Source organism: Notoacmeibacter marinus (assembly GCF_002238045.1).
GTDB classification, from domain to species: domain Bacteria; phylum Pseudomonadota; class Alphaproteobacteria; order Rhizobiales; family Rhizobiaceae; genus Notoacmeibacter; species Notoacmeibacter marinus.
In genome coordinates, this window is record NZ_NBYO01000001.1 from 1418630 (window position 1) to 1476300 (window position 57671).

General features: G+C 62.4%; 53 protein-coding genes and 1 tRNA gene (2 of these 54 running past the window's edge). 33 read left to right on the top strand and 21 right to left on the bottom strand.

All coding sequences use genetic code 11. The features are described from left to right. Positions 1-470: the 3' portion of a hypothetical protein gene (locus B7H23_RS06805; RefSeq protein WP_139945436.1), read on the top strand. Its footprint begins 166 nt before the window's first position; 470 of the gene's 636 nt are visible here — the last part of the coding sequence; the start codon falls outside the window, past its left edge; it ends in the stop codon at positions 468-470. 97 nt (positions 471-567) lie between these two features. Here the strand turns inward: B7H23_RS06805 and rpmE are convergent, their stop codons facing one another. Further along, positions 568-789 (bottom strand): 50S ribosomal protein L31, encoded by a 222-nt coding sequence (rpmE, locus tag B7H23_RS06810; protein ID WP_094076544.1) that lies wholly within the window; start codon positions 787-789, stop codon positions 568-570. A gap of 200 nt (positions 790-989) precedes the next feature. Between rpmE and B7H23_RS06815 the strand changes: the two genes are divergently transcribed. Continuing rightward, positions 990-2792 carry an ABC transporter transmembrane domain-containing protein gene (locus B7H23_RS06815; RefSeq protein WP_094076545.1) on the top strand — a complete coding sequence of 601 codons (1803 nt, stop codon included), beginning with the start codon at positions 990-992 and terminating at the stop codon, positions 2790-2792. 15 nt (positions 2793-2807) lie between these two features. Here the strand turns inward: B7H23_RS06815 and B7H23_RS06820 are convergent, their stop codons facing one another. The 6 genes from B7H23_RS06820 to B7H23_RS06845 form a co-directional block, all read right to left on the bottom strand. Further along, positions 2808-3833 carry a peptidoglycan -binding protein gene (locus B7H23_RS06820; RefSeq protein WP_094076546.1) on the bottom strand — a complete coding sequence of 342 codons (1026 nt, stop codon included), beginning with the start codon at positions 3831-3833 and terminating at the stop codon, positions 2808-2810. A gap of 4 nt (positions 3834-3837) precedes the next feature. Further along, on the bottom strand, positions 3838-4851 hold the full coding sequence (locus tag B7H23_RS06825) for a MotA/TolQ/ExbB proton channel family protein (RefSeq protein ID WP_094076547.1): 1014 nt from the start codon (positions 4849-4851) through the stop codon (positions 3838-3840). Between the two features lie 108 nt (positions 4852-4959). Next, complete coding sequence (locus B7H23_RS06830; protein WP_094076548.1) at positions 4960-5751, bottom strand: inositol monophosphatase family protein; 792 nt, start codon at positions 5749-5751, stop codon at positions 4960-4962. Between the two features lie 90 nt (positions 5752-5841). Continuing rightward, a complete protein-coding gene (gene efp / locus B7H23_RS06835; protein ID WP_094076549.1) occupies positions 5842-6405 on the bottom strand; it encodes an elongation factor P in 564 nt (187 codons plus the stop codon). Between the two features lie 92 nt (positions 6406-6497). Continuing rightward, the gene (locus tag B7H23_RS06840) at positions 6498-7535 is read right to left on the bottom strand and encodes a tetratricopeptide repeat protein (protein ID WP_094076550.1); all 1038 of its coding nucleotides are present in this window, start codon (positions 7533-7535) and stop codon (positions 6498-6500) included. Next, positions 7532-8200, bottom strand: coding sequence for a thiamine phosphate synthase (locus B7H23_RS06845; protein WP_094076933.1), 669 nt, complete (start codon positions 8198-8200; stop codon positions 7532-7534). The genes B7H23_RS06840 and B7H23_RS06845 overlap by 4 nt, the downstream gene beginning before the upstream one ends. Positions 8201-8410: 210 nt before the next feature. On the opposite strand from B7H23_RS06845, the gene B7H23_RS06850 reads away from it, so the two are divergent. From B7H23_RS06850 to B7H23_RS06895, 10 genes are all read left to right on the top strand, one after another. Next, positions 8411-10042: an acyl-CoA synthetase gene (locus B7H23_RS06850; protein ID WP_094076551.1), complete on the top strand. Its 1632-nt coding sequence runs from the start codon at positions 8411-8413 to the stop codon at positions 10040-10042. Positions 10043-10420: 378 nt separating this feature from the next. Continuing rightward, positions 10421-10942 carry a protease adaptor protein RcdA gene (rcdA, locus tag B7H23_RS06855; RefSeq protein ID WP_094076552.1) on the top strand — a complete coding sequence of 174 codons (522 nt, stop codon included), beginning with the start codon at positions 10421-10423 and terminating at the stop codon, positions 10940-10942. A 159-nt stretch (positions 10943-11101) separates the two neighbouring features. Then, positions 11102-11620: a crossover junction endodeoxyribonuclease RuvC gene (gene ruvC / locus B7H23_RS06860; RefSeq protein WP_094076553.1), complete on the top strand. Its 519-nt coding sequence runs from the start codon at positions 11102-11104 to the stop codon at positions 11618-11620. A gap of 71 nt (positions 11621-11691) precedes the next feature. Further along, positions 11692-11940, top strand: coding sequence for an AbrB/MazE/SpoVT family DNA-binding domain-containing protein (locus tag B7H23_RS06865; RefSeq protein WP_094076554.1), 249 nt, complete (start codon positions 11692-11694; stop codon positions 11938-11940). Then, complete coding sequence (locus B7H23_RS06870; RefSeq protein WP_094076555.1) at positions 11924-12358, top strand: type II toxin-antitoxin system VapC family toxin; 435 nt, start codon at positions 11924-11926, stop codon at positions 12356-12358. The genes B7H23_RS06865 and B7H23_RS06870 overlap by 17 nt, the downstream gene beginning before the upstream one ends. Next, positions 12355-12969, top strand: a complete 615-nt coding sequence (gene ruvA / locus B7H23_RS06875) for a Holliday junction branch migration protein RuvA (protein ID WP_094076556.1) — start codon at positions 12355-12357, stop codon at positions 12967-12969. The genes B7H23_RS06870 and ruvA overlap by 4 nt, the downstream gene beginning before the upstream one ends. Positions 12970-13022: 53 nt before the next feature. Next, positions 13023-13298 (top strand): AbrB/MazE/SpoVT family DNA-binding domain-containing protein, encoded by a 276-nt coding sequence (locus B7H23_RS06880; protein ID WP_094076557.1) that lies wholly within the window; start codon positions 13023-13025, stop codon positions 13296-13298. Further along, on the top strand, positions 13295-13699 hold the full coding sequence (locus B7H23_RS06885; RefSeq protein ID WP_094076558.1) for a PIN domain-containing protein: 405 nt from the start codon (positions 13295-13297) through the stop codon (positions 13697-13699). Before B7H23_RS06880 ends, B7H23_RS06885 begins: the two co-directional genes overlap by 4 nt. Then, entirely contained in the window at positions 13696-14733 is a 1038-nt protein-coding gene (ruvB, locus tag B7H23_RS06890) for a Holliday junction branch migration DNA helicase RuvB (RefSeq protein WP_094076559.1), read from the top strand. Before B7H23_RS06885 ends, ruvB begins: the two co-directional genes overlap by 4 nt. Then, positions 14733-15656, top strand: coding sequence for a metallophosphoesterase (locus B7H23_RS06895; RefSeq protein WP_094076560.1), 924 nt, complete (start codon positions 14733-14735; stop codon positions 15654-15656). Before ruvB ends, B7H23_RS06895 begins: the two co-directional genes overlap by 1 nt. 24 nt (positions 15657-15680) lie before the next feature. Here B7H23_RS06895 and B7H23_RS06900 read toward each other — a convergent pair whose 3' ends face one another. Beyond that, the gene (locus B7H23_RS06900) at positions 15681-16937 is read right to left on the bottom strand and encodes a glycoside hydrolase family 5 protein (RefSeq protein WP_158215787.1); all 1257 of its coding nucleotides are present in this window, start codon (positions 16935-16937) and stop codon (positions 15681-15683) included. A 66-nt stretch (positions 16938-17003) separates the two neighbouring features. Between B7H23_RS06900 and ybgC the strand changes: the two genes are divergently transcribed. The 14 genes from ybgC to serA all read left to right on the top strand — a co-directional run bounded on the left by ybgC (position 17004) and on the right by serA (position 33038). After that, a complete protein-coding gene (gene ybgC, locus B7H23_RS15865; RefSeq protein ID WP_143534733.1) occupies positions 17004-17504 on the top strand; it encodes a tol-pal system-associated acyl-CoA thioesterase in 501 nt (166 codons plus the stop codon). 200 nt (positions 17505-17704) lie between these two features. Continuing rightward, positions 17705-18436, top strand: coding sequence for a protein TolQ (tolQ, locus tag B7H23_RS06905; RefSeq protein ID WP_094076562.1), 732 nt, complete (start codon positions 17705-17707; stop codon positions 18434-18436). A 16-nt stretch (positions 18437-18452) separates the two neighbouring features. Beyond that, entirely contained in the window at positions 18453-18899 is a 447-nt protein-coding gene (tolR, locus tag B7H23_RS06910) for a protein TolR (protein ID WP_240535025.1), read from the top strand. Between the two features lie 9 nt (positions 18900-18908). Beyond that, positions 18909-19958: a cell envelope integrity protein TolA gene (gene tolA, locus B7H23_RS06915; RefSeq protein ID WP_094076564.1), complete on the top strand. Its 1050-nt coding sequence runs from the start codon at positions 18909-18911 to the stop codon at positions 19956-19958. Between the two features lie 28 nt (positions 19959-19986). Continuing rightward, on the top strand, positions 19987-21294 hold the full coding sequence (gene tolB / locus B7H23_RS06920) for a Tol-Pal system beta propeller repeat protein TolB (RefSeq protein ID WP_173861899.1): 1308 nt from the start codon (positions 19987-19989) through the stop codon (positions 21292-21294). A gap of 187 nt (positions 21295-21481) precedes the next feature. Continuing rightward, the gene (gene pal / locus B7H23_RS06925) at positions 21482-21979 is read left to right on the top strand and encodes a peptidoglycan-associated lipoprotein Pal (RefSeq protein ID WP_094076566.1); all 498 of its coding nucleotides are present in this window, start codon (positions 21482-21484) and stop codon (positions 21977-21979) included. A gap of 176 nt (positions 21980-22155) precedes the next feature. Next, positions 22156-23151, top strand: a complete 996-nt coding sequence (gene ybgF, locus B7H23_RS06930) for a tol-pal system protein YbgF (RefSeq protein WP_158215788.1) — start codon at positions 22156-22158, stop codon at positions 23149-23151. Then, complete coding sequence (tilS, locus tag B7H23_RS06935; RefSeq protein ID WP_094076568.1) at positions 23145-24323, top strand: tRNA lysidine(34) synthetase TilS; 1179 nt, start codon at positions 23145-23147, stop codon at positions 24321-24323. Before ybgF ends, tilS begins: the two co-directional genes overlap by 7 nt. A 97-nt stretch (positions 24324-24420) precedes the next feature. Then, the gene (gene ftsH, locus B7H23_RS06940) at positions 24421-26343 is read left to right on the top strand and encodes an ATP-dependent zinc metalloprotease FtsH (protein ID WP_094076934.1); all 1923 of its coding nucleotides are present in this window, start codon (positions 24421-24423) and stop codon (positions 26341-26343) included. A gap of 278 nt (positions 26344-26621) precedes the next feature. Continuing rightward, a complete protein-coding gene (glmM, locus tag B7H23_RS06945; RefSeq protein WP_094076569.1) occupies positions 26622-27965 on the top strand; it encodes a phosphoglucosamine mutase in 1344 nt (447 codons plus the stop codon). A gap of 181 nt (positions 27966-28146) precedes the next feature. Continuing rightward, the gene (locus tag B7H23_RS06950; protein WP_094076570.1) at positions 28147-29040 is read left to right on the top strand and encodes an outer membrane protein; all 894 of its coding nucleotides are present in this window, start codon (positions 28147-28149) and stop codon (positions 29038-29040) included. A 178-nt stretch (positions 29041-29218) separates the two neighbouring features. Further along, a complete protein-coding gene (locus B7H23_RS06955; RefSeq protein WP_094076571.1) occupies positions 29219-30028 on the top strand; it encodes an outer membrane protein in 810 nt (269 codons plus the stop codon). A gap of 146 nt (positions 30029-30174) precedes the next feature. After that, complete coding sequence (locus B7H23_RS06960) at positions 30175-31341, top strand: phosphoserine transaminase (RefSeq protein ID WP_094076572.1); 1167 nt, start codon at positions 30175-30177, stop codon at positions 31339-31341. 98 nt (positions 31342-31439) lie between these two features. Beyond that, entirely contained in the window at positions 31440-33038 is a 1599-nt protein-coding gene (gene serA / locus B7H23_RS06965) for a phosphoglycerate dehydrogenase (protein WP_094076573.1), read from the top strand. Between the two features lie 62 nt (positions 33039-33100). On the opposite strand, the gene B7H23_RS06970 is transcribed toward serA, so the two are convergent. After that, on the bottom strand, positions 33101-34024 hold the full coding sequence (locus B7H23_RS06970; RefSeq protein WP_094076574.1) for a DMT family transporter: 924 nt from the start codon (positions 34022-34024) through the stop codon (positions 33101-33103). Between the two features lie 212 nt (positions 34025-34236). Here B7H23_RS06970 and B7H23_RS06975 point away from each other — a divergent pair, with 212 nt between their 5' ends. Continuing rightward, the gene (locus B7H23_RS06975; protein ID WP_094076935.1) at positions 34237-35529 is read left to right on the top strand and encodes an adenylosuccinate synthase; all 1293 of its coding nucleotides are present in this window, start codon (positions 34237-34239) and stop codon (positions 35527-35529) included. A gap of 124 nt (positions 35530-35653) precedes the next feature. Beyond that, a complete protein-coding gene (locus B7H23_RS06980) occupies positions 35654-37378 on the top strand; it encodes a hypothetical protein (protein WP_094076575.1) in 1725 nt (574 codons plus the stop codon). Positions 37379-37462: 84 nt separating this feature from the next. On the opposite strand, the gene B7H23_RS06985 is transcribed toward B7H23_RS06980, so the two are convergent. The 3 genes from B7H23_RS06985 to B7H23_RS06995 all read right to left on the bottom strand — a co-directional run bounded on the left by B7H23_RS06985 (position 37463) and on the right by B7H23_RS06995 (position 40467). Beyond that, positions 37463-38194 carry a hypothetical protein gene (locus tag B7H23_RS06985; protein WP_094076576.1) on the bottom strand — a complete coding sequence of 244 codons (732 nt, stop codon included), beginning with the start codon at positions 38192-38194 and terminating at the stop codon, positions 37463-37465. A 178-nt stretch (positions 38195-38372) separates the two neighbouring features. Next, positions 38373-39281: an RNA polymerase sigma factor RpoH gene (rpoH, locus tag B7H23_RS06990; protein ID WP_094076577.1), complete on the bottom strand. Its 909-nt coding sequence runs from the start codon at positions 39279-39281 to the stop codon at positions 38373-38375. Between the two features lie 166 nt (positions 39282-39447). Further along, positions 39448-40467, bottom strand: a complete 1020-nt coding sequence (locus B7H23_RS06995; RefSeq protein WP_094076578.1) for an RluA family pseudouridine synthase — start codon at positions 40465-40467, stop codon at positions 39448-39450. Positions 40468-40523: 56 nt separating this feature from the next. On the opposite strand from B7H23_RS06995, the gene B7H23_RS07000 reads away from it, so the two are divergent. The 3 genes from B7H23_RS07000 to B7H23_RS07010 all read left to right on the top strand — a co-directional run bounded on the left by B7H23_RS07000 (position 40524) and on the right by B7H23_RS07010 (position 45506). Continuing rightward, complete coding sequence (locus B7H23_RS07000; protein ID WP_094076579.1) at positions 40524-40925, top strand: hypothetical protein; 402 nt, start codon at positions 40524-40526, stop codon at positions 40923-40925. 56 nt (positions 40926-40981) lie between these two features. Continuing rightward, positions 40982-41056 (top strand) — tRNA-Glu (locus tag B7H23_RS07005). 229 nt (positions 41057-41285) lie between these two features. Then, positions 41286-45506 carry a response regulator gene (locus B7H23_RS07010; RefSeq protein ID WP_094076580.1) on the top strand — a complete coding sequence of 1407 codons (4221 nt, stop codon included), beginning with the start codon at positions 41286-41288 and terminating at the stop codon, positions 45504-45506. A 46-nt stretch (positions 45507-45552) separates the two neighbouring features. On the opposite strand, the gene B7H23_RS07015 is transcribed toward B7H23_RS07010, so the two are convergent. From B7H23_RS07015 to B7H23_RS07035, 5 genes are all read right to left on the bottom strand, one after another. Then, on the bottom strand, positions 45553-45831 hold the full coding sequence (locus B7H23_RS07015; protein WP_094076581.1) for a hypothetical protein: 279 nt from the start codon (positions 45829-45831) through the stop codon (positions 45553-45555). A 168-nt stretch (positions 45832-45999) separates the two neighbouring features. After that, positions 46000-46857 carry a metal ABC transporter permease gene (locus B7H23_RS07020; protein WP_420814473.1) on the bottom strand — a complete coding sequence of 286 codons (858 nt, stop codon included), beginning with the start codon at positions 46855-46857 and terminating at the stop codon, positions 46000-46002. Continuing rightward, on the bottom strand, positions 46857-47759 hold the full coding sequence (locus B7H23_RS07025) for a metal ABC transporter permease (protein WP_094076583.1): 903 nt from the start codon (positions 47757-47759) through the stop codon (positions 46857-46859). Before B7H23_RS07025 ends, B7H23_RS07020 begins: the two co-directional genes overlap by 1 nt. Continuing rightward, positions 47759-48697, bottom strand: coding sequence for a manganese/iron ABC transporter ATP-binding protein (locus B7H23_RS07030; protein ID WP_420814464.1), 939 nt, complete (start codon positions 48695-48697; stop codon positions 47759-47761). The genes B7H23_RS07025 and B7H23_RS07030 overlap by 1 nt, the downstream gene beginning before the upstream one ends. After that, positions 48694-49638 carry a metal ABC transporter substrate-binding protein gene (locus B7H23_RS07035; RefSeq protein WP_420814465.1) on the bottom strand — a complete coding sequence of 315 codons (945 nt, stop codon included), beginning with the start codon at positions 49636-49638 and terminating at the stop codon, positions 48694-48696. Before B7H23_RS07035 ends, B7H23_RS07030 begins: the two co-directional genes overlap by 4 nt. A 111-nt stretch (positions 49639-49749) precedes the next feature. Here B7H23_RS07035 and B7H23_RS07040 point away from each other — a divergent pair, with 111 nt between their 5' ends. Further along, a complete protein-coding gene (locus B7H23_RS07040) occupies positions 49750-50184 on the top strand; it encodes a Fur family transcriptional regulator (protein ID WP_094076585.1) in 435 nt (144 codons plus the stop codon). Positions 50185-50341: 157 nt separating this feature from the next. Here the strand turns inward: B7H23_RS07040 and B7H23_RS07045 are convergent, their stop codons facing one another. After that, complete coding sequence (locus B7H23_RS07045; protein ID WP_094076586.1) at positions 50342-51790, bottom strand: class II fumarate hydratase; 1449 nt, start codon at positions 51788-51790, stop codon at positions 50342-50344. Positions 51791-51844: 54 nt separating this feature from the next. Continuing rightward, complete coding sequence (xylB, locus tag B7H23_RS07050; RefSeq protein WP_094076587.1) at positions 51845-53317, bottom strand: xylulokinase; 1473 nt, start codon at positions 53315-53317, stop codon at positions 51845-51847. Between the two features lie 282 nt (positions 53318-53599). On the opposite strand from xylB, the gene B7H23_RS07055 reads away from it, so the two are divergent. Then, the gene (locus B7H23_RS07055; RefSeq protein ID WP_206608859.1) at positions 53600-54721 is read left to right on the top strand and encodes a TRAP transporter substrate-binding protein; all 1122 of its coding nucleotides are present in this window, start codon (positions 53600-53602) and stop codon (positions 54719-54721) included. Positions 54722-54827: 106 nt separating this feature from the next. On the opposite strand, the gene B7H23_RS07060 is transcribed toward B7H23_RS07055, so the two are convergent. Continuing rightward, positions 54828-55670: a hypothetical protein gene (locus tag B7H23_RS07060; RefSeq protein WP_094076589.1), complete on the bottom strand. Its 843-nt coding sequence runs from the start codon at positions 55668-55670 to the stop codon at positions 54828-54830. Next, positions 55667-57671, bottom strand: partial view of a vWA domain-containing protein gene (locus B7H23_RS07065; RefSeq protein ID WP_094076590.1) — the 3' portion only. Its footprint extends 191 nt past the window's final position; only the last 2005 of its 2196 coding nucleotides appear in the window; the start codon falls outside the window, past its right edge; its stop codon occupies positions 55667-55669. The genes B7H23_RS07060 and B7H23_RS07065 overlap by 4 nt, the downstream gene beginning before the upstream one ends.

Here is a 57671-nt window from a genome sequence, read left to right on the forward strand (position 1 = left end):
CCATGGCCGAACCGGACGCCAAGCCGCAGAATGACATCGCGCTTCTGTCCAGCCTGGAAGGCGACTGGTCGGGATCGGGCGACACCTATCTGGACAAGCTGGGCAAGGAGCTTTCGGTATCCTGCGACTTCTCGATCGACCGGGAGCAGGCGGATGTCTCGCTCGACGGCGAATGCGGTGCCCTTTTCCTCAAGCGCGCCATTGGCATCCAGCTCAACCCGAAGAAGGATGGCAAGGTCGATGGGACCTATCTGGCTCTCAAGGAAGGGCCGACCCGTCTCGAGGGCCGTCTGACGGCGCCGGACACGATGTCACTGACGATGCACTGGCCGAAGGTGGTCATGGGTGATCGTGTCGCCAAGATGACGCTTATCCGCACCGGACCGGACAGCTTCCGTCAGATCGTCTCCGACAAGCAGAACGGCAAGGAGCGGGTGACGAGCGACATCACTTTCGAACGCAAGATCTGACCACGCCGAACTTTTACACCGTCAAACGAAGATAACCCCGGAGCGATGGACGCGCCGGGGTTTTTCTCGTTCGGGTCAGCCGTGAGGCAGACGGCGATCAGATGCCCAGATTGCCGAACTTGTTCTTGAAGCGCGAGACGCGGCCGCCACGGTCGACCAGGTTCTGCTGGCCGCCGGTCCATGCCGGATGGGTCCGCGGATCGATGTCGAGGTTCAGCGTGTCACCTTCGCTGCCCCAGGTCGAGCGGGTCTGATAGCTCGTACCGTCGGTCAGGTTGACGGTGATGGTGTGGTATTCGGGATGGATATCGGCCTTCATTGTCGCGCTCTTCAGTCCTACGTTTCGACAGGATCGAAGTCGCCTCGGCGATGCTCCGGAACGGCCCTGCCATAAATTGTTCCGCTAAAGGCGGGCTGGCGAAATGTCGCCCTTGGCCCGCGCGTTCGGCGTGCCTATACAGGAGCCGGGATTTTGGGGCAAGGCCGAAGCAGTCGCTCGCGGCTCGAAAGGAAAATATCATGGCGCAGGCAACTCCAACGGATGACAGGCGCCGTCGCAGTTTGGCGCCACTGAAGGCGTTGCTGCCATTCGTCAAGCGCTATCCCGGCAAGCTGGCGGGAGCACTGGTCTTTCTCTCCCTCGCCGCACTTACGACGCTCGCCATTCCCGTTGCGGTGCGCCGGATGATCGATCACGGTTTCGACGATGCCAATAGCGGCCTGATCGGCGCCTATTTCGGCATGCTCATCGTGATGGCCGCGCTCCTGGCTGTGGCGTCCGCGGGTCGCTACTATTTCGTCATCACGCTGGGTGAGAGGGTGGTCGCCGATCTGCGCGAATCCGTCTTTTCGCATGTGACCCGGCTTTCGCCGGGCTTCTTCGATCTCAACCAGAGCGGCGAGATCGTGTCGCGGCTGACCGCCGACACGACGCAGATCAAGAGCGCCGTCGGCGCCACGACGTCGGTGGCCCTTCGCAACAGTCTTCTCGTCATCGGCGCCATCACCATGATGGTCGTGACCAGCCCGAAGCTTTCGGCAATGGTGCTGGCCGTCATTCCGATCATCGTGCTGACGCTTGTCGGTTTCGGGCGGAGCGTGCGCAAGCGCAGCCGCCTCGCACAGGATACGCTCGCCGAAGCCAGCGCGTTCGCCGCCGAGCAGATCGGCGCGATCCGCACGCTGCAGGCCTATAATGGCGAGCCTGCCGTGCGACGCTATTTCGCCGGCGCCGTGGAAACGGCCTTCGAGGCGGCGCGCTCGTCGATCAAGGCGCGGTCCTTTCTGACGTTCGTAGCCATTTTCGTGATCTTTACCTCCATCGTCGCGGTGCTCTGGTTTGGCGCGCGCGATGTGATGGGCGGGCAAATGAGCCCCGGCACGCTCGGTCAGTTCCTTCTCTACTCCGTATTTGCGGCCGGCGCGCTCGGATCTCTCTCGGAAGTGTGGGGCGAATTGTCGCAGGCTGCCGGCGCTGCGGAGCGGCTGGTCGAACTGCTGGACGAGACACCTGGCATCGTGGCGCCGGAGAAGCCGGTCAAGCTGCCTGCCGACATCGAGGGCCGCATCGCCTTCGACGCGGTTTCCTTTTCCTATCCGGCGCGGCCCGACCTGCCGGCCCTCCATGAACTGTCCTTCGTGGCGGAGCCGGGCGAGACTGTCGCCATTGTCGGGCCGAGCGGTGCGGGCAAGAGCACGATCTTCGGCCTGCTTCTGCGTTATTACGACCCGCAAGCTGGCCGGGTGCGGCTGGATGGCGTGCCGATCGACAGCGTCGAGCCTTCCGATTTGCGGGCCGCGCTGGCGGTCGTACCGCAAGACCCCACGATCTTTGCCGCCTCGGTGGCGGACAATATCCGGTTCGGCCGTCCCGACGCCGACGCTTCGGCGATCGCCGCCGCCGCCGAAGCGGCCAATGCGATAGACTTCATCACCGCGATGCCGGAAGGGTTCGACACGCCTGTCGGCGAACGCGGCGTTACCCTTTCGGGTGGCCAGAAGCAGCGTATCGCCATTGCGCGGGCGATTCTGCGCGATGCGCCGGTCCTTCTGCTCGACGAAGCGACGAGCGCGCTCGATGCGGAAAGCGAGAGCGCCGTGCAGGCCGCGTTGGAAACGCTGATGGAGGGGCGCACGACCATCGTGATCGCCCACCGCCTCGCTACGATCCTGAAAGCCGACCGCATTCTCGTCATGGACGACGGCCGAGTGGTGGAGGAGGGCACCCATGGGACGCTCGCCTCGCGGGACGGGCTTTATTCCCGCCTTGCCGCCCTACAGTTCGACAATGGGCAAACACCGCAGCGTGCCGCCGGCGCGTAACGTATCTGCTCGCGGTCAGCGTGTGGTGAGCTTCAGCTCGATACGGCGATTGCGCCGCCGCGCCTCTTCGTCGTCGCCCTCGGCCAGGGGCTGATTGTCGGCAAAACCGGTCGCCGCCAGCCGGTCGGCAGGCACGCCCTGATCGACGAGATATTTGACGACGGCGATCGCGCGCTGGGCGGACAGTTCCCAATTGTCGCGGATGCGGCCTGTGCCGGAAAGCGGCACATTGTCGGTGTGTCCGTCGACGCGCAGGATCCAGTCCAGTTCGCCTGGAATCTCCTGGCGCAGTTCATTCACTGCCTGCGCCAGCTTGCCCATTTCGTCCTGACCGGCGGGGTTCAGTTCCTCCGAACCGGATGAGAACAGCACTTCGGACTGAAACACGAAGCGGTCGCCGACCACCGAAATGCCTTCGCGGTTCTCCAGGATTTCGCGCAGACGTCCGAAGAAGTCGGACCGGTAGCGGTTCAATTCCTGCACGCGACGGGCAAGAGCCACGTTGAGGCGCTGGCCGAGGTCGGCGATCCGTGTGCTGGACTCCCGCTCCTTGGCTTCGGACGCTTCGAGCGCGTCTTCCAGCGCCGCGATCTGCCGCCGAAGGGCGAAGATCTGCTGGTTGAGAATCTCGACCTGGCTCAGCGCACGCTCCGAAATGGCTTCCTGCTCATTCAGATCGGAGGACAGTTCGTCGATTTGGACGGCCGCCCGTTCGTCGTCGCCAGCCCCCTCGTTGAGAAGCGCCTGCAGGCGGCTCCGGTCCGACTGCGCGCTGGTAAGGCTGGCGCGCAACGCCGCCAGTTCCTGGGCGCTGTCGGCGCCGGAGGCGCGCTCTAATGCGAGCAGGCGGGTCAATTCGCTGATCTGGCTGTTGAGGCGCACCAGCACGTCGTCCTGCCCGCGGATCTGCTGGGTCAGGATGAATTGCGCGACGGCGTAGACGGACAGCAGAAAGGTGAAGACGAGCAGCAGCGTGGCCATGGCGTCGACGAAGCCGGGCCAGTAATCGACTGTGGACCGTGCGCGCCGCCGCAGAGCCATACGCTTAGCCGCCCTGCCGCTCGCGCTCTTCCAGCGCTGCGGTCAGCCGGTCGAGTGTCTGGCGCATTTTCTGCTGTTCCTGCGCCTGGGCGTTCATCCATTCGCGCAGCATCTGCTGTTCGCCGCGCATATTGCGAACGAGGCCGGATATGCCTTCGGCGAGCGAGCCCATCGCATTGGTCATGCGGGGGCTGGCGCCGCCCTCCTGCAGGCCCTTGAGGCTCTCGGCCATGGCCCGCATCTCGTCGGAACTGGTGCTTTCCGGCACGAGGTCGGAATCGAGCGCCGTCACCGATGAAAGCCAGTTCTCAAGTTCGGTGTAAAAGCGGGTCTGGGCGCGTCCGGCCTGCAATTCCATGAAGCCCAGAACGAGCGAACCGGCGAGGCCGAAGAGCGATGAGGAAAAGGCTGTTCCCATGCCAGACAGGGGTTCGGACAGACCCGTCTTGAGCGAATCCAGAATGTCCGGCCCGGCCGTGGCCGCTGGGTTGAGTGATTGGATCGTATCGCCGATGGAGCCGATGGTGCGCAGCAGGCCCCAGAAGGTGCCGAGCAGGCCGAGAAAGACGAGAAGGCCGACGAGATAACGGATCACATCGCGGCTCTCATCCAGCCGGGTCGCGATCGAATCGAGGATGGAGCGCATGGCCGCCGGGGTTAGCGCCGTCGCGGTGGAGCGCATTAGAAGCGAGCGCATCGGCGCCAGCAGGACCGGGTCGCGCCGGGCTTCCAGACCATCGCGGAAGGAGTTGACCCAACCGACCTCGCGGAAGAGCCGAATCACCTGACCGAAGGCGAGCAGGATGCCAACGATGAGGACGCCGAGAATAAGGCCGTTCAGCCCCGGATTGGTCATGAAGGCGGAGATGATCTGCCGCGACAGGATGGCGACCAGAAAGCCGAAGAGGATGAGGAAAATCACCATCGACAGAAGGAATACCCGCGGCGAGGAAAGCCGGGCCGGATCGTATGAGCGGGGCGGCCGTTCCGCCGTTAGATCGTCTTCTGTCACCGCCATCGCGGCTTCCTCCTTCCGCCCGTGAGGCGCTTGCCCTTCTGGCGGCGAATCTTACACGCTTATATGGGCTTGCATAGCGGAAACCCAACCGGCGCTTTTGCGTGTGTCCTAAAGCCCCTTGTTGACCGTCCGCTCCAGTTCGCCGATCAGCCGCTCATTGGCGGCGAGGATCGTGCCGGTGCCGAACATGTCGTCGCGGCCGTGAATGTCGGAGACGAAGCCGCCGGCTTCGCGCACCAGCATCATGCCCGCGGCGATATTCCACGGCTTGATGTTCTGTTGCACGACCGCATCGAAGCGCCCGGCGGCGACCCAGGCCAGATCGAGCGCGGCGGAACCGACGGAGCGGATGCCGCCGGAATTGGCCATCAGATTGCGCAATTGCCGGCTGGCGCCGGCATGATCGGGGCGGCCGAGATGGGGAATGGACAGCGATACCAGCCCGTCGGTCATGTGCCGGCGATTGGCCACGCGCAGGCGGCGATCGTTGAAGAAGGCGCCCTTGCCTCTCTCGGCCGTGTAGAGCTCGTCCATGATCGGATTGTAGACGACGGCGGCGACGATCTGACCTTCGCGCTCCAGCGCAATGGAGATGGCGAAAATCGGGATGGCGTGGAGGAAGTTGGTCGTGCCATCCACCGGATCGACGATCCAGCGGTGCGAGGCGTCCTTGCCCTCCACCTCGCCGCGCTCTTCCATCAGAAAACCGAAATCGGGCCGGGCATGGGACAGTTCGTCGTAAATCGTCTTCTCGGCTTCGAGATCGGCCTTGGTCACGAAGTCGCCCGGTCCCTTGACCGAAACCTGCAGGTTCTCGACCTCGCCAAAATCCCGCGCCAGACGGCGGCCGGCCTTGGCGGCGGCGCCGACCATCACATTCATCAGTGCTGAACGGGCCATGATGTCCTTTCGAACTCTTCTTTATCGGCAAAGGGGTAGCACAAGACCCCGGCCTTCGCCGTCAATCTTTAACGATGCCGCAGGAGCGGATCAGTTCGCCCGGCTGACATAGGTGATGTCGTTGGTGTCGACGATGATCTTCTCGCCGGCGCCGATGAAAGGCGGCACGAGGATGCGAATACCATTTTCCAAGACGGCGGGCTTATAGGACGAGGACTGGGTCTGACCCTTCACCACCGGATCGGCTTCGGCGATCTCGAGCGTCACCTGATCGGGCAGCGATATGCCGATCGGTTTTTCCTCATAGAGTTCGACCGTCACGGTCATGCCGTCCTTCAGAAAAGCGGCGCGGTCGCCGACGAAGTCCTGCGACAGTTCGAGCTGGTCGTAGGTCTCGCTGTTCATGAAGATCAGCATGTCGTCCTGAGCATAGAGATAGGTGAAGTCCTTCTGCTCAAGGCGCACCCGCTCGACCGTTTCGGACGCACGGAAGCGTTCGTTCAGCTTGGTGCCGTCGATGGCGTTCTTCAGTTCGACCTGGTTGAAGGCACCGCCCTTGCCAGGTTTGACATGGTTGGTCTTCACCGCGACCCAGAGCCCGCCATTGTGTTCGATCACATTGCCAGGGCGGATTTCATTGCCGTTGATTTTCATCGGGTAGCCATCGGTTGGAGATTGTGCGCTGTCGGGGCCGTCCAATGGCCCAAAACGGCCGCCGAAACAAGACCGGGACGCTTCCGATCGTTTCAGCGGCGATTGGCGCGTTGCAGCGCCTGCTGTTTCTGTTCTTCGGACAGCCCGTCCATCAGATCGTCCAGTTCCTGATCGCGCAACCCCGCCCGGCGGGCGGTAATGTACCAGCTGGCCGCCTCGACCGTATCGGGTTCGGCGCCATAGCCGTAGATATAAGCCTTTGCGAGCTGGCTCTGCGCTGCGACATTGCCGGTGGCGGCGGTCTGCCGCAGCAGGTCGAAACCACGGTCGAAATCGCGCTCGCCGCCCTTGCCTGAGAACAGCCATGTGGCGAGTTCCACCCGGGCGGCCGCCATGCCGCCATTGGCGGCCTTGACCAGCCATTTGCGGGCTTCACCCATGTCGCGGCTGACGCCGTCGATCTCGCCGGACAGCCAGTTGGCGTAGGCATATTGCGCGTCCGGCACGCCCTGGAGCGCTGCCGCCTCGTACCACTTCACAGCCTCGGTCAACGCCTTGGCGCCGCTATTGCTCAGAAGGCGTTGCGCGTAGTTGAACTGCGCGTTGGCATTGCCGCCTTCGGCAGCCTGCTTCAATAGCCTGTCGGCGAAGGACTCGTTCTTCTCGACATATTCGCCGTCCAGCAGCATCAGCGCATATTGAAACTGCGCGGCAGGAACGCCGGCCTCGGCGGCGCGGGCGTACCACCCGGCCGCTCTTTTCGGGTCCGCCGGCACGCCGAGCCCGCCAGCATAGATCTCGCCGAGCAATGTCTGTGCCGCCGGATTGCCGCTCCGGGCGAGCGGCGTCGCCAGACGAAGCGCTGTCAGGAACCGTCCGAGCTGAAAGGCGGTGAAAGCGACGTCCTCCGGCTTTTCGCCGAAGCGGCGTTCATCGATCTCGTTTGTCAGATCGCCCTTCTGCTGGCCCGTCGGAAGCTTCGCGCCATTCGGCTTGCCCTCGGTCGAAAACGGCCGCCCATTGGCATCGCCTGCCGCAACATCGGTCCGGTCGACGCGCCCTGCCGGCTCGGCCTGTGCGACGGGCAGGCCGGCGCAGAGCAGCAGCAGTGCGACGAGCGGGCGTTTCATCCATCCGCCTCCTCGGTGAAACGGGGCGCCTCGGCGTCCAGCATTTCGTTGATGGCGGCTACCCGTTCGGCCGGGCTTTCCGGGCCGGAAAAAACGGCCGACGACAGCGCCACGAAGTCGGAGCGAGTCTGCGCCACCGCCAGCGCGCTTTCGGGAACGGTGCCGCCCATCGTGACGCAGGGAATGGCGACCATCTGCGCCCACCATTCGGCCATGGCCAGATTGCGAGGGTGCGGTTCCGGCTTGTTGTCGTAGCCAATGCGCCCGAAAAAGAGGTAGTCGGGCTGGGCTTCGCCGAGTTCGAGCGCCTCATGGCGGGTTTTCGCCCCACCTGCGCCGAACATCAGCTTGCCGTCGAAGCGCTCCATGGTTTCGGCCATGGTTGCGCGGGCTTCTTCCAGATGGACGCCATCGGCGTTGCACCGGCCCGCAATGCGCGTGTCGTCCGCAATCATCACCGCGATGCCGCGTTCATGGGCCAAGGCCACCACCTCTTCGGCGAGGGCCTGGAAGGCCTGCTCCTGCCGCTCTCCCGCAGAAAGGATGAGTGAGGCAACGTCGCCGCCGGACAGGGCGGAACGGAGGGCGGTCATCAATTGCCGGTCGTCCGCCATGGGCGGGGTCATGAGGACAAGGCGGCAGCGGTCGGATGGCGTATCGGTCATGATCTCCTCGGGCCGATCGATTTTGGCCTCCTCTTGGACCGGGCTTCGTGGCCTTATCAAGGCGATTGTTCTTCCATGCCGAAGGAAAGGTGGCACGCCACAGGCGTTCCCATACCGGCGATTTCATTCGAAGGTCATACACTTATACGATTGCGGTTGCCGTGTGCCGGCCTATTGTCGTTGCGGCAGCGCCAGAGGAGGGAGCAGACCATGACCAGCATTTACGAAATCGGACTCGACAAATGCGCGGCCAACTATCAGCCGATGAGCCCGCTCTCATTCTTGAAGCGCGCCGCCGAAGTCTGGCCCGACCGGACAGCCATCATCCACGGATCGCTGCGCCGCGATTACCGGACATTCTACGCCCGATCCCGCAAGCTCGCCAGCGCTCTGCAACAGCGGGGGATCGGCGAGGGCGATACGGTCACGGTCATGCTGTCCAACACGCCGCCCATGCTGGAATGCCATATGGGCGTGCCGATGGCCAAGGCAGTGCTGCACAGCCTGAACACGCGGCTCGACGCCGCCATCATCGCCTTTCAGCTCGACCATGCCGAGACGAAGGCTGTGATCGTCGACCGCGAGTTTTCCGCCGTCATGAAGGACGCGCTCGCACAGGCCAGCGTCGAGCCGCTCGTCATCGATTACGACGATCCGGACTATGATGAGGACGCGCCCTATCCGAAGGGCGATACCATCGGCACGCTGGATTACGAGGCGCTGGTCGAGGAGGGCGATGCCGATTTCGAATGGTCGCTGCCGGACGATGAATGGAACGCTATCGCGCTGAACTATACGTCCGGCACGACAGGCAATCCGAAGGGCGTGGTCTACCATCATCGCGGCGCCAGCCTGATGGCCTATAACAATACGGTTCATGCGGCGGTGGGCAACGGTTCGGTCTATCTCTGGACCTTGCCGATGTTTCACTGCAATGGCTGGTGCTTCCCCTGGACGCTGGCGCTGACCGGTTCGACCCATGTGTGTCTGCGCTGGGTGCGGGCCAAACCGATCTACGACGCCATCGCCGATCATGGCGTGACCCATCTGTGCGGTGCGCCGGTGGTGATGAGCCTACTGATCGACGCGCCCGACGCCGAGCGGCGTGATTTTCCGCAGGATGTGACCTTCAACACGGCCGCCGCGCCGCCACCGGGAGCCGTTTTGGCCGCGATGGCGGATGCCGGCTTCAACGTCGTGCACCTCTATGGCCTGACGGAGGTTTACGGCCCGGCGGTCGTCAATGAATGGAAGGCCGAGTGGGACGATCTGGACCGCGACGCGCGGGCGGCCAAGAGGGCCCGTCAGGGCGTTCGGTATGCTGGTTTGGAAGACATGACGGTGATCGATCCCGACACGATGCAGCCGGTCGAGGCAGACGGCCAGTCGATGGGCGAAGTGATGTTCCGCGGCAATATCGTGATGAAGGGCTATCTGAAAAATCCCGAAGCCACCGCCGAGGCCTTTGCCGGCGGCTGGTTCCATTCGGGCGATCTGGGCGTACTCCACGAGGACGGCTATGTGGAACTGAAGGACCGGTCCAAGGACATCATCATTTCGGGTGGGGAAAACATTTCCTCCATCGAGGTGGAGGATGCGCTCTATACCCATCCGGCCGTTTCCACCTGTGCCGTGGTGGCGCGGCCCGACGAAAAATGGGGCGAGACGCCGATTGCCTATGTCGAACTGAAACCCGGCCACGAGGCCGACGAGGCGGCTCTGAAACGGCACTGCACGGAAAAGCTGGCGCGATTCAAGGTGCCGAAAGCATTCATCTTCGAGGAGATCCCGAAGACCTCGACGGGCAAAATCCAGAAGTTTCGGCTGCGCAGCCGGGATTGATGGCGAACATCGGCGGGGGCTGCGGATCTGGTTGCCCCAATCCTTTCCAAGGCCGGAATCGAAAAGGTTGATAAATCGACTCTCGTTAGGCCTTTGTTAACCTTTTGCCGGCATGTTGTTTTCATCCGGTTCACGCCGGTTTCATCCGGATGGTTCTTTCCTTCCGTTTGACGCTCCCTGTAAGATTTCTACGGCCGTTCCTCGCGAGCGGCCTTTTTTTTATCCGGCGATGGGAGGGAACTCCCCGTTTTCCCCCGGCGTTAACTGTTCTTTAATGCTATGCTTGCCGTCGGCACCCTCATGGGTCAATTTCGCTCGACCGCGTGACCGAAGGGCGGCATGGCGGACGGATTGAGCGGCGGGACGGGGCGACACCGAATGAATGACAGCAACAGACAGGGCGGTGAAACCGTGCGACTGGCCGAACGGCGAATCTTTTCCGATTCGTTCCGCGAACTCTACGCGACGGGCATGACCCTTGTGGAAGATGCGGCGGGCTATCTGGACGGCGAAGGTCGCACTGCGGCTCGCCAGCTGAGCCAGGTGTCCGCCACGCTCTATGCCGCAGAATCCATGCGTTTGACCACGCGGCTGATGCAAATTGCCTCATGGCTTCTTCTGCAGCGCGCCGCCAATGCCGGCGAAATGACGCGCGAGCAGGTGGCCACGGAAAAGAAGAAGGTCAATCTCGACGCGGCGGTTTCCGACCGAAACGCGCCGGGATGGGATGGCCTGAGCGAAGAATTTCTGGATCTCGTCGACCGGTCGCTGTCGTTGCAGCGGCTCGTCCAACGCGTCGATGCGGAACTTTACGGCCAAAGCGCCGACCTTGAGGATCTGGATGCGGAAAATCCGGTCGGCGCGCAGATGGACCTGCTTCGAACTGCGTTCAGCCGTTAGGGCCGGCCGGTTCTGCCGAGCGCCGTGCCGGCTGCGCGGCAACCTGCCGCAATCGGTTCACGTCGTCGACGCGGCGGGTCGGAACGATTTCCGTGAATTTTGTTTCTTTTTTGTTCACACTCTCTGGCGATGATTTTCGTCATGGAGCACAGTCCCGCTATGGCGCAATCACCGATTCGCATTATCGGCATCGATCCCGGCCTTCGCCGCATGGGCTGGGGTGTGGTGGAGAGCCTCGGCTCGTCGCTGCGTTTCGTTGCGGCCGGCACGATCACATCCGACGGCAAGGCCGATCTGGCCAGCCGGCTTTGCCAGTTGCATGATGGGCTTTCGGAAGTGGTTCATGCGTGGCAGCCGCATGAGGCAAGCGTCGAGATCACCTTCGTCAACAAGGATGCCGGCGCGACATTGAAGCTTGGCCAGGCGCGCGGGATTGCCATGCTGGTGCCAGCGCGGGCCGGGCTGCCGGTCGCCGAATATGCGCCCAATGCGGTGAAGAAGGCCGTGATCGGCGTCGGCCATGGCGACAAGAAGCAGATCCAGATGATGCTGCGCGTTCTGATGTCCAAAGCGCGCTATGACAGCGACGATGCCGCCGACGCGCTCGCCATCGCGATCTGTCATGCCAACAATCGGGTCGGCGACGCTGCGCGCAAGGCGCTGATGAGGGCGATCTAGACATCTGTTCTTGACGTGTTCCAATTGGTAAGATATTTTCCGAATAATTCTTACTTCCTTGGAGCCTCGCCATGCGCGTATCGGAGAAGGGTCAGATCACACTGCCCAAGGCGCTGCGGGAAGCAGCGGGTATTGCCCCCAATTCGGAGGTTCGGATCAGTTTCGAGGGTGGACGTTTGATCGTCGAGCCGAGCGATGGAGCCAGCCGTGAGGCCATCGCGCTAAGGGTTCGACGCTTCAGCAAAGCGCTCGACGCGCTGACGGGAACGGGCAATCCGTCCATCTCGACAGACGATGTGATGGATGCGACCCGTGGATGAACGGGCCGTTCTTGTCGATTCCAACATACTGATCGACATCTCGTCCTGCGATCCTGTCTGGTATCGATGGTCCAGGGAAAATCTGGAGGAGCTTGCGGGAGAGCGCCTTATCCTCAACCCGATCGTTCTCAGCGAGTTTTCGGTGCGCTTCGAAACCATGGAGGCCGCGGACGATGCGCTCGCCGCGCTCGAACTGAATCGCGAAAACCTCCCTTGGGAGGCCGGTTTCGTTGCTGGCCGGGCATTTCATGTTTATCGCCAGGCGGGCGGAGCAAGAGAACGGACCCTTCCGGATTTTCTAATCGGTGCGCATGCCTATGTGATGGGTCATCGCCTGCTGACACGCGACGGGCGGCGCTACCGGACTTATTTTCCAGGTCTCGACTTGATCGCACCTGCGGAGGAACAACACTCATGATCGGGCGGTTGAAGGGTACAGTCGACGAGATCGCCGACGATCATGTGATCCTCGATGTGCATGGCGTCGGCTATGTGGCGCATTGTCCGATGCGCACGCTGTCGTCGCTGCATGAGGGCGAAGCGGCGGTACTGCAGATCGAGACCATCGTGCGCGAGGATATGATCCGGCTCTACGGTTTCGGTTCAGGTCTGGAACGCGAATGGTTCCGCTTGCTCATGACGGTGCAAGGCGTCGGTGCGAAGGTTGCGCTGGCGATCCTTTCGACGCTGGCGGCGTCCGACCTCGCCAATGCAGTCGCGTTGCAGGACAAGGCGATGGTCGCCCGCGCGCCGGGTGTCGGGCCGAAGGTCGCGCAGCGAATCGTCACCGAACTGAAAAACCGTGCGCCGGCACTGGCGGGCGAACTCGCCTCATCGATCGGCCTGTCGCAGGAACTGGGCGAGGGCGTCGCGCCCGCGCCAGTTGCCGACGCCGTATCGGCGCTGACCAATCTCGGCTATGGGCGCGATCAGGCGGCCGGGGCGGTTGCCGCCGCGCTCAAGGATGCTGGCGAGGACGCCGACAGCGCCAAGCTCATCCGGCTCGGACTGAAGGAACTGGCGGGGTAAGCCAAGAAGGCCTATATCCTTACTCGTATGGGATATGTAAGGAATCTATGCAAATGGATTACACGTCACGTATCACTTCGAAAGGCCAGACGACGATTCCCTCGGACATCCGGGCAAAGCTCGGCGTCGGAAGCGGAGATACGATACGCTATGTTCTCTCAGGGGACAGAGCCTATATCGTCCCGCGAAACCGGCCAGCCTCCGTCATTTTCGATGTCCTCGCCCGTTACGCCATTCCCGATACAACGATTGCCGACTATCGGAACGCAGCGGAGGACGAAGCCGCTGAGCGGGTACGAGTCGGCAATTCAGAGGACAGCGCGGCGTGACCCTGATCGGCCTTGACGCCAATATCCTTTTACGCGCCATGCTGAACGACGATACCGCTCAATCACCAATGGCCAAGAACCTTCTATCGTCGCTCGGGCCGGAGCGACCGGGCTATATTGGCGTGTCGGTCGTGCTGGAGATTTTCTGGGTATTGAAGCGCCGTTATCGGGTGCCGAAAAATGAGATTGCGGACGTTTTCGACGCCTATCTCACCATCGAGCATATAGAATTCGAAAGCTTTGACGCCATCAAGCGCGCACTCTCTCAGTTCCGCGAAGAGGCGGTCGATTTTCCGGACGTGCTTCTGGCTGAGCGCAACCGGGCAGACGGGTGCGAGATGACCATGACGTTCGACCAGAACGCGGCGCGTCGCGTCAACTGGATGGAGCTACTGCAATGAGCCAGCCTGACCGCCTGATCGATGCCGAGAAGCGCGGCGAAGACGTCGATACGGCGCTGCGCCCGCAGGTGCTCGACGATTTCGTCGGCCAGGCGGCGGCGCGCGCCAACCTCAAGGTCTTCATCGAGGCGGCGAAGAGCCGCGGCGAGGCGCTCGACCACGTGCTGTTCGTCGGCCCGCCCGGCCTCGGCAAGACGACGCTGGCGCAGATCATGGCGCGCGAACTCGGCGTCAATTTCCGCTCCACTTCCGGCCCGGTCATCGCCAAAGCCGGCGATCTGGCGGCGCTGCTGACCAATCTGGAAGATCGCGACGTCCTCTTCATCGACGAGATTCACAGGCTGAGCCCGGCCGTGGAGGAAATCCTTTATCCGGCGATGGAGGATTTCCAGCTCGATCTCATCATCGGCGAGGGGCCGGCGGCGCGCAGCGTGAAGATCGATCTGGCGCGGTTCACCCTGGTCGCCGCGACGACACGGCTCGGCCTTCTGACCACGCCGCTGCGCGACCGGTTCGGCATTCCCGTGCGGCTGGATTTCTACACCGCCGACGAACTGGAACTGATCGTCCGGCGCGGCGCGCGGCTGATGGGGCTGCCGATGACGGATGACGGCGCAAAGGAGATCGCGACGCGCGCACGCGGCACGCCGCGTATTGCCGGGAGACTGCTGCGGCGCGTCCGCGATTTCGCCGAGGTCGCGAAGGCCGAAGCGGTCGACGCCACCATCGCCGACGAGGCGCTCGGACGGCTGGAGGTCGACAAGCGCGGGCTCGATTCGCTCGACCGGCGCTACCTCTTTCTCATCGCTCGGCATTTTGGCGGCGGACCGGTCGGTATCGAGACGATCGCGGCGGCGCTTTCCGAACCGCGCGACGCCATTGAGGACATAATCGAGCCTTATCTGATCCAGCAGGGGTTCATTCAGCGAACCCCGCGCGGCCGGATCATGACGGCGGGCGCCTGGAGCCATATTGGCCTGCCGGCCCCGCAGAACATGACCGCCGTTCAACAGGGTCTGTTCGAGGACGAATAATGCCAAGCCGGCGGACGGCGATGAAGATACTGGGCGGAGCGGCCCTGGCCGGTCTTGCCGCGACGTCGGCTTTGGCGGCGGACACCTTCGTGCGCCTGCGGGTGCAGCGCTATCGGCTGACGCCGCCGGGCTGGCCGGAAGATCTGTCGCTTCGTATCGCGCTGCTTGGCGACCTCCATGCCTGCTATCCATGGATGCGGCCATCGCGCATTCGCACCATCGTCAATGCGATGAATGCGCTTCAACCCGACATTCAACTGCTCCTCGGCGACTATCTTTCCGGCATGCAGCTGTCGTTCGGCCAGGTGCCGCCGGAGCAATGGGGCGCGGAACTGGCGCGGCTGAAAGCGCCGCTGGGCGTTCACGCCGTGCTGGGCAATCACGACTGGATCGACGATCCGATTGCCGAGCAGACGGAGGATAGTCCTTCGACGGCGCGCCAGGCGCTGCAGGATGCCGGGATCGCGGTTTATGAAAACGATGCGCGGCGGATCGAGACGGCGGATGGCGCGTTCTGGCTGGCCGGGCTCGGCGATCAGATGGGCAGCTACATCGGGACGGTCGACGGCATTTCGCGGCGCGTCGCGCGCGACGATCTGCCCGGCACGATGGCGCAGATCGCCGACGATGGCGCGCCGGTGCTGCTGATGGCGCACGAGCCCGACATCTTCCCGGATGTGCCGGCGCGCGTCAGCCTGATCCTCTCCGGCCATACGCATGGCGGGCAGATCGTGCCGTTCGGCTGGGCGCCCGTCGTGCCGCGCATCCGCAAACATCTCGATTATCGCTACGGCCATTATCGCGATAATAGGCGCGACCTGCTGATCACCGGCGGCGTCGGCTGCTCCATCCTGCCCATCCGCATCGGCATGGCGCCGGAAATCGTGCTGCTCGAACTAGGCGGCCAGGCGGCGACGGGCTGAGCCAAGTCCGGAAAAGCGGAAGAGTCAGCGTTCGTCCGGCGGCAGGTTGCGGACGGTGTTCAGAACGTTCGGCTCGGCCGGTTCGTCGCCAAAGGCGGTGACGATGCCGAAGGCGCCGCCCCAGCCCCACATCGCCCAGCCGAAACCGTAGCGCTCGGCCAGTTCGATGGTCCGGCTGTAGTAGGCCGCACGGTTGGCGGGATCGGTGCTATCCGGTCTGTCATATTCCTGACGGATCATGCCAAACTCGCCCAAGAAGATGCGGTCCGCCGCGATGCTATGCTGCTCGGCCCATCGGGATACGGTCGCGAAGGGCGTCACCATGTCGAGGACGAGTTCGTCCCGCGTATCGATCTTGGCGAACTCCTCCTCGATATAGGCGGCGATACCGGCGCGTCGCAGGAAAGGCGCATCGGTGCGAACCCGACGAAGCGTTTCTGCAAGACCGTTCCGGGCACGCTCCTCGTTCTCGTCATAGGTCGGGAAGGGCAGTCCCGTGACGTGCGGCGCGACGTCGCCCGCCCAGCCCGCGCCCTGGTGGGTCAGCAGGAAGGGGGCGTAGGAGTGGAAGGTGAAGAGCGTGTCGTCGTCGAACGGGGTGGGATCGAGCGCGGCGAGTCCGTCGGCATGGCTCATGCAACCCCCGGTGGCGATGACGGTCAGATCGGGCGCCTTGGCGCGGATCGCGCCATAAAGCGCTTCCATGCGGCGCTGCCAGTCCGGCGCGGCGGCCAGGTCGCATTCGGTCGGCGGCTCGTTGATCGGCTCGAAGGCGATGGCATTCGTCTCGAAGCGCGCCAGGCGGCCGGCGAAATCGCCGACGAGCGCCAGATAGTCGGCCCAGCGCTGTTCATCGGTGAAGAGGCCGTGCGGCGTCTGCCCGTCCGGTATCAGATGCAGGTCGAAAACGACCCTGAAACCCATGCCGGTCAGCTTTTTCGCGCTGGCGATGACGGAAGCGCGCAGCTGCTCCTGCAGATCCGAGGCGCGCGGCGAAAGGAAGGGGCGCGGATCGACCGGCATCCGGATCGTGTCGATGCCTGCGTCGCGGACCATAGCAAGCTGGTCGTCGGTGACATGTTGCCGCCATTCGGGGAAGGGCAGCATGGTCGACGGATCGCCCCACTTCTCCTCCGCCGGCCAGAGCACCCAGATGTCCATGTTGAGGCCGCGCCCGGGGCGAAATCCGCCGGCAAGCGACGGCAGCGCCATAGAGAGCAGTAGGGCGACGATCAGCCCGATATGCCAAACGACCTTGAGCCGCGTGAAATGAAATGCCATCTGGGACGGCTCCAGCTTGAGGGATCGGCTGAACTCTGCAGCAAGGAGCGTGGAAGGAAAAGCGCGATGGCACATCATGATGAATCGGCGGCGGCGCCATTGGACGCAGAGCGGGACGCTCTGGCCGGTTGGATCGAGGGCGGCGTTCACCATCTGCCGGCGCGGGTCTACTACGCCGATACCGATTTCTCCGGTGTGGTCTACCATGCCCGCTATCTGGAATTTCTGGAGCGCGGCCGCTCGGACTTCCTGCGACTGCACGACATCCACCACACCGAATTGCTGGCGCGGCCCGAGGACGAAGCACTGGTGTGGGTCGTTCGCCGCATGGAAATCGATTTCCGGGCTTCGGCGAAGATCGACGACGTGCTGACGGTCCAGACCGCGATCGCCGCTTTGTCGGGAGCGCGTGTTACGATGGAACAGCGAATCGTTCGGGGAGACTCGATTCTGATCGCGGCGAAGGTGCACGCTGCGATCATCGACCGGGCGGGAAAACCTCGTCGTCTGCCGCGGGATTGGCGCGATGCGTTTGCCGCAACGGCAGGGTCTGCAATCCAGACGTGAATGCCATATTTCGGACACGGAATCCTAACGCGCCATTAACTACGGTGCGTTAACCCTGTTTTTGATGAGCGAAGAGAAGTCAAACGCCTTCCATTCGCCAAAATTACACGGGAAAAGCCAAAAAACGGACATCTGGCGTTTCTTTCATCTCAGGCGATGACCGCCGGCGTGCTGTCCGAACCTTCAGGGGAACGTTAATCATGGAACAGGTGGCATTGGCCGCACCGGGTGGCGATATTTCGCTGATCGACCTCTTCATGCAGGCCGGATGGGTGGTCAAGCTGGTGATGATCGGTTTGATCCTGGCTTCGGTCTGGACCTGGGCGATCATCATCGAGAAAAGCCTCTCCTTCCGCCGCATGCGCGCGGCGCTGGACCGTTTCGAAGACAATTTCTGGTCGGGTCAGTCGCTGGAAGAGCTGTACCGCACCCTGTCCGACCGTCGCAATTCGGGCATGGCGGCTATTTTCGTCTCGGCCATGCGCGAGTGGAAGAAGAGTTTCGAGCGCGGCGCGCGCAGTGCCGCGCCCCTTCAGAGCCGTATCGACAAATCGATGGATCTGGCGCTGGCCCGGGAGATGGAGGGGCTTGAGAGCCGGCTCGGCTTCCTGGCGACCATCGGGTCGGCTGCGCCCTTTATCGGTCTTTTCGGCACGGTGGTCGGCATCATGACCTCGTTCCAGGCGATCGCCGCTTCGAAACAGACATCGCTTGCGGTTGTCGCGCCGGGCATTGCCGAGGCGCTGCTCGCCACCGCCATCGGTCTCGTCGCGGCCATTCCCGCCGTGATGGCCTATAACAAGCTGTCGGGAGACGCGAACAAGCTGGGCGGCCGGATGGAAGGCTTCGCCGACGAGTTTTCCGCCATTCTGTCGCGCCAGATCGACGAACGTTCCGCAGCCAATCGCAGCGCCCCTCAGGCGGCAGCGTAAGGGGCGGATCATGGCAATGGGCGCTCCTTCGGCAAATGCAAGTGCGGGTCGGCGTGGACGCCGGCGGCGCTCGCGAACCGGCGTCATTTCGGAAATCAACGTGACGCCCCTCGTCGACGTGATGCTGGTGCTGCTGATCATCTTCATGGTTGCGGCGCCGCTGATGACAGTCGGCGTGCCCGTCGATCTTCCCGATACCGACGCCGCGCCGATGAACAGCGACACGGAGCCGCTGGTCGTCTCGGTCGATGGCGAGGGGCGCATCTTCTTGCAGGAGACCGAACTTCAGCTCGACGAGGTCGTGCCGAAACTGCAGGCTATCAAGGACGCCAAGGGCGACGCGCGCATCTTCGTGCGCGGCGACAGGGACATCGACTATGGCAGTGTGATGCGGGTGATGGCCCGCATTCAGTCCGGCGGGTTCAACAATGTGGGCCTGGTCACGGTTCAGGAGGACGGCTGACGCCATCTCATGAAGACGGGTCTTGCCAGTTCTGTTCTTCTTCATCTCGGCGTGCTGGGGTTTGCGGTCATTTCGCTTTCCTCGCCCAAGCCGTTCGAGATCGATGAGGCTATTGCGGTGACGGCCATCTCCGAGACCGAACTCAACCAGCTTGTCAAAGGCGAACGGCGCGCCGACAAGGAAGAGCCGCCGGCACCCGAAAAAGTCGAGGCCGATGAGTTGCGCACCGATGCGGTGAATGTCGGATCGAATGTCGCCGATCTGGACAATGCGCCGAGCGCTCTGCCGTCCGAACGCAAGGTCGAAAGCTCGGCCGCTGCCGCGCCGCCTCTGCCCATGGCGCGGCCGGAACCGAAGGAAAAGCCGGTCGAAGTCGCCAAGGCCGAACCGGAGCCGGAACCCGAAAAGGAAGAGAAGGCGGAGCCCAAGACCGAACCCGAAATCGATCCGGTGGCGGAACTGCTGAAAAAGGCCGAGCAGGAGCGCCAGCAGCAGGAAGAGCAGCGGCAGGCTGAAGAGGCCAAGAAGAAAGCCGAAGAGGAAAAGCGCAAGGCGGTCGAGGAAGAGGAGCGCAAGAAGCGCGAACTTGCCGAAGCCGAAGCCAAGCGGAAGGCCGAGGCAGAAGCCAAGAAACTGGCCGAGGCCAAGGCGTTGGAAGACGATATAAAAGCCCTCATCAACAAGCAGGATGAGAAGGGCGGGGGCGCGCGGGCCAGCACGAAGACTGCCGGCGCAGGCGCCAGCCGCACCAATGCGCCCAAGCTCTCGGCGTCCGAGATGGCGGCGCTGCGCGATCAGCTCGGCGGCTGCTGGAGCATCGATGCGGGCATTGTCGAAGCGGACAGTCTGCTCGTCTCGGTCACATTCTCGCTGGATCAGAATGGAAAACTGGAAGGGCAGCCGCGCGTCACGAAATCGTCAGGCAATCCGCAATTCGACCGCAGCGCGGTGCGCGCCATTCAGAAATGCAATATACAAGGCCTTCGCGTACCCGAAGGAAAATATGAGACCTGGCGCGAGGTGATCGTCAATTTCGATCCCCGCGACATGTTCTTCTAAGCCGCCAAAGGACCTCATACTCTTTATGATGAACCGATTTTTTCGCCTTCTTACGCGCACTGGCCTGGCCGCCGCGGCCGGTCTGTGGCTCGTCCTGCCGGCGCAGGCCGTCGTCGAGATCGACGTCAATCGCGGCACGGTGGAGCCGTTGCCGATTGCGATCACCGATTTTCTCAGCGAAGACGGGCTGGGCAAGCAGGTGAGCGAAGTGATCGCCGCCGACCTGGCTCGCTCAGGACTGTTCCGGCCGATCGACAGCGCCGCGTTCATCCAGCAGATCGACAACCCCGATCAGTCGCCGCGTTTCCAGGACTGGACGGCCATCGATGCGCAGGCCCTCGTTACGGGTCGCATCGTGCCGGATGGCGGGCGGTTGCGCGCCGAGTTCCGCCTCTGGGACACCTACGGCCAGTCGCAGATCATCGGCGAGCAGTTCTTCACAACGCCGGAGAACTGGCGGCGCGTCGCCCATATCATCGCCGATACGATCTACAAGGCGCTGACGGGCGAAGAGGGCTATTTCGACACGCGCGTTGTCTTCGTCGACGAGAGCGGACCGGAAGACAAGCGGATCAAGCGCCTCGCCATCATGGATCAGGACGGCGCCAATCTTCGCTATCTGACCAAGGGCGGGCAGATCGTTCTGACGCCGCGCTTTTCGCCGAACCGTCAGGAGGTGACGTATATGTCCTATGCGGATGGTCAGCCGCGCGTCTATCTGCTGCAGCTGGAGACGGGGCAGCGCGAACTGATCGGCAATATTCCGGGCATGAGTTTTGCGCCGCGCTTCTCTCCCGACGGCAGCAAGGTTGTGATGAGCATCGGTCGGCAGGACGGCAATTCCGACGTCTTCACGATGGATCTTTCCAGTCGCACCATGCAACGGCTGACCGACACCAATGCCATTGACACTTCGCCCTCCTATTCGCCGGAAGCCGGCCAGATCGTCTTCACCTCGGATCGGGGCGGGCCGTCCCAGATCTACAAGATGAATGCCGACGGCTCCGGCCAGACGCGCATCAGCTTCGGCAATGGCAGCTATTCGACACCGGTCTGGAGCCCGCGCGGCGATCTGATCGCCTTCACCAAGCAGACCGGTAGCGAGTTCGCCATCGGTGTGATGAAGCCGGACGGTTCGGGCGAGCGTATCCTGACGTCTGGCTACCTGGTGGAAGGGCCCACCTGGGCGCCGAACGGACGGGTCATCATGTTTTTCAGAGAAGAAGCGGGCGGCGGACCGAAACTGCGCTCGATCGATCTGACGGGCCGCAACGAACAGGCCATTCCGACGCCCAATTTTGCGTCGGACCCGGCCTGGTCGCCCAGGCTCGACTGAGGAGGGACAGGGCGGATCGAACGCTTAGGCAAGGTTCGAGCCGCCACCAAAGCGCCGCCGGCATTCTCGCCGCGCGGCCTGCCGAAACAAGGAGGGCTGGTGAAGATGGCAGGTCATGCCAGATTCGCCGGCCGTCCGATCTGGAACCAGAGGGGCTGCGGCCACCGCATATCAAGGGGTAGCGACCATGCGTCGTCTCATCGAACTTTCTCGTAATCCGGCCATGATCGCACTTGTCGGCGCGCTTGCGCTGACCGGCTGTGCTTCGAAGAAGAACGTGCCGAATTCGCCGGCCGATCTCGGTCTCAACGGGGCCGGGAGCGCTCAACCGGGCACGTCCCAGGACTTCACGGTCAATGTCGGCGACCGTATCTTCTTCGATACCAACAGCTCTGTCATTCGCGCCGATGCGCAGCAGACGCTCGCCAAGCAGGCGCAGTGGCTCGGTCAGTATCCGAACTATTCGATCACGGTCGAAGGCCATGCCGACGAGCGTGGCACGCGGGAGTTCAATATCGGGCTTGGCGCACGGCGCGCCGCCGCCGCCCGCGACTTCCTGGTCAGTCGGGGCGTTTCCAGCAACCGGATCGGCACCGTGTCCTACGGCAAGGAGCGACCGGTAGCCGTCTGCGACGACATTTCGTGCTGGTCGCAGAACCGCCGCGCCGTCACGGTCCTGAAATAGGATCGTCGCGGTTGGTGGGCTTGCCCGTGCGCCCGTGACGAAATTGCAACAATGGCGGACGATCCTTCGTCCGTCCGTATTTTCGGCCAAGTGCTTTGCTTAATCGAGGTCAACGGCAAGGGGCGGTCGACGCGGTCCCGCCGAATGCAAACGATGGCAATCAAGGAACGATGATCATGGCTTTGGCCAAAATCGGTCTTCTGCGCGTGGCGCTCCTGACGGTGGCCGTCTCACTTCCGCTCGGCTCGGCGATGGCAGGACCGTTTTCCATCTTCAAGCGTGACAAAGTGGAAGAGCAGCCTTCGGTTCAGATGGTTCAGGCAACCGATCCGCGCGTTGCGCAACTGGAAGAGCAGGTGCGGCGCCTCAACGGAACGGTGGAGGACCTGAATTTCCAGATCCTTCAATTGCAGGAGCAGATCCGCAAGCAGTTGGAGGATATGCAGTTCCGGCTCGATCAGATGGAAGGCAACTCGCCCGCGCAGGGCGATGGCCAGTCCGGCGCGCTGGAAACCGAAGCACCGGCGAAGGCTGAAGCCGCGCCGGCCGCACCGACGACCCTGTCGCCGGCCGAGGAAGCGCGCGCCGAACTCGGCGACGAAGTTCCAATGGATGCCGTGGAGCATTCTCCGCGCGACGTATCGGTGGACGGCTCGTCTGCGGAACTTGGGGCGCAGCCGCGCGATCTCGGCAATCTGACGCTCGACGATATGGGCAATATCCGCGCCTCCCTGAATGATCCCGGACAGACCGATGACACCATGGTTGCGTCTCTGCCGGCGGAAGGCGCGACCCCCTCGGCTATCTACAGCGAAGCCTATCAACGCGTATTGGCGGGCGACTACGCCAGCGCCGAATCCGGCTTTCGCCGTTTTGGCGAGCAATATCCCGACGATCCGCAGGCCGCCGACGCGCAGTTCTGGTTGGGCGAAAGTCTGCGCGGGCAGGAGCGCTATGCCGATGCGGTCGAGGTTTTCCTGGATGGCACGAAGACCCATGCGGACAGTGACAAGGCGCCGGACATGATGCTCAAGCTCGGTGTCACGCTCGCCGCCATGGGCCAAAGGGATGTTGCCTGCGAAACGCTGCACGCCATTCCAGACCGCTACCCCGATATGTCGGATGCGTTTCGTCTGCGCCTGAAACAGGAGGAGGCCAGCGCTTCGTGCTGACGCGGTCTCCCTCCGCCGAACCCTGTCCCGACGCCCTGGCCGCCGCCACGGCGTCGTTTTCTTTTGCGTTGCCGGCGACCGGGCCGCTCCTGCTGGCCGTTTCCAGCGGCGGCGACAGCATGGCGATGCTGCACCTCGTTCATCGCGCCTTGATAGCGACGGGTGAGACGGCGCGGCTCGGCGTTGCGACGGTCGATCATGGTTTGCGAGCGGGAAGTGCGGATGAAGCGCTCTTCGTGGCGGAGACCTGCCATATGCTCGGCCTTCCGCATAGAACGCTTCGCTGGTCGGGCGCCAAACCACAAACCGGCCTTCAGGCCGCGGCGCGCCATGCGCGCTATCGCCTTCTGAGCGATCTGGCCGCCCCTCTCAACGCGACCATTCTCATCGCTCACACGGCGGACGATCAGAACGAAACCGTAGCGATGCGGGCGCGGCGGGATCCATCGTCCCGGCTTGGACTGTCCGGTATGGCCGATGCGATCTACTGGCGGGCCGGTTCGGGCGGGGCGTGGGTGTGGCGACCGTTCCTCGGCGAAAGCGGACGCTCTCTGCGGCAATGGCTGGATGCGAGCGGGCTGAACTACCGTAACGACCCGTCCAATGACGACCGTCGCTTCGAGCGTATCCGCCTTCGACAAGACCAAGATATTACTGTTGCGGAAGCAAAACCCGGCGATGCCGAGCGCCATGGCGAAACGCGCCGGATGCTGGACCGGGCGGTTGGTTCCTTCATTGCCGATCATGTGGACTGGGTCGCACCACAAACTCTGGCAGTGCGCCACGAATACGCAGCGGACGAAGCCTATGAGGTAGGTGTGGAGGCACTTCGCGTGGTGCTGGCCTTCGCCGGGCAGATCGAATACCGCCCCTCCGGCCCGGCGACGCATGCCATGCTTCGCCAATTGTCGAAAAGCCGCCGGGCCAGCCTGGCGCGATGCGTCATCGAACGCAGCGATGAGGGCCTGCTGATCCGACGGGAGCACCGCCGGCAATATGCCGCTCGCGCCGTACAAAACCTGGCTTCCGCGCCAGCAGACTATGCGCCCCACCCGTTTGAGTCGGCGGTTCCCGTCCACGATCTTGCGACCGCGCGACAGATCGAACGGCTGTGCCGGACGCCACCCACGCCCGAACCGCCGCAATTATTCCTTCATGACATCGGCGATTGAGGCGTTCCATCGCTTGGCACGGGGCGTCCGCATCCCTATCTTGGCTTAGATTGGCATGCAGACTTTGCGTGTCTGGCTTCTCAAAACTGGATCGATCATGAATCCAAACTATCGGAATTTCGTGCTTTGGGCGATCATCGCCGTTCTGCTCGTGGCATTGTTCAATCTCTTTCAGTCGCCGCAGCAGCGGACCGGCGGCAGTGAAGTCGCCTATTCGGAATTCATTAAGGCGGTCGACAATGGCCAGGTGGAATCCGTCACCATCAGCGGCAACCGCATCACCGGCAAATACAGCGACAACGCCACCGGCTTCCAGACCTATTCGCCTGGCGATGAAGGGCTGGTGGAACGGCTGGAGCAGCAGAATGTGGAGATTCAGGCGCGTCCGGAAAGCGACGGCTCCAATTCCATTCTTGGCTATTTCCTGTCCTGGCTGCCGATGATCCTGATTCTCGGCGTGTGGATCTTCTTCATGCGCCAGATGCAGTCGGGCTCCGGTCGGGCGATGGGGTTCGGCAAATCCAAGGCCAAGCTGCTGACCGAAGCGCACGGCCGCGTGACTTTCCAGGACGTCGCCGGTGTGGAGGAAGCCAAGGAAGATCTGGAAGAGATCGTGGAGTTCCTGCGCGATCCGCAGAAGTTCCAGCGCCTCGGCGGCAAGATCCCGAAGGGTGTGCTGCTGGTCGGCCCTCCCGGTACGGGTAAGACGCTTCTGGCCCGCGCCGTTGCGGGTGAGGCGGGTGTGCCGTTCTTCACCATTTCGGGTTCCGACTTCGTGGAAATGTTCGTCGGTGTGGGCGCCAGCCGTGTCCGCGACATGTTCGAGCAGGCCAAGAAGAACAGCCCCTGCATCATCTTCATCGACGAGATCGACGCGGTGGGTCGCCATCGCGGCGCCGGTCTTGGCGGCGGCAATGACGAGCGCGAGCAGACGCTGAACCAGCTTCTGGTCGAAATGGACGGCTTCGAATCGACCGAATCGATCATTCTGATCGCCGCGACCAACCGGCCTGACGTGCTGGACCCTGCTCTACTCCGTCCGGGCCGCTTCGACCGCCAGGTCGTAGTGCCGAACCCTGATATTGCCGGTCGTGAGCGCATTCTGAAGGTGCATGTGCGCAATGTGCCGCTGGCGCCCAATGTCGATCTGAAGGTGCTGGCGCGCGGTACGCCGGGCTTCTCCGGCGCCGATCTTGCCAATCTCGTCAACGAGGCGGCGCTGATGGCGGCGCGGCGCAACAAGCGCCTCGTCACCATGGCCGAGTTCGAGGACGCCAAGGACAAGGTGATGATGGGCGCGGAGCGCCGCTCCTCGGCAATGACGCAGGCCGAGAAGGAACTGACCGCCTATCACGAGGCGGGTCACGCCATCGTTGCGCTCAAGGTGCCGTCGGCCGATCCGGTTCACAAGGCGACCATCATTCCGCGTGGCCGGGCGCTCGGCATGGTGATGCAGTTGCCGGAAGGCGACCGCTATTCGATGAGCTACAAATATATGGTCAGCCGTCTGGCGATCATGATGGGCGGGCGCGTCGCCGAAGAGATCAAGTTCGGCAAGGAGAACATTACCTCCGGCGCGGCTTCCGACATCGAACAGGCGACGAAGCTGGCGCGCGCGATGATCACGCAATGGGGCTTTTCCGACAAGCTCGGCCAAGTCGCCTATGGCGAGAACGAGCAGGAAGTGTTCCTCGGTCACTCGGTGACGCAGAGCAAGAACATCTCCGAAGAAACGGCTCGTGTGATCGATGCGGAAGTGCGCAAGCTCATCGACGATGCGTACTCCGAGGCTCGCCGCATCCTTACCGACGAGCACGATGGCTGGATCGCCCTGGCCGAAGGGTTGCTCGAATATGAGACGCTGACCGGTGAAGAGATCAAGCAGATCATCGCCGGGCATAAGCCCTCGCGCGATGCCGGCGACGATACGCCGCCATCGCGTGGTTCGTCGGTGCCAACGGCAGGCCGTCCGCGCCCCGACGAGTCGGATGGTGGGCTGGAGCCGCAGCCCCAGGGCTGATCTTCAGGCGGTTTCGCAAGACCGACCCCGCTTTGCCGAAGGGCAAGGCGGGGTTTTTCCTTCCCGCCTCCTGTTGCGCCTATGCAACGCGGCAGCGGAAACAATTCCTTCGCCGGCGCCTCTCCCAGCCCCGCCACGTCTTTGCCGCAACCGTCCGCTTTTTCGTTTTCCTTAACCAATGCGGGGACATGCGCCGCATCGGTAACGCGGTGACAATTATCTTGATGCAAACTTGCCGCGCAAATGCTGCATAAGAGCGCATCAGCGAAGGAAGACATATGAGCAGGCGTTATTTCGGCACTGACGGTATTCGCGGGCGCGCCAATCGCGGGAAGATGACCGCAGAGGTGGCCATGAAGGTGGGCATGGCGGCAGGTGTGGCCTTCAAGAACGGCCGCCACAAGCATTGTGTCGTGATCGGCAAGGATACGCGGCTTTCCGGCTATATGCTGGAAAACGCGCTCGTCGCCGGGTTCTGCGCTGCCGGCGTCGATGTGTTTCTTCTCGGTCCCATTCCGACACCGGCGGTCGCCATGCTGGTGCGCTCCATGCGAGCCGATATCGGCGTGATGCTAAGCGCCTCGCACAATCCTTATTTCGACAATGGCATCAAACTGTTCGGCCCGGACGGCTACAAGCTCTCCGACGAAATCGAGATGAAGATCGAAGGGCTGATGGAAGAGGATCTGTCGCGCCGGCTGGCGGACAGCGATGCGATCGGCAAGGCCAAGCGCCTGGACGGCGTTCAGGATCGCTACATTGAACACGCCAAGCGCTCACTGCCCCGTTCCATGAATTTGAGCGGTCTGCGTGTCGTGGTCGACTGCGCCAATGGCGCGGCCTATCGCGTGGCGCCCGATGTTCTCTGGGAGCTTGGCGCCGATGTGGTGGCGCTTGGCGTCAGCCCCGATGGCCGGAACATCAATGATGAATGCGGATCGACCAGCCCGGGCGCGCTGGCTCGAAAAGTCCATGAAGTGCGGGCCGACATCGGTATTGCGCTCGATGGCGATGCCGACCGGATCGTTATCGTCGACGAGAAGGGCAGGGAGATCGACGGCGACCAGATCATGGCGCTGATCGCGGAAAGCTGGCAGAAAGCCGGCCGCCTGATGGGTGGTGGCGTGGTCGCCACCGTGATGAGCAATCTCGGTTTTGAGCGGCATCTCGGCGCACTGGGCCTGTCCCTGGCGCGGACCAAGGTCGGCGACCGCTATGTGGTGGAGCATATGCGCGCCAATGGATTCAATATTGGCGGCGAACAGTCCGGCCATGTGGTTCTGACCGATTACGGCACCACCGGCGACGGGCTGATCACGGGGCTTCAGGTTCTGGCCTGTATCAAGAACGCGCAGAAGCCTGCCAGCGAGGTGCTCGACTGCTTCGAGCCGGTGCCGCAATTGCTGCGTAATGTGCGCTACACCTCCGGTGCGCCGCTGGAGGAGGACGAGGTCAAAACCGCCATCGAATCGGCCAGAGGGCGGCTTGGAGAAGGCGGACGGCTCGTTATTCGCCCGTCCGGCACAGAACCGCTGATCCGGGTGATGGCCGAAGGCGACGATACCCATCTCGTCACGATGGTCGTCGACGAACTCATCGATGTGATAGACCGCGCCGCCTGATCCATCATAAAAACTGTTCTTGCGAAGACCCGCCGATCAGCTCCGCGGGTCTTTGTCGTTTAAGAATTGCGACGATCTTTACCTTACTTTTTAGGCTTAAGCGGCAATTAACGATTGCCGTTCATAGTGTTCCCGAATGGAATAGGCCGCGTCGCAAGGCGGCATCTTGTGAGGTACGATCATGAAACGCTCTTCGATGGCCATAGCCGGTGCGGTGCTGCTGTCATCGGCCGCCTATAGCAGCACGGTTCTGGCGGCTGACATCTACGTTCCCGAGCCCGAAGTCATCGTGGAGCCGGCGCCGATCTCCTATGCGCCGGCGCCCGTTAAACACGGTTTCGGCAGCTGGTATATCCGTGGCGATGTCAGCTATGCGCTCAAGAACGAAGTGGGCGACATCGAATATATCACCTACGGGCCGGGCGGCGGTGTGACCGCGCCGGGAACGGGCGGTTTTGATACGAAGGATCTGGACGAGACCTACGATGTAGGTGTCGGCATCGGCGCCAATATCGGAAAGTATTTCCGCGCCGAGCTGGGCGTCGACTACCTCTTCAAATCCGAGTTCCGCGGCTCGACCTCCGGCATCTGCGGCGGCGCGGTGGCCTGTACCTCCGATGACAAGTCGGAAGTCAGCATCATTACCGCCATGGCGAATGCCTATGTCGATCTCGGCACCTATCACGGCATCACGCCCTATGTCGGCGGTGGCATCGGCGGGGCCTACGTCAAATGGGACAAGCTCATCAACGATGATGGCACGGTCGTGGTCGAACATGAGGGCAATTCGGAATGGCGCTTTGCCTGGCAGCTCATGGCCGGCGCGTCCTACTGCCTGACCGAAAACCTGGAAGCCGATATCGGCTACCGCTACCTCGATATCGAAGGTGGGCGCATGTTCGAATATGCCGCCTCCGGCGGAACGGGCACCGGACCGGGCTATGATGACGGGTTCCAGATCCACGAAGTCAAAGCCGGCCTTCGTTACAATTTCGGCGGCGCCAACCCACGCTGCGAAACGGCTTACCTGCCGCCCGCGCCGCTGCCGCCCGCACCACCGCCGATCTACAAGTAAAGATCCGGCATCAGCCGATTTGAGAGGTCGCCCATCGGGGCGGCCTTTTTCGTCGGCGCATGTCTACCGAACCATACCGGGCCGCTATGCTTAACCGTGCTTTAACCGCGATGGTTAACAATGGCTGATAATCAAGGAGCGGCGATTCACTACGCCGTCTGATCCGGAGTCAGTCATCATGCGTCACTTGCCTATCGCCTTGTCCGCCATCGCTTCGCTACTCGGCGGAGCCGGCGCCCATGCTGCCGATTACGACTACAATCCGCCATTGGTGGAAGAGGCCGCTTTTCCGGAAATGGAAGAGTATGTGCCTGTCGAAACAAAGACGCAGTGGTACATTCGCGGCGATCTGGGCGTAGATATCATGAATATTCCGGAGACGTTCAGCAGTAGCGATTCGACATCCTACAATTCGATCGGCTCGATCAGCGGTTCCATCGCCGCTGGCTACTATTTCAACGATCTCTTCCGGATGGAAGGTGAACTTGGCTATACGGGTCTCGGCGATTTCGACACCGATCCGACCTCCGCTCTTTGTCCAGGGACGGACACGGCGATTCCAGGATCGACAACGGTGCCGTGCTTCGTCGAAAGGGATGGCGGCTCGCATGCATGGTCGTTTCTGGTCAGCGGCTTTTTCGACTTCGGCACCTTTGCTCGCATCACCCCCTATGTCGGTGCGGGTGCAGGCATCGCCTACACCGATTACGGCGTGAAGACCGAAACCGAATGCACCAGTGCCGGCACCCGCACATGCTCGTTTCCCGGCACGCTCTACAATGACGAACGGGAGCGGGAGTTCAAGTTTGCCTATCAGCTTAGCGCAGGCGCATCCTACGATCTGACGGACAGGCTGAAGCTCGATCTCGGTTATCGCCTGTTCGGTATTCCGGGCGCCAAACAGGCGGTCCGCGATGGCGACGATGTGAAGTTCGAAGACAGCACCATGCAGCACCAGATTCGTCTCGGCCTGCGTCTGGACCTGTAACCCGGTCCTCCGATATCCGTCTCAGGCCGCCCGGTTCGAAAGGACCGGGCGGTTTTCCTTGACGGAAGCCCTCGCAGCTTCTAAGGCGGCTGCGGGCCATCCCTCCCCAACGAGGGACGCTCTATCTGTGAGGATAGGAGACATCGATGACAGATAATACCAAGCCGGCCACGCGCCCGGCTCGCCCCTACTTTTCGTCCGGCCCCTGCGCCAAGCGCCCTGGATGGACCCTCGAAGCCCTGACCGACGCCCTTCTTGGCCGGTCCCACCGCTCCAAACCCGGCAAGACCCGTTTGCAACACGCGATCGATCTGACGCGTGATGTTCTGCAGGTGCCCGATACGCATCGCATCGGCATTGTGCCCGGTTCCGACACCGGCGCGGTGGAAATGGCGATGTGGACCATGCTCGGCCAGCGCGGCGTCGATGTCGTGGCCTGGGAGAGCTTCGGCTCCGGCTGGGTCACCGATGTGCTCAAGCAACTCAAGCTCAACGATGCTCGCAAGATCGAAGCGCCCTATGGCGAACTGGCCGATCTCGGCGAGGTCGATTTCGACCGCGACGTCATCTTCACGTGGAACGGCACGACGTCTGGCGTTCGGGTGCCCAATGGCGATTTCATTCCCGAGGATCGTGGCGGTCTGACCATTTGCGACGCGACCTCGGCCGCCTTCGCCCAGGATCTGCCCTTCGACAAGCTCGACGTGGTAACGTTCTCCTGGCAGAAGGTGCTGGGCGGCGAAGGGGCCCACGGCGTCATTATTCTTGGACCGCGCGCCGTCGAACGGCTCGAAAGTTATACGCCCGATCGCGCCCTACCGAAAATCTTCCGTCTGACGAAGGGCGGCAAGCTGATCGAAGGCGTCTTCAAGGGCGAGACGATCAACACGCCCTCCATGCTCTGCGTGGAAGATTATATCGATGCGCTGGAATGGGCCAAATCGGTCGGCGGCCTGTCCGGCCTGATCGGGCGTGCCGATGCCAATGCCCAAGTGCTTTGGGATTTCGTCGATAAGAATGACTGGATCGGCAATCTGGCCAAGGACCCGGCGACCCGCTCCAACACGTCGGTCTGCCTGACGATCACCGATCCGGATGTGCTCGCGCTCGATGCGGACGGTCAGGAGGCCTTTGCAAAAGCGCTGGTCGGCCAGCTCGACAAGGAGGGCGTCGCCTACGATATCGGCGCCTATCGCGATGCGCCGGCAGGTCTTCGCATCTGGGCAGGCGCAACGGTCGAAACGGCCGATCTCGAAGCGCTCATACCCTGGCTGGCCTACGCGTTCGAGACACAGAAGAAGTCGCTCGGCTGAGCGGCATCCCAATTTCGGCGGGCGGCGCCGTGCCGCTCGCTTCCATCCCCTAAATCGAATTTCGGGCCCTGAGCCCGTATCAGCAGGAGGCCAGGACCATGGCGCCGCGCGTTCTTATTTCCGACAAGCTTTCCAACGCCGCCGTCCAGATATTCAAGGACAAGGGCATCGATGTCGACTTCCAGCCCGATGTCGGCAAGGACAAGGAAAAGCTGGCCGAGATCATCGGCAACTATGACGGGCTGGCGATCCGCTCGGCGACGAAAGCGACCGAAAAGCTGATCGAAAAGGCGACCAATCTGAAGGTGATCGGCCGCGCCGGCATCGGCGTCGACAATGTCGATATCCCGGCCGCTTCTCGCAAGGGCATCATCGTGATGAACACGCCCTTCGGCAATTCCATCACGACCGCCGAACATGCCATCGCCATGATGTTCGCTCTCGCCCGCCAGATCCCGCAAGCCAATGAAAGCACCCATGCCGGCAAGTGGGAGAAGAGCAAGTTCATGGGCGTGGAAATCACCGGCAAGACGCTCGGCATCATCGGCGCGGGCAATATCGGATCGATCGTCGCGTCCCGCGCCATCGGGCTGAAGATGAATGTCGTCGCCTTCGACCCGTTCCTGACCCAGGAGCGCGCCACGCAGATCGGCGTCAGGAAAGTCGAACTGGACGAGCTGTTCGCCCGGGCCGACTTCATCACGCTGCATACGCCGCTGACCGACAAGACCCGCGCGATCATCGACGCGGCGGCCTTCGCCAAGATGAAGGACGGCGTTCGCATCATCAATTGCGCCCGCGGCGGCTTGATCGTCGAAAGCGATCTCGTCGAAGCGCTGAAGAGCGGCAAGGTCGCCGGAGCCGGCCTCGACGTGTTCGAGGAGGAGCCGGCCAAGGAGAACCCGCTGTTCGGCATGGACAACGTGGTCTGCACGCCGCATCTCGGAGCTTCCACCAGCGAGGCCCAGGAAAACGTTGCGCTGCAGGTCGCCGAGCAGATGAGCGATTATCTGAACACAGGCGCCGTTACCAACGCCATCAACATGCCGTCCATCTCGGCGGAGGAAGCGCCGGTTCTGAAGCCCTTCGTCAAACTGGCGGAAATGCTGGGCTCTTTCGTCGGCCAGGTCACCGATTCGCCGATCCGCGAAGTGGAGATCATCTTCGATGGCGCCACGGCCGAAATGAACACCCGCGCGCTGGTGTCCGCCGCCATTTCGGGGCTGATGCGGCCGCAGATGCCGGAAGCGAACATGGTCTCCGCGCCGCTTCTGGCCAAGGAACGCGGCGTCATCGTTTCGGAAGTCCGACGCGACAAGAGCGGTGTCTTCGACGGCTATATCATGCTGCGCGTCAAGGCGAACGATACGACCCGCACCGTAGCCGGCACCGTCTTCTCCGACGGCAAGCCGCGCTTCATCCAGATCAAGGGCATCAATATCGATGCGGAGATCGGGCGGCACATGGTGTACACGACCAATATCGACAAGCCGGGCTTCATCGGCGCGCTGGGCACCACGCTCGGCGCGAGCGGCGTCAACATCGCCAATTTCCAGCTCGGCCGAAAGGAAGCGGGCGGCGACGCCATCGCGCTTCTCTATGTCGACGGGCCGGTGTCCGATGAGGTGATAAAGAAGCTGACCGAACAGCCGCAGATCATCCGCGCGAAACCGCTTTCCTTCGACGTCGAGGGCTAAGGCGCGACACCTCCATTGATGGGAAACCGAAGCGGCGGGCGTCAGCGCCCGCCGTTTTTTCATCAGGTCTTCGGTTTGAACCGCTCGGCAAGTGCGATGCCGCTGAAGATCAGGCCGAGCGACAGGGCCTGCCAGAGTTCGAACGTCTCGCCAAGTACGATCACGGCCAGTAGCGTGCCCCAGATGGGCACCAGATTGATGAAGAGGCCGGCGCGGTTGCCGCCGATCAGTTCGTTGCCGCGAATATAGAGGCTCTGGCTGAAGATAGACGGAAAGATCGCGGCGAAGAGGACGACGCCCCAGCCGGTCGCGTCCGGCATCAGGAGGTCGCCGTTCGCTGCTTCCCAGAAGGCGTAAGGGATAGCGGCAATCAGCGCACCTGCCGACATGCCTGTCATGGTGGATTGCCAGTGAAGCGCGGCAGGCTTGGAGCGCAAGGCCACCGTATAGGATGCATAGACGAGCACGGCCAGCAGCAGCAGGGCGTCGCCGCGGTTGATCTGTAAGGTCGCCAGATTGGCCGGATCGCCCTGCGCCGCGACCATGGCGACGCCGCACAGGCCCAGAATCAGACCGACGATCTGAAGGATGCCCGGTCGCATACGAAAGATCAGAAAGTTCAACAGAAAGATTGCCACCGGCATGCCACCCTGGGCGATGGCTGCGTTGATCGCGGTGGTGAAATTGAGCGCCGAATAAAGCAGGATATTGAAAAGCGCAAAACCGAGACTGCCAAGAACCATGAGATGAGGCAGGGCACGGCGTAGCTTCGGCCAGTCGTCGCGAAGCCGCGGCCCGCTGATCGCCAGTAGAACAATGAGAGCGACGAGCCAGCGCAGCATCGTCAGCATGCCAGGCGAAACGTGCCCGCTCGCCATGCGTCCCGCCACGGCGTTCGCACCCCAGAACAGTGTGGTCAGCGTCAGCATTCCGTAGGCGGCGATGGCAGGGCTGATGGGCAGGGAGGTCGGGTTGGATGCGCGCATGAATGCTGGCCTACTTCGCGATGGACGGCCGAAGCAAGCGTCGATGTGTCCCCGAAACAGCTGCCGGCATGCAGTGCTATTACAAATTTGTCGGTGGGGTGGTCGGCAAGACCGCATTCACCCGCTATAAGGCGCGCGTTTGCCGACAGTCGGATTGCGTTCGCATGGCCGGACCCGCTGTCTCGATTTCAAACCGTGAGCCGGAGCAGCAAATGGCCAATGTGGTGGTGGTAGGGTCCCAATGGGGCGACGAGGGCAAGGGCAAGATCGTCGACTGGCTCTCCGACCGTGCCAATGTCGTCGTTCGCTTCCAGGGCGGCCACAATGCCGGGCACACGCTCGTCATCGACGGCACGTCCTACAAGCTGTCGCTGCTACCCTCCGGTGTCGTGCGCGGCAAACTATCGGTGATCGGCAATGGCGTGGTGTTCGATCCGCGCGCCTTCATCGCCGAACTCGGTCGGCTGGAAGCGCAAGGCGTTTCGATCACACCCGATGTGCTGAAGATCGCGGAGAACGTGCCGCTCATCCTGTCGCTGCATGGCGAACTCGACCGCCTGCGCGAGGAACGCGCCGCCGAGGGCACGCGGATCGGCACGACGGGCCGCGGCATCGGCCCGGCTTACGAGGACAAGGTCGGCCGCCGTTCGATCAAGGCGCTGGATCTCCTGAACCCCGACGTTCTGCCGTCGAAAATCGAGCGTGTTCTGGCCCATCACAACCCGCTGCGGCGCGGGCTCGGCGTGGACGAGATCGATGCGCAGACGCTGCTTGACGAACTGGCGGAAGTCACACCGGTGATCGCACCGTTCATCGACCGCGTCTGGAGCGTGCTGGACGCCAAGAGACGGGCTGGCGAGCGCATTCTGTTCGAAGGCGCGCAAGGCAGCCTTCTGGACGTCGACCACGGCACCTATCCCTTCGTCACCTCATCCAATGTGGTGGCCGGGCAGGCCGCGGCGGGCTCCGGTCTCGGGCCGAACGCCATCGATTACGTGCTCGGCATCACGAAAGCCTATACGACGCGCGTGGGCGAGGGGCCGTTTCCGACCGAGCAGCTGAACGAGATCGGCCAGACGCTGGGCGAGCGCGGCCATGAATTCGGCACCGTTACCGGCCGGCAGCGGCGCTGCGGCTGGTTCGACGCCGTGCTGGTTCGCCAGAGCGTGGCGATCAACGGCATATCGGGCATTGCGCTTACCAAGCTCGACGTGCTCGACGGGCTGGACGAGATCGCGATCTGCACGGGCTACAGACTCGATGGCGAAGAGATCGATTATCTGCCGGCAAGCGCCCATCTGCAGAACAGGGTCGAGCCGGTCTACGAGATGTTCGAAGGGTGGAGCGAAACCACGGTGGGCGCGCGGCGGTGGGCCGATTTGCCGGCGCAGGCGATCAAATATGTGCGCCGGATCGAAGAATTGATCGGCGCACCGGTGGCTATGCTCTCGACCTCGCCGGAGCGCGACGACACCATTTTGGTCACAGATCCCTTCCAGGATTGAGACGCTATTGACGGTGAGATGGCGACGCGATTTGAAAGATCAGTGAAAATCGTTACGTTCCCGCTATTCCGCGCCGTTGAACTGGCGCGAATGAATAAGCAGGACGGGCAAAGGTAGCAGACGAATGGCGGATATCGCGGCGGTTCTGAAAAAGACGATCGAGGGTCTTCCCCGTCACGATGCCGGCATTCGCGCCAAGGTCTATGACAAGGCCCGAGCGCAGATCAAGGCGAAGCTTCTGGCGGCCAAGCCCGACGCCGACCGGTCAGTCATCGACCGCAACATGGCGGTGGTGGAGCGCGCCATTCGCGCCGTCGAGGACGATTACCGGTTCCAAGACGAGCTGGGCGATGTGCTGGGCACCGAAGAGGCGCAACGCATCCAGTCAGCCTCGGCCGAGCCTGCGCCGGAACCCGTGTTCGACAACCGCCAGGCGGACGAGCCGGAACCGGTCTCGCCGCCGGAAGAAACGCTCTACGACGATCCGTCCTCGGACGAACCGACCGCGCGGCCCGACACGGGATCGGCTTATGTCGACGATCCCGTCTTCAGCGAGATGATCGGCGAAGGCAAAGCGTCGCCACCGCCGCCACCGGCGGACGCGCCAGAGCTCGCCAATGCCGCACCTGAACTGACGCCCGAGCCGTTCGAGCAGGAGATGCCGCGCGCCGACGAGCCGACCAGCCCGCTCGATGAAGTGACAGCGGACACGTCCGACACGGTCATGGTCGCCCCGCTTCATGATGGCGCAGACCATGATTCCCGTCTGACCGAACCCGCCGAGCCCGACGCAGACACGTCGGAACGACCGGAGGAACAGTCTCGCGTCGCCGATCGGCGTCCGGCCGAACGCAAGCCGAGACGCTGGGGTGTGATCGCCGCCGCCCTGATCGTTCTTCTGCTTGCCGGCGGGCTTGGGGCCGCGGCCTATTTCGTGCCTGAATTCGGCGACGAGCAGATCGCCGCAATCGAGGACACGTTCGATGGCCTGCTCGGCGACGATGCCGGTTCGGCCATCGATGCGCCCGCAGACAGTGCTTCCGATACGGTGTCGCCGACGGACGCCGATACCGACCAAACCCGCCCGGAGAAGTTTACGCAGCGCCTTTCGCCGGATGGCTCCGAAAGCGATGCCGGGCCGGCAGGCGAACCCGTCGACGAGTTCGGCGAGGGCACCTCGGTCGCACCGCTGACCGTCGCGCGCGCCGATGCGGAGCAGGAGGGGCAGCCGACAGACAGCGCAGCAGCAGAAAATCCACAGGACGACGCCCAGGCGCAGCCGGCCGTGCAGGTCGGTCAGCGCGCCATCTATTCGGAAGAGCGGACGGCCAATGAAGAGTTGCGCCGGTTGCAGGGAAGCGTGGTGTGGAGCAAGGTGCAGGAGCAGCCGGGGCCCGATATGGAAGTCGAGCCGGCCCTACGCGCCGATCTCTACATCCCCGACACCGGCACATCGATGCGGATGACGATGCGCCGTAATGGCGACCGTTCATTGCCGGCCAGCCACGTGATCGAAGTGATTTTCGAGCCCACGACCCAGGAGCCCGGACGCAGCGTGCGCAATATCCTCCGGATGATGTTCAAGGAAAGCGAGGCCGCGCCCGGCAATCCGCTCAACGCCTTTCCCGCCGAAATCGGCAGCAATTTTTTCCTGATGATGCTGGATGAAGGGCAGCAGGCCCGGCAGGCCAATCTCGAACTGATCCGCAATCGGGACTGGATCGATCTGCTGGTCATCCTGGAAGCGGGGCGGCGGGCGCTCTTCACGATGGAAAAGGGGCTGCCCGGCACCGACGTCGTGGATGAGGTGCTCGATTACTGGCAGCAAAATCCGCTGGCGGATAGCTGAGCGGCCTGCATGCCCGTCTGTTCGAAGGTGGCCGAGAAAACGAGCCTCTATTCGTAAAGGCCGCCCCACCGCCCTCCTGGCGCATCAGACCAGAAGCATCAGCGCCGAATAGCCAGCTGTTCCAAGAATGAATGGCAAGAAGCGGCTTTCGCGTTCTTCCGGCAGTTCCTCTTTCAAGACGTTGAGAACAACCCCGCCTGCCAGAAAGGCGAAAAGAAAACCTATACCGACTTCGGGAATGGTCACAGTCGCACCGAGGCCGAAACCGACGATGACCGCGGCCGCAAGGCACCAGCGGCCGATCCGATCGTAGCGGTCCTTGTGGTCTTCGCGCAGTCCGAAATCGTTGGTCACGAAATGCAGCGCCATGGCCACGCCATAGAAGATGAGCGAGCGGACACCCGGCTCTTCGCGATGAAACAGCAGATAGCCGATCAGAACATTATAGAGGGTGAAAGACGCGATATGGAGCCAGAAGATGTCCGCACCGACCGCGTCAGACCGCCGGTCCTGCCGTGCGCGTCCGAGGGACAATTTGGCCGCCCGTTCCAGCCCGTAAAAGACCACAAGACCAGCCAGCGCCAGAATATAGATCCCCATATCCGCGCCGGCGACGCCGGTTTGCAGAGCCTCGGCGAAAACCGCCTGGTGCTCGGCCAGCTCCGGCAGGATGTGAAGGAAGACGTAGGCGACCGCCACGCCGCCAGCGGCGGACAGCCAACGGCTTCTCGGTACAGACGCCAGAAAGCGCAAGCGACCAATAAACAGGTGCGTCAACGCGAATATGGCAACGAAGGGAAGGCTCAGAAAAAGCATAGGCCGGCTTGGGTAGGGTTTGTCATGGCCAGCGGCTAATTAACGGATGCCCGCCTTATTTCCAGATTCAACGATGCGCTCGCACATATGGCGCACCCGCTCCTGACAGTCGGCCAGTAGGAACACCCATATGAAACGAACTATGGGGACCGACGATACGGTCCCCACAGCGTAGACGTTACGATGCACTCAGCGCCTCGGTTGGCGTGTTCTGTTCCAGTTTCTTGGCGGCGTCCTGCATCTGTTCCTGAACCTTCTCGAAGGCACGGACTTCGATCTGGCGAACGCGTTCGCGGCTGACCCCGAACTCGCCGGATAGTTCCTCCAGCGTGATCGGGTCTTCCGACAGTCGCCGAGCCTGGAAGATGCGCTTCTCGCGATCGTTCAGGATGTCCATGGCATCGGACAGCATCGCCCGGCGCGTTTCCAGCTGGTCCTGCTCCAGCAGCATGTCTTCCTGGCTCTCGCTCTCGTCGACCAGCCAGTCCTGCCACTGTCCGCTTTCACCTTCGCTGGCGCGAATTGGCGCATTCAGCGACGCATCGCCACCCAGGCGGCGGTTCATCGAGATCACGTCTTCTTCCGTCACCTTCAGACGGGTGGCGATCTCCTTGACCTGATCGGGATGCAGGTCGCCATCCTCCAGCGCCTGGATCTTGCTCTTTGTCTTCCGCAGGTTGAAGAACAGCCGCTTCTGATTGGCCGTCGTGCCCATCTTGACGAGTGACCATGAACGAAGAATATATTCCTGAATGGCGGCGCGAATCCACCACATGGCGTAGGTCGCCAAGCGGAAACCGCGCTCCGGTTCGAATTTCTTAACGGCCTGCATCAGGCCGACATTGCCCTCGGAAACCACTTCGCCGATCGGCAAGCCGTATCCGCGATAGCCCATCGCGATCTTGGCAACGAGCCGCAGATGGCTCGTTACGAGCTTATGGGCAGCCTCGGTGTCCTCATGCTCGGCGTAACGCTTGGCGAGCATGTATTCTTCATCCGGTTGAAGCATGGGGAAGCGCCGGATTTCTTCCAGATACCGCGTCAGCCCCCCTTCACCGGTGGCAACGCTTGGTAATGTCTGGGCCATAAAGCACCCTCCTTGGTGTTAACGGCTCCCTTTTGAGGCAAGCCGCGCCGGTCGTTCCTCGTAATCCCTCAGACGACCGAAAAGCTGGTTTACGTAGTAATTATAACGGCCAAACGCCAGAGATGTTTCATTTAGCAACCGTTAAATATCTAAAATCGCTGTAATATTAGCTGATGTTCGCGGTGTTTTCGCACGCGCCCAACGCGTCGATGAGGGTTGCCATATCGGCCGGCGGCTCGGTCGTGAAACTCAGACGTTCGTTTGTCCGCGGGTGATGAAACGCAAGATGCCGTGCGTGCAACGCCTGGCGTGCAAATGCTTCGACTGCGTTTCTGGCATGTTCCGGCAGCTTGTTGGCTTTCGTGGCATGGGCCGCGCCATAGGTTGCATCGCCGATCAGGGGATGGCCGATATGGGCCATATGAACGCGTATCTGGTGCGTCCGTCCCGTTTCCAGGCGACACTCCACCAGCGCCGCGGTGGCCGTTCCGTTTTCTCTCCTGCCGAATTGTCGCTCCACGGTGAAATGCGTAACGGCATGGCGCGCATCGGGCCTCGACGCCGGTACGACGGCTCGGCGGGTCCGGTCGGAGGATGAGCGGCCCAGTGGCGCATCGATCACGCCAAGGGTTCGGTCGGGCGTACCCCAGCACAGAGCGACATAGGCCCGCGCGAGGGCGCCATCGCGTCCGTGGGCGGCAAAGGCTGCCGATAGCGATCTGTGGGCGTGGTCGGTCTTCGCGACCACCATGACGCCGGATGTGTCACGGTCGAGCCGGTGAACGATGCCGGGCCTCTTCACGCCGCCAATACCGGACAGGCTGTCTCCGCAGTGATGAATGAGGGCGTTCACCAGGGTGCCGTCCGGCACGCCGGCGCCCGGATGGACTACGAGGCCGACTGGCTTGTCGATGACGATAATATCGTCGTCCTCGAAGAGAATATCCAGCGGAATGGCTTGCGGGCGGGGCAGGGGATCTTCCGCATCGGGCAGAACGATGCGCACCGTGCCGCTTGCCGGGAGTTTCGATTTTGGCTCGGCCACGATCGCGTTGTCGATCGTAACGGCGCCCGCGCGTAGCAATGCCTGGATCCGACCCCGCGACAGATCGGGTGCAAGACGCGCCGCCAAAGCCTGATCGATGCGCCTTCCCGCATCGGCGCCGTCGAGGATGATCTCTTTCATCGGAACGCTCACTCGTCTATCAGGATCCGGCACTTATCACGAAGCAGGAAGCGATCATGACCGGCGCACAGACGGGGACCGAAGAGAACAAGGATAGCGCGCTCGATCCGGCGACGGAGCGGCTGCGCGGCAAACTGCTTCGGTTCATGATCATCAATCTTCTCGTCATATTCGGCCTTCTTATCGTCGTCATCGGTATTCTTGTCTATCGGAACGCCGAACCGCCGAATGAGGAGGCGGACCGGTCCGCATCTGCAACGCTGCGCGATGGCAGCGCCGCCGCATCTCTCATCGGCGGAACGCTGCGCCTTAAGCCGGGCGAAGCAATTGCCGATATGGTCGCGGAAGGGCGGCGCGTTACGCTTCATATCAAGGGCGAGGCATCCGAGCGCCTTGTTCAGATCGATATTCGCGATGGTTCGGTCATCGGCGACATCGCCATCGAGACCACGCGCTGACATTAGCCGTTGCCAAGCCGGCCCGGCGGGCTTATATGCCGCCCCCTGGACCGGATGCTCCCATCGTCTAGCGGTCAGGACGCCGCCCTCTCACGGCGGAAACAGGGGTTCGATTCCCCTTGGGAGTACCAGTTCGTCTGTTGCTGACGTCCCGGCAGACTTCAGCATTGGCCCGGGTGGCCGATATTCCAGCGCAATCAGGCTCCCTGCCATACATCCCGAAGGTTTCCGCAGGCTCATGGACGCTGCGGTTGCCGTTCGGTCATCCCTTAAAATCGCTGTTAACGTTAACGTTCATTCAAGATGTGAGGCCTAGTCTCTGCTCATAGTTCGTACTCAAGAGGGCCAGGACAGGGCGGAATGGCGCCACATAACAGACCTTTAGGCGAAGCAACGACCGTTAGGGAACTGGACCATCCGCGGCTGGCCGGTCTCCTTGCGCTAAGCGCCGACTGGGTATGGGCAACCAATGAGGCGGGCCAAACCGTATCGGTGATTCCGACCAACGGCCAAAAGCCGGCGCGCCGGCTGCTTCGAACTTTTTCGGAATTGATCGCCGGATCGCGCGATCTGGGAGCCTTGCTCGCCGACGCGGAACCGTTCGAAGAGGTTCGCGTCCCGGCGCCGGACGGGCAGGGTGAACTCAGCCTTTCTGGAACCCCGATTGTTTCGGAAAGCGGTGTTTTCGAAGGGTTCGAAGGCGTTGCTCGCCGCATTCGGTCGGACCGGCCTGATGCGCAGGCAGAGTCCGTTTCCCCTGATGTGAAAACTTTGGAGCTGTGGCAGGAAACGAGCGCTACGTCGGACTATATCCGTCGTTTCGAGGCCGCCATGAACACCATGAATGCCGGCTTCATGGTTTGGGACAGCGAGGACCGGCTGGTCTTCGCCAATGATGTGATCCGACAGGTGGCCGACGGGCCCGACAAGGTCTATCCCGGCCAGACCTATAGGGAATTTCTGACATTCTACGCCTATAGCGGCTGGGCGCCCAAACTGGTCGGAATCGAGGAAAGCTGGATCGAGAACGCGATCGCCCGCCGGCATGAAGCGACGGGCGTGCCGCTCGAAATAAGGAACAGGGACGGTCGCGTCTATCAGATCCGCCAGCACAAGACCGAATATGGCGACCGGGTCGAATTTCTGATCGACGTCACAACGTTGCGGCAGGCGCTCTGCGAAACCAGACGCTCCCGCCAAAAGCTCGAAATGGTTCTCGATACCGTTCCCGCGCAGATCGTCATGTACGACAAGGACGACCATTTCGTCTTCGCCAATGCGAAAGCGCTCCAGGCCGAACCTGAACTGAAGGCAGTCCGGACCGAAGGGACGACCTTGGGCGAAGTCGTGCGTTCGGCTGTCGAAAACAAGCTGTTCGATTATATCGACAATGAAGAACAGAACCGTCTGTTTCACGAAGACCCGCAGAAATGGATCGATGCCACTCTGCAAAGGTGGTCGAAACCGCTGAGCGAGACGACCATACGACGTCTTCGGGACGGGCGTTGGATCGAAAGCGCCTATTTCCGCCATGAAGACGGAACGTTTATCGGCGTCCGATTCGACATAACCGAACAAAAGAAAGCCGAACTTCGTCTTCAGGCGATCCACGAGCAGTTGGAATCAATCGTCGAATCGATGCCGGCCTCCGTCGTGGTCTATGACGAGAACAATCGTTTCGTCATGGCAAACGGTATGGTGAACACGCTTATGCCGGAAATGCAGGATTTTCACAGAAAGCCGGGTGGCACGTTGCGCGATGCGTTCCGCCTCGGTCGCGAGCGCGGCTATTTCCGCAATATAGGCGATGAAAAGACCGTTGCTCTCTACGATGAGGATATCGAAACCTGGCTCGATGCGATGGAGCGCTTCTACGACGAGCCGGAGCGGGTCGACGAACATCAATTGCCGGACGGCCGTTGGTTCAAGGCGTTCAATCGCCGCCTGCCGAACGGTTTCTTCGTGGGCATTCGCGTCGACATCACCGAACAGAAACAGGCGGAACTCAGGTCCGAAGCCATGCGGCAAAGGCTTGTGAGCGTTCTGGACAGCCTGCATCTCGACGTTCTGATCTACGATGAGAACAACAATCTGCTTCTCATCAACAAGCGGATGCGCCAGAAAATCGCAGAAGGAATGCACGAACCGGGCCAGACGTTACGTGATACGCTACGGATCGGCTATCGCAACGGCCTTTACCGCTACGTCCAGGACGAGCGGATCAATGCGCTTTACGGCCAGGACGAAGATGCCTGGATCGATGCGATGGAGCAGTATTACGACGAGCCCTATCGCTGCTACGAACGACGGCGGCGAGACGGCAGCTGGTACCGGGCGATCGATGTGCGCACCGATGACGGCCTGCTCGTCATGATCCGTGTGGATCTGTCCAAAGAAAAACGCATTCAGGACGATCTGGAGAAATCGCTCGAAGAGATCGAACTGTTCCGCGAAATCGTCGATAACGTGCCGGTCGCAATCTACACCAAGGATGTGGAAGGGCGTCTGACCTACGCCAATGAGAGCTGGGGTCGTATGAGCCAGCTCGATCGTCACGCGGTGATCGGCAAGACGGATGTCGAACTGTTCGGCGAATCCGGTGTGACCTTCGCCGAAAACGATGCCTTTGTCATGCGGGAGTTCGAGGAAGGTCGAGCCCACGAGGGCATCGAGATCGCCGAAACGCGGCTGTTGCCCGATGGCAGTACCCAATATCAGCACTCCAGCAAGAGCCGCCTGGAACTGAATGGCGAGCCCTTCCTGCTCGGCTCGACGATCGATGTCACGGAAGCACGCGAGCGGGAAGCCGAACTGGCGGAAGCGCGCAAGCAGGCAGAACTGGCTGATCGTGCGAAAAGCGAATTCCTGGCGAATATGAGCCATGAAATCCGCACGCCGATGAATGGCGTACTCGGCATGGCGGAATTGCTATCCAGCACGAACCTGTCCGGCAAGCAGCGCACCTTCACGGACGTTATTCTCAAAAGCGGCAATGCGCTTCTCACCATCATCAACGACATTCTGGATTTCTCCAAGATCGATGCCGGGCAACTGGTCCTGAAGGAGAGCCCGTTTGATCTCGAGGAGGCGATTCAGGACGTCGCAACGCTCATGAGCGTGCGGGCCAAGGAAAAGGATCTGGAGCTCATCGTCCGCTATGCGCCCGATCTGCCGACCCATGTGATCGGGGATGTCGGCCGGGTCCGGCAGATCGTTACCAATCTGGTGGGCAACGCCGTCAAATTCACCGAGGAAGGCCATGTTCTGGTCGATGTCAGCGGAGCCGCCAAAGCGGACGGTCTTGCACTGACGATCAGCGTGCAGGATACGGGCATCGGCATTCCCGCCGACAAGCTGCAATCGGTTTTCGACAAGTTCAGCCAGGTCGATACATCGTCCACCCGCCGCCACGAAGGCACGGGTCTCGGACTGGCCATCACCGCGCGGCTGATCGAACTGATGGATGGCACCATCGGCGTCGAAAGCACATTTGGCGAAGGCACGACCTTTGCGCTCAAACTGACGCTGCCGCTTGCCGAAGACCAGTTGCCCGCCAAGATCGTTCACACCGACGTTTCAGGCGCGCGCGTTCTCATTATCGACGACAATTCGGTCAATCGTTCGATCCTGCTGGAACAGATGGCATCCTGGAGCTTCGATGCCTGCGCCGCCACGTCCGGCACTGAGGGTATGGCCATTCTGGAGGCCGCCAGGAAAGCCGGGATGCCCGTCGATTGCCTTGTTCTGGACTATCAGATGCCGGTCATGAACGGCGAAGAGGTTGCGCGCGCCATACGAGCGAACCCTTCCTTCAATGATCTGTCGATCGTCATGCTCACATCCGTCGATCATGGGATCAATCAGTCGAAATGCAACGAGATCGGCGTCGATGGCTATCTCATCAAACCGGCGCGTTCCTCGATACTGCTCGATGCGATCGTCACCGTGCTTCACGAGCGTCGGACGAACGACGCGGGCGATAGCCAGGCGAACGGCCGCGTCTTTCAGCCCACCGAGACCACGATTCCCGCCGGGGGCGGAACGGCTCCTACAAAGACGATGGGCGATGGCGAGCCGATGGGCATTCCTCTGCCGGACGGTGGCGATGCGGACGAAGCAGGTGCGGCAGGTCGGAAGCCGGACGCGGCGCCTTCCGATGAATTACTATCGCCAAGCACAGGAAGGCTCGATCTTCTGATTGCTGAGGATAATGAGGTCAACCAGATGGTCATGGAGCAGATTCTGGAGAACCTGCCCTATTCCTACGAGGTCGTGGAGAATGGCGAACTGGCGGTCGAGGCGTTTCTGAAGCAGCGGCCGCAAATGGTTCTCATGGATGTTTCCATGCCCAAGATGAACGGCTTGGAAGCCACGGCTCATATTCGGCGGATCGAGAAGAAGCATGGTCTCGATCCCACGCCGATCATCGCGGTGACGGCCCATGCGCTAAAGGGCGATCGAGAGCGCTGTCTCGATAGCGGGATGAACGATTATCTGTCGAAGCCGATCAATCATGCCGCGCTGCGGGACATGCTGACCCGTTATTTCGACAGTGAGGCGGACTTGCGCAAAACCGCGTGAAAAGGCCGCCTAACAGGCGGCCTTTTCGGAGTTGTCGTCGAATGGCTTAGCGATAATTACGCGGGCATTCGGCTTCGTAACGGCGGCCGCGCGAATCTTCGTACACGCAGTAGTTCTTGCGCTCGGTGGACTTGCCGAGCACGAAGCCGCCGGCACCGCCTGCAATGGCGCCCAGAGCCGCGCTTTCGACATTGCCGCCAATGGCGGTGCCGAGAGCTGCGCCGCCGATAGCGCCGGCAGCCGTGGTCTGTTCGGTGGTGGTGCAGCCCGATGCTACGCCAAGCGCGCCAACGGATGCGAGAACGATCGCTGTTTTCTTGAACATGGAGTTTCCTTTCCCTCTCCCGGCAAAAACGCCGGATAGACCATAGCATCCGGAGCAGAAAACGTCTGGGTCATTCAAAAAACCCGCACCCGCCACGAACGTCTATGGACGTTTGAATGTCCCTGTCGCCGGAAGGTTCCATCAACTTCGTGTCGAAAGAATGGATAGTTAACGAAGCGGATGCCTTTGTCGCCGCATTGTCGCACCATCGGCCATCTGTTCGCGAAGAAATGCGGCGGCAAAAATGACCGTCATGACCAGCACGATGGAGGCAGAAGGGCTCGCCGCCAGCCAGTAGCTTGCCCACAGGCCGAAAACCGTGCTGAAGGCCGCGATGGCCGAACTCACGACGAGCATTGTGGAAAAGCGGCGAACGAGAAGAAAGGCGGTCGCACCCGGGGTGATAAGAAACGCGATGGCGAGAATGATGCCGACCGCCTGCAGCGCTGCGACCACCAGAATGGAGATCGCAGCAAGCAGCGCGGTGTTCAAAGGACCCGTCGGAATGCCTATGGCGCGCGCGTGCTGTTCGTCGAAGGTGATCAATTCGAGGTCGCGCCGCATGAAGAGCAGGAAGATCGTGGTGAGAAGACCGATCACGATGGCCTGTACCAGGTCGCTTCGCCTTATGCCGAGCATGTCGCCGAACAGGATGTGGTTCAGGTGAAGGCCTGATGGGAACGCCACGAAAAGCACCACACCAAGCCCGAACATGCCGGCGAACACGATACCGAGCGCCGTGTCCGGCTTGATCCTCGAATTGGCCTGCAGATAGCCTGCTGAAAGGGCGGTGATCATCGCGGCGCAGAATGCCCCGAACGCGATGGGCAGACCGGCCAGCCAGGCCAACACGACGCCGGGCAGAACCGCGTGGCTGATCGCATCGCCCATCAACGACCAGCCGCGCAGGACCAGAATGCAGGACAGCATGGCCATCGGAACGGCCACGACCAGCGTGGTAAGCAGCGCGGTGCGCATGAAACCGTAGGACCAGGGTAACACGACGCTGTTGACGATTGCATCGATCATGGCGCCGGTCCATCGATGGGGGCAGGCGAACCGGTCAGATTGCTCTTTTTGCGGCCAAGCCGCGTCATCCGCCCACGCCGCTTGGCCGCGATCAAGCCGTGACGCGGGGCGAAGATAAAAGCGGCAAGGAAGACGAGCGTCTGCAGAACGACGATCACGCCGCCCGTCGCGCCGTTCAGAAACCAGCTTGCCCATGCACCGAAAAAGCACGTCGCCGTTCCGATCAACACCGCCAGCGCGATCAGCCTTCCGAACCGGTCGGTCAGAAGGTAGGCCGTCGCACCCGGCGTCACGATCATGGCGATGACCAGAAACGCGCCAACCGTCTGGAGGGCCGCAACGGTCGAAGCGGCGAGCAGCGCGAAGAACAGAACCCGCATCCTGTCCGGGTCGATGCCGACATTGCGGGCGTGATCGGGGTCGAAAAAGGCGACGACCAGATCCTTCCATCTGAGCAGCAGTACCGCCATCGTCACAGTCGAGATTATCAGAAGCTGCAAGGCATCGGCCGGCGCGATGGCGAGGATATTGCCGAGCACGATGGCTTCGAGATTCACCGCAACAGGATTGCGCGACACCATGAAAAGGCCGAGTCCGAAGAAGGCGGTGAAGATGATGCCCATAATGGCGTCTTCCTTCAGCCGCGTTCGCCGGTTGACGGCGATGATGGCCGCCGCCGCCAGCCCGCCGGAGAGGAAGGCCCCGGCGGCGAAGGGCAGACCCAGCATATAGGCACCGGCAACACCCGGCACGATGGAGTGAGACAGCGCATCGCCGATCAGCGACCAGCCCTTCAGCATGACGAAAGCGGACAGGAAGGCGCAGACCGCGCCGGTCAGCGACGCCAGCAGGATCGCATTGCGCATATATTCATAGGTGAAGGGTTCGAAGAGGCTCATCACCTTGTCGGCTCGTCATCTTCGATTTCAGGCACGCCGTCATCTGCCGCCTTATGCGGCTGGTGTTCGTCGCCGTAGAGCACGAAGGGCCGTTCCTCATCGGTGATGACGGTCAGGTGCCGCTCATCGTGATCCTCGTGCAGATCGGTGCCGGCCAGCACGAAATGGCGCAGCGTGCCGCCGAAGGCCTCCTTCAGATTGTCGGGATTGAAGACCTCGGCGGTCGGACCGCTCGCCAGAACCGTGCCGCGCACGAAGACGGTCCTGTCGCAATATTCAGGCACCGAGCCGAGGTCGTGCGTGGAGACCAGAATGACGGAGCCTTCTTCCCGCAATTCGCGCAGGAGCGAAATGATCTTCTCTTCGGTGCCGACATCGACGCCGGTAAAAGGCTCGTCGAGCAAAATCAGATCGGCCTGCTGGGCCAGCGCACGGGCCAGGAAAACGCGTTTCCTCTGGCCGCCGGAAAGTTCGCCGATCTGGCGGGTGGCGTAATCCTGCATCCCGACCCGAGCCAGCGCACCGGCCACTTTCTCATGGTCCCGCCGTCGCGCGCGGCGCAGCCATCCCATATGGCCGTATCGGCCCATCATCACCACATCGCGCACCAGCACCGGAAAGGTCCAGTCGACCTCCTCGGCCTGGGGCACGTAGGCGATGCAGTTTGCGCGGCGAGCCTCGCTCACCGTTCCTCCGAACACGCGAACCGAGCCCTCGGCCAGTGGCACGAAACCCATGATTGCCTTGAATAGGGTGGATTTTCCCGCGCCATTGATGCCGACGAGAGCGGAAATGGTGCCGGTCGGCATGGTGCAGCTGGCGCCCCGAAGCGCCGTATGGCCATTGCGGTAGGTGACCGTGACGTTGTCGATGACAAGGCCGCCGTTCATCTCCGCCAAGGGGCTGCCGGGCGCTCGATCCATGCGGCGGGCGCTCATCGTTCCAACGCCTTCGCAATGGCGTCCGTCGTCACTGTCATCAGATCGAGATAACTTGGCACCGGTCCGCCCGGCTCCGAAAGGCTGTCGACATAGAGAACGCCGCCATAGGCAACGCCCGCTTCGCGCGCGACCTGTCTGGCGGGTTTGTCGGAGACGGTGCTTTCGGAGAAGACGGCCGGTGCGCCGCTCTGCCGGACATCGGTAATCATGACCCGCATCTGGTCGGGTGTGCCCTGCGCATCGGCATTCATAGGCCAGATATAAAGTTCGCGCAGGCCGAGATCGCGCGCGAGATAGGAGAACGCGCCTTCCGATGTCGCCAGAACGCGGCGCTCCTCGGGCACCGCGGCGAGTCGCTCACGCAGCGTGCCATCCAAGGCATCGATTTTCGCAAGGTAGGATTCGGCGTTGGCGCGGTAGGCCTCTTCGCTGTCCGGGTCGATTTCGATGAGCGCTTCGCGGATATTCTCAACGTAGAGGCGGGCATTGCTGAGGCTCATCCAGGCGTGCGGATTCGGCACGTCGGCCCCGTCCACGCCGATGGAGATCGGCTCCACACCCTCAGACACAAGAATGGACGGCGCGTCGATGCCTTCGAGGAACCGCTCGAACCAGATTTCCAGATTGAGGCCGTTCCAAAGCAGCAGATCGGCAGACTGGATCGAGGCGATGGCCGGGGGCGTCGGCTGATAGGTATGCACATCCGCCCCGATTGGCACGATTGAAACGACCTCCGCTTCTTCACCGCCGACATTGCGCGCCAGATCGGCGACGATGCTGAAGGTCGTCACGACCATCGGCTTGCCATCTGCAACGCCGGAACCGGCGTCGGCCGAAGCCTCGTTGCCGCCGCGCCCGCTATCCGAACAGGCGGAGAGCACAGCAAGGGCGATTGCCGCCATAAGGATACGAGGGATCGAACGCACACAGAACTCCATGATCGGTCATAGGCGCAAATGCATATGACAATAATTCGCAACTGGCAAGCTCTTGCGAATGAGTTGCATTTAAAATTGAACTGGATTTCGCCTCGTGCTAGCACGCAGTTCATGACAGAACGCGATCCGCAGATTCTCGACGAGCTGGAAAACGATCTGCGCGCCGAAGGCGTTCGGATCACGCGTCAGCGCATGGCGATCCTCTCCGCGCTGGCGGGATCGACGGATCACCCGACCGCCGAGGAACTGCTGAGCCGCGCTCGCGAGCAGGACCCGTCGGTTTCGCTGGCGACAGTCTATCGTACCCTCTCAATCCTGGTCGAAGGCGGTACGGTGCTGCGCAACGAGTTCGAGGGAACGGGCGCGCGGTTCGAGCTGGCGGACAAGCCGCATCACGATCACCTGATCGACCTCGATACGGGCGATGTGATCGAGTTCAGTTCGCGGCGCATCGAGAAGCTGCAGGAAGAGATCGCCGAGGAACTGGGCTACGATATCGTCTATCACCGGCTCGAACTCTATGGGCGGGTGAAGAAGAAACCGTAGGGACTTCCTGGGGACTTTTTCGCCTATTGCTCTACCGTCATTCCGGGGCTTGTACCCGGAATCCAGAAGACAACGGCGCCACCCGGGATCCCGGCAATAAATGCCGAGATGACGGTCGTTATTGAATGCCGGGATGACGGCGTGACCGATGCTGGCTTCACGCGCCTGCCAGGCCGTCGCCGGTCATCGTTTCGGGACGGATGATGCGGTCATACTCTTCTTCAGTCACCTTGCCGCTGCGCAGCGCGGCCTGTCGCAAGGTGTCGCCTGTCTTGGCTGCATCCTTGGCGATATCGGCGGCAGCGTTGTAGCCGATCTCCGGCGCGAGCGCCGTCACCAGCATGAGCGAGCGCTCGACGTCGCCATCGATCCGCTCGCGGTTCAGTTCGGTGCCCTCGATGCAGAAGCGCCGAAAATTGATGGCGCCATCGGTCAGGATGCGGACGGAACGAAGCACATTGTCGATGACGACCGGGCGCATCACGTTCAATTGAAGATTGCCGCGCGCGCCGCCCATCGCCACGGCCTGATCGTTCGCCATGACCTGAATGGCGATCATCATCAGCGCCTCGCTCTGCGTCGGGTTGACCTTGCCCGGCATGATGGACGAGCCCGGCTCGTTCGGCGGGATCTGCAATTCGCCAAGGCCGAGGCGCGGGCCGGAGGCCAGCCAGCGAATATCGTCTGCAAGCTTCATGAGGACGACCGCCACGCCGCGCAGCCCGCCGCTCGCCTTCACCATGGCGTCGAGCCCGCCCTGTGCGGCGAATTTGTTCGGCGCGGTGACGAAGGTCTTGCCGGTCAGGTCCGCGATTTCCGCTGCGGTATCGGCCGAGAAACCCTCCGGTGCGTTGAGGCCGGTGCCGACGGCGGTGCCGCCGAGCGCCAGTTCCAGCAGCTTGCCGCTGGTCTCCTCGACGGTTTCGATGGCGTCACGAAGCTGGCCTGCCCAGCCATGCCATTCCTGCCCGACCGTTACCGGTACCGCGTCCTGCAAATGGGTGCGGCCGGTCTTGACCACATCCATCCAGCCATCGGCCTTCGTCTCGATGGCGCCGGCAAGATCGCGAAGCGCCGGCAGCAGATCGTCATCAATGGCGATTTTCGCGGCGATATGCATGGCGGTCGGAAAGGTGTCGTTCGATGACTGGCCCATATTGACGTCATCGTTCGGGCCGACCGGGTCCTGGCTGCCGAGTTCGCCGCCAAAAAGCTGGATGGCGCGGTTCGCGATCACCTCATTGACGTTCATGTTGGTCTGGGTGCCGGACCCCGTCTGCCAGACGAAGAGCGGAAAATGATCGTCCAGCTTGCCGCCGATCACCTCGTCCGCCGCGCGGATGATCGCGTCGGCCTTCCAGTCCGCAAGGCGGCCCGCCTTGCGGTTGACGATGGCGCAGGCCTTCTTGACGACGCCATAGGCACGGTGAACCTCCGGCGCCATCCTGTCGCGGCCGATGGAGAAATGGTACAGCGAACGCTGCGTTTGCGCGCCCCAATAACGGTCGGCCGGCACCTCGACCTTGCCGAGGCTGTCGAACTCCGCGCGCATACCCTCGGCATCGATACCGATGGGCCGGTCTGTCATTTGCGGGTGGTCGCTCATGGGGTGCTCCTGTCCTTGCCACCCATTTAATGCAGCGGACGATGGAAAGAAGCGTCAGTCCTCGCTTCCGTCCGGGCGGGCAAGGGGGGCAAGCGCGTGATAGAGCGCACGGTAGCGTCGGTGGCGCTCGGCATGATGGTCGGCCTGATCGACGTTCGCCTCGAAGACCTTTTCGGTCGCCGGCTTTTCAGCCAGATCGTCGAGGGAGAGTTCGCCGCTCATCACCGCTGCGAGACGCGCCGCGCCATAGGCCGGACCGGTCTCCGCGCCGACCGTCCGCACCAGCGTGAGACCGAGCGCATCGGCAAGCGTCTGCAACACAAGATCGCTGCGCGTGCCGCCGCCGATCGCCATGGCCCGGTCGACCACGCCGCCAGCCGCTGCCAAACTGTCACGCGCGTCGCGAAAGCAATAGGCGATGGCGTCGATCACGGCGCGGGCCATCTCGCCGCGGCTCGTGGAAGATTCCAAGCCGGAGAAGGTGCCGCGAATATAGGGGTCGTTATGCGGGCTCCGTTCGCCCGTGAGATAGGGCAGGAAGAGCGGCAGCCGATCCTCTCTTGCTTGGCCCGCCTCGGCCAGAAGGGTCGGGATGTCGGCGCCGGCCACCGATGAAAACCAGGCCAGTGGCGACGCGCCGTTCAGCATAACGCCCATGCGGAACCAGCGCTCCGGCACCGCATGGGCAAAAGCGTGGACGTAGCTTTCCGGGTTGGGCCGATAGGTCTCGTCGGCAATGAAGAACTGCCCGGACGTGCCGAGCGACAAAAACGCATCGCCGTCTTTCACCGCGCCGATGCCGACCGCGCCGGTCGCCGCATCGCCGCCGCCCGCCGCGACGGGCGTTCCCGGCTGGAGGTCGAGCGCCTCGGCCGCCTCTGCGGTCAGACGGCCGCTTTCCTCGGTGCCTTCGTAGAGGGCCGGCAACCAGGCGGGATCGGTCGCGCTCGCCTCACACAGCGCGTCCGACCATTGGCGGCGCGCTTCGTCCAGCCAGAGCGTGCCGGCGGCATCGGCCATGTCGGTCGCCACTTCACCGGTCATTTGCAGGCGGACATAATCCTTCGGCAGCAGGATATGGGCGATCGCGCCGTAGGTTTCCGGCTCGTGGTCGCGCAACCACAGGATCTTCGGCGCGGTAAAGCCGGGCATGGCGGGCACGCCGGCGATCTGGCCGAGGCCCGGCAGGTTCTCCGCCATGACGTTGCATTCGGCGAAGGCGCGCCCATCGTTCCAGAGAATCGCCGGGCGAAGGGGACGCCGGTCCGCGCCCAGAACGGTTGCGCCATGCATCTGGCCGGACAGGCCGATGGCGGCGATCTTCGCCCATGCGTCCGGTGCGTGGGCACGAGCTTCGGCGCAAGCGGCAACTGTCGCCGTCCACCAATCGTCAGGCGCCTGCTCGCTCCAGAGCGGACGGGGGCTCGAAATCGTCAGCGGCGCGCTCGCGGTCGCGACGACATCGCCATGAGCTGGCGCGACGACGACCTTGACGGCCGAGGTCCCGATATCGATGCCAAGAAACATGGAAACCCTCCCAATACCGGCCGGACCACCGTGCCCGCCGATCATCCGGTTTTTCGAGGCGACACATAGCACAGGCGGCCGCCCGGGGAAGTTCCTATCGACCAGGGTTCATCCGGCTCTTCGGCACCGCATGGCAGGGCTGGACGAGATATCCCCTTGCTATGATGCCGCGCCGATCTCCATCGATTTTCGTAAAATCCAGCGCTCGACAGTTGCATCTGCAACCTTCCTGTCGAATGATGGGTTCATGCATACCGCATCGGTATGGAGAGGAGGATTGCAATGAACTACACCCGTCACATGTTTATGGCCGGAATGGTCGGACTGGGCGCTCTTTTGGCCAGCGGCGCTGCACAGGCGCAGGAGGTCACGCTCCGGCTGCATCAGTTTCTGCCGCCGCAGGCCAATGTGCCGCAATTCGTGATCGATCCGTGGATCGAGCGGGTTGAGGAAGCCGCTGGCGGCAAGCTCAAGATCGAGCACTTTCCGGCCATGCAGCTCGGTGGCAAGCCACCGGAGCTGATCGATCAGGTGATCGACGGGGCGGTCGACATCGCATGGACGGTGAACGGCTTTACGCCCGGCCGCTTTCCCCGGCCGGAAGTCTTCGAACTTCCCTTCATGATGACCAACGCCGAAGCGGCCTCCCGCGCCTATTGGGAACTCTTCGAAAAGGAGATGAAGGACACCGATTACGCCAATCTCCATATGCTCGGCGCATGGGTTCACGGCCCGGGCGTGCTGCACGTCAACAAACCGGTCGAAACCATGGACGACATGGCGAACGTCAAGTTCCGCACGCCGAGCCGGATGATCGGCTTCCTTCTGGAAGAGCTCAACGCCGCGCCAATCGGCATGCCGATCACCTCGATCCCCGAAGCGCTGTCCAAAGGCGTGATCGACGGCGCGGTGGTGCCGTGGGAAGTGACGACGGCGCTGAAAATTCCCGAAATGGTCAAGAACCACACCGAGTTTGCCGAGGGCAACGCCTTCTACACCGTCACCTTCACGCTCTCCATGAACAAGGCCAAATATGAGAGCCTGCCGGACGATATCAAAAAGGCCATCGACGACAATTCCGGCATGGAATTCTCCGCGATGGGCGGCAAGATCCAGGCTTCCTACGATGCCCCGGCGCGCGAGAAGGCCGTGGAGATGGGCAACAACATCATCACCATCAGCCCGGAAGAAACGAAGAAATGGCGCGAAGCCGCGCAGCCCGTCTATGAACGCTGGGCCGCCGATATGGAAGCCAAGGGCATCGACGGCAAAGCGCTGATCGAAGAGGCGCAGGCGCTGATCGCCAAATATACCGAGCAGCAGGGCAATGGCTCTGCCGAACCGTCGACAGACGAAGCGGGCATGGACAAGCCTGCCGAAGGCGAGACGGCCCCCGCGCAGTAAGCAGGGGCGCTCCCCAAGCCAAAACAGAATGACGAACCCGGAGGGCGCAAGCCCTCCGGGTTCGTCGCTTCATTGGCCGCTGAGGCATCGGGCAAATCGCCGGCCGTCAGCCCCGTCGCTGCCAGACGCCCTCAATATCGACACGGCAGTTCTGACCACCACCGATTATTTTGGCCAGATGCGGCGCAAGGTTCAGTTTGATCCGCGTGCGGAGGCCGATGGTGTCGGTATCGCGTATCTCAATCCACTGGCGATTGCTGAAGGACATGCCGCTTTGCTGACCGGTCGTTTCCGGCGAAACCTCCACAATCGTCGACGCCCAGCTGTTCGGACCCGTCGTCTTCCAGGAAAAGCGCGCAAAGCCCGGTCCGATCGATGTCGGATCGAACGGGTCGGAAAAAGCCAGTTCGCGCGGTGTGCTCGGCGGGATTTGCTGCTTCATTGCTCCTGCGAGCATGGCGGGGCAGCCAGTCATGTCTTGCGAGACCAGTTCCGGCACCCAGGTGCCGTCGGCAGGCTGGATCGACAATCCGGCACTGTCTTGGTCAAACACCTCCTCCGGCGCTTTCTCCGGCAGCTTCGACAGATCGGCGGGTTTGCCCTTCTTCGCCGGAGGCAGCTTTTGCGGCGGGCTCGGCGTATGATCGAGCTCCACCTCGACCTCGCCATCGCCGCCGAACTGGCGATCGATCTCGTCCAGCGGCGCGCGCGACCAGCGCGGCGGCATACCCTCTTCCAGAATGACGATACTGACATCGTCCGGCGCGTTCCAGATATCGTCCGGCAGGCCGCTCTGGACGATCAGGCGGTCGACCGTTCGGAACGCCGCGCCCTTTCCATCGGCCGCCGGTGTGGCGACGATGATGGTCGAGGCGGAGGGTTCGGCCGTCTGCGCGTGCGCCATGGCCGTGCCGAGCAGCAGCGCGGTGACGAGAAGCGGTGCTCTCACTGGACTTCTCCTGCAGTGCGGGCCAGCAGGGCGTCGATCTGCGCCTGGGTCATGGGCTCGTTGCCGATGACGCCGCCTTCGAGGCCCGCCCGAATCATGGCAAAGTCCGCCAGATCGCCCGGGTCGTCCGTCTCATCATGGCAAAGCGTGCCAACCGGCACCTCGGTGCACGGCCCGAGATCGGCGGCGCGCTGGCGCATGTTGAGCGTGACGCCGAACGCTTTCGGCCCGTCTGCGCGTTTCGTCATCACCAGCGTCGGATGCTCGGCTTTGGCGCCGCCGGCTGTCGTGTAGCGATAGGGCGTTTCGGCCTGCCAATCCGGCGGAAGGGTCCAGGCCAGACCGGTTTCGGCGTCGAAATAGCGGCACGGGACCGGCGTATCGCAGCGATAATCCGAGCGGTTTTCGCCCTTGGCGGGCGGGGCGTCGTCCTCTCCAATGTGACTGGCGCTCGGCGGTATCAGGTCGATCGTGCCGACATCGAGGGTGATCGCGCCGTCCCGGTCGAGCTTCAGCCGGTAAGCGCCCGGTTCGAGCGCCGCCGGTACGCCGAAGCCTTCCGCCGTCTCCAGCGTCATCTGCGCCGCTTCCTGTCCGCTCTCATCGAGAAAAATGAGCCTGTCGCCGGCGCGGACAGCACCGTTCAGTCGCAGACCATCGGGATCGGACGTCACCAATGGTTCAGCCGCGACGATGGCCAGTTCCTGCGGCTCGACTTCGATCGGAAGACGCGCCATCTCGATGCGGTCGCCGTAAGGATCGGCGACGAGAATGACATCGTAGGGCCCGGGCGACATCGTGGCGAGAATGGAGGTGAATTCGCCGTCCAGTTCCGCACTGTCGATCTCCTCGCGATCGGCGCCGCCGCGCGGCACGATCCGGTAGCGTGCTTCCGGCATCGGCTCTTCGGCAGAGCCGTCGAGCCAGAGCGTGATCGCCTCGCCATGACGCGCGGGCGTGTCGAGCGCGATCCGGACGGTCGGCAGAGCCGCCTTCTCCGAGACGATCTCGACAGGCGCGTCCATATAGATGTCGTCGAGATTTTCGCCGGTGATGCGAAGGCGGTATCGGCCCGGCTCGTCCGGGATGCCCCACTCATCGGCATAGACGCCGACCGGTTCCGCCGAAAGAAAGCTGCGCTTGACGACTTCGCCGACTTCCTTCGCCCAGACCAGCCGCCAGGTCTGGTTTGGCGGCATCGGATCGCGCACATCGATACGAATTTCGGCCAGTTCGCCGGCCACGAACGGCCCTTCGGTCAGAAGCGCGAACCGCGTCCGGCCCACATCATAGGGGATTTCGTATCGCTCACCGGCGACCGGGGTGATCTCGATGCTGCCGCGCCCAATTCCCTCGGCCGTGATCCGCCATTCTTCGTCGCTCAATGTCACCGGCATCGCCTGCAATATCTGGTCCGCGCCGGTCAATGTGCCGAGATCGCGTGTTTCTCCGGTCGCCAGATTGGTCGCCGAAAAGGTGATTTCGGACGGCCGGCTGACCCCTTCGGCAGGCGCCAGGACGATCTTGATCTCTGTCGGGTTCGGCTCCTCCGGCTCGCTCGCCGCGACATCGGCAAAGGCTTCGTTCAGGCTGGCGGCGTCGGACGCATCGAGGTAGCGGCCGCCGGTGTTCTCCGCCAGGCACTGCAGCTGGGCCTTGTCGTCCGGATCGGTGATGTCAAAGCCGATGACATGCGCCGTGAAATCGACGCCAAGCCGCTCCAGTTCCGCGCCGACCGCGCAGGGGTCTGCGTTGCAGGTCTCGCGCCCATCGGAGAGCAGCACGACCGTGGCGGCGTTCTCGGTGAATTTCAGAACGTCGGCGGCCTTGCGCACGGCGTCGGAGAGCGGCGTCTTGCCCTTGGGCGTCAGCCGGTTCACAACGCCCGGCATGGCATCGGCCGATGTCCGGCTCGGCTTGGACATCACCTCGATATCGCTGCAATCGCCCTTGCGGCGGTGCCCATAGGCGACGAGGCCGGCAGCCACGCCGTCGCGCGCC

Coding starts and splice junctions, on each gene's coding strand:
- B7H23_RS06815 (WP_094076545.1), top strand. CDS start 990: ATGGCGCAGGCAACTCCAACGGATGACAGGCGCCGTCGCAGTTTGGCG.
- B7H23_RS07000 (WP_094076579.1), top strand. CDS start 40,524: ATGACCGGCGCACAGACGGGGACCGAAGAGAACAAGGATAGCGCGCTC.
- B7H23_RS07055 (WP_206608859.1), top strand. CDS start 53,600: ATGAACTACACCCGTCACATGTTTATGGCCGGAATGGTCGGACTGGGC.
- B7H23_RS06955 (WP_094076571.1), top strand. CDS start 29,219: ATGCGTCACTTGCCTATCGCCTTGTCCGCCATCGCTTCGCTACTCGGC.
- tolA (WP_094076564.1), top strand. CDS start 18,909: ATGAAGACGGGTCTTGCCAGTTCTGTTCTTCTTCATCTCGGCGTGCTG.
- ftsH (WP_094076934.1), top strand. CDS start 24,421: ATGAATCCAAACTATCGGAATTTCGTGCTTTGGGCGATCATCGCCGTT.
- B7H23_RS07045 (WP_094076586.1), bottom strand. CDS start 51,790: ATGAGCGACCACCCGCAAATGACAGACCGGCCCATCGGTATCGATGCC.
- B7H23_RS06960 (WP_094076572.1), top strand. CDS start 30,175: ATGACAGATAATACCAAGCCGGCCACGCGCCCGGCTCGCCCCTACTTT.
- B7H23_RS06880 (WP_094076557.1), top strand. CDS start 13,023: ATGGATTACACGTCACGTATCACTTCGAAAGGCCAGACGACGATTCCC.
- B7H23_RS07010 (WP_094076580.1), top strand. CDS start 41,286: ATGGCGCCACATAACAGACCTTTAGGCGAAGCAACGACCGTTAGGGAA.
- B7H23_RS07030 (WP_420814464.1), bottom strand. CDS start 48,697: ATGAGCGCCCGCCGCATGGATCGAGCGCCCGGCAGCCCCTTGGCGGAG.
- rpoH (WP_094076577.1), bottom strand. CDS start 39,281: ATGGCCCAGACATTACCAAGCGTTGCCACCGGTGAAGGGGGGCTGACG.
- B7H23_RS06825 (WP_094076547.1), bottom strand. CDS start 4,851: ATGGCGGTGACAGAAGACGATCTAACGGCGGAACGGCCGCCCCGCTCA.
- serA (WP_094076573.1), top strand. CDS start 31,440: ATGGCGCCGCGCGTTCTTATTTCCGACAAGCTTTCCAACGCCGCCGTC.
- B7H23_RS06900 (WP_158215787.1), bottom strand. CDS start 16,937: ATGGCATTTCATTTCACGCGGCTCAAGGTCGTTTGGCATATCGGGCTG.
- ruvA (WP_094076556.1), top strand. CDS start 12,355: ATGATCGGGCGGTTGAAGGGTACAGTCGACGAGATCGCCGACGATCAT.
- B7H23_RS06850 (WP_094076551.1), top strand. CDS start 8,411: ATGACCAGCATTTACGAAATCGGACTCGACAAATGCGCGGCCAACTAT.
- ybgC (WP_143534733.1), top strand. CDS start 17,004: ATGGCACATCATGATGAATCGGCGGCGGCGCCATTGGACGCAGAGCGG.
- ruvB (WP_094076559.1), top strand. CDS start 13,696: ATGAGCCAGCCTGACCGCCTGATCGATGCCGAGAAGCGCGGCGAAGAC.
- xylB (WP_094076587.1), bottom strand. CDS start 53,317: ATGTTTCTTGGCATCGATATCGGGACCTCGGCCGTCAAGGTCGTCGTC.
- rcdA (WP_094076552.1), top strand. CDS start 10,421: ATGAATGACAGCAACAGACAGGGCGGTGAAACCGTGCGACTGGCCGAA.
- B7H23_RS07040 (WP_094076585.1), top strand. CDS start 49,750: ATGACAGAACGCGATCCGCAGATTCTCGACGAGCTGGAAAACGATCTG.
- B7H23_RS06895 (WP_094076560.1), top strand. CDS start 14,733: ATGCCAAGCCGGCGGACGGCGATGAAGATACTGGGCGGAGCGGCCCTG.
- pal (WP_094076566.1), top strand. CDS start 21,482: ATGCGTCGTCTCATCGAACTTTCTCGTAATCCGGCCATGATCGCACTT.
- tolR (WP_240535025.1), top strand. CDS start 18,453: ATGGGCGCTCCTTCGGCAAATGCAAGTGCGGGTCGGCGTGGACGCCGG.
- B7H23_RS06995 (WP_094076578.1), bottom strand. CDS start 40,467: ATGAAAGAGATCATCCTCGACGGCGCCGATGCGGGAAGGCGCATCGAT.
- B7H23_RS06820 (WP_094076546.1), bottom strand. CDS start 3,833: ATGGCTCTGCGGCGGCGCGCACGGTCCACAGTCGATTACTGGCCCGGC.
- ybgF (WP_158215788.1), top strand. CDS start 22,156: ATGGCTTTGGCCAAAATCGGTCTTCTGCGCGTGGCGCTCCTGACGGTG.
- B7H23_RS07035 (WP_420814465.1), bottom strand. CDS start 49,638: ATGGAGTTCTGTGTGCGTTCGATCCCTCGTATCCTTATGGCGGCAATC.
- B7H23_RS06845 (WP_094076933.1), bottom strand. CDS start 8,200: ATGACCGATACGCCATCCGACCGCTGCCGCCTTGTCCTCATGACCCCG.
- B7H23_RS06840 (WP_094076550.1), bottom strand. CDS start 7,535: ATGAAACGCCCGCTCGTCGCACTGCTGCTGCTCTGCGCCGGCCTGCCC.
- B7H23_RS06970 (WP_094076574.1), bottom strand. CDS start 34,024: ATGCGCGCATCCAACCCGACCTCCCTGCCCATCAGCCCTGCCATCGCC.
- B7H23_RS07025 (WP_094076583.1), bottom strand. CDS start 47,759: ATGAGCCTCTTCGAACCCTTCACCTATGAATATATGCGCAATGCGATC.
- B7H23_RS06985 (WP_094076576.1), bottom strand. CDS start 38,194: ATGCTTTTTCTGAGCCTTCCCTTCGTTGCCATATTCGCGTTGACGCAC.
- B7H23_RS06830 (WP_094076548.1), bottom strand. CDS start 5,751: ATGGCCCGTTCAGCACTGATGAATGTGATGGTCGGCGCCGCCGCCAAG.
- tolB (WP_173861899.1), top strand. CDS start 19,987: ATGAACCGATTTTTTCGCCTTCTTACGCGCACTGGCCTGGCCGCCGCG.
- B7H23_RS06865 (WP_094076554.1), top strand. CDS start 11,692: ATGCGCGTATCGGAGAAGGGTCAGATCACACTGCCCAAGGCGCTGCGG.
- B7H23_RS07015 (WP_094076581.1), bottom strand. CDS start 45,831: ATGTTCAAGAAAACAGCGATCGTTCTCGCATCCGTTGGCGCGCTTGGC.
- tolQ (WP_094076562.1), top strand. CDS start 17,705: ATGGAACAGGTGGCATTGGCCGCACCGGGTGGCGATATTTCGCTGATC.
- B7H23_RS06980 (WP_094076575.1), top strand. CDS start 35,654: ATGGCGGATATCGCGGCGGTTCTGAAAAAGACGATCGAGGGTCTTCCC.
- B7H23_RS06950 (WP_094076570.1), top strand. CDS start 28,147: ATGAAACGCTCTTCGATGGCCATAGCCGGTGCGGTGCTGCTGTCATCG.
- glmM (WP_094076569.1), top strand. CDS start 26,622: ATGAGCAGGCGTTATTTCGGCACTGACGGTATTCGCGGGCGCGCCAAT.
- B7H23_RS06870 (WP_094076555.1), top strand. CDS start 11,924: ATGCGACCCGTGGATGAACGGGCCGTTCTTGTCGATTCCAACATACTG.
- efp (WP_094076549.1), bottom strand. CDS start 6,405: ATGAAAATCAACGGCAATGAAATCCGCCCTGGCAATGTGATCGAACAC.
- B7H23_RS06975 (WP_094076935.1), top strand. CDS start 34,237: ATGGCCAATGTGGTGGTGGTAGGGTCCCAATGGGGCGACGAGGGCAAG.
- ruvC (WP_094076553.1), top strand. CDS start 11,102: ATGGCGCAATCACCGATTCGCATTATCGGCATCGATCCCGGCCTTCGC.
- rpmE (WP_094076544.1), bottom strand. CDS start 789: ATGAAGGCCGATATCCATCCCGAATACCACACCATCACCGTCAACCTG.